Annotated in this window: 51 protein-coding genes, 1 other RNA gene and 1 riboswitch (1 of these 53 only partly in view); of the genes, 33 read left to right on the forward strand and 19 right to left on the reverse strand. The window is 56.1% G+C overall.

The window, feature by feature from the left end; translation table 11 throughout:
- A partial coding sequence (locus SHM7688_RS20040; RefSeq protein ID WP_058239727.1) for a GNAT family N-acetyltransferase occupies positions 1-251 on the forward strand: 251 nt, incomplete at its 5' end.
- Here SHM7688_RS20040 and ygfZ read toward each other — a convergent pair.
- Positions 248-1,003 (reverse strand): CAF17-like 4Fe-4S cluster assembly/insertion protein YgfZ, encoded by a 756-nt coding sequence (ygfZ, locus tag SHM7688_RS09585; RefSeq protein ID WP_058239728.1) that lies wholly within the window; start codon positions 1,001-1,003, stop codon positions 248-250. The genes SHM7688_RS20040 and ygfZ overlap by 4 nt on opposite strands.
- A gap of 73 nt (positions 1,004-1,076) precedes the next feature.
- On the opposite strand from ygfZ, the gene SHM7688_RS09590 reads away from it, so the two are divergent.
- Positions 1,077-1,766, forward strand: coding sequence for a TIGR04283 family arsenosugar biosynthesis glycosyltransferase (locus tag SHM7688_RS09590; RefSeq protein ID WP_058239729.1), 690 nt, complete (start codon positions 1,077-1,079; stop codon positions 1,764-1,766).
- A gap of 10 nt (positions 1,767-1,776) precedes the next feature.
- Here the strand turns inward: SHM7688_RS09590 and SHM7688_RS09595 are convergent, their stop codons facing one another.
- On the reverse strand, positions 1,777-3,651 hold the full coding sequence (locus tag SHM7688_RS09595; RefSeq protein WP_223229269.1) for an ABC transporter ATP-binding protein: 1,875 nt from the start codon (positions 3,649-3,651) through the stop codon (positions 1,777-1,779).
- Positions 3,652-3,822: 171 nt separating this feature from the next.
- Here SHM7688_RS09595 and SHM7688_RS09600 point away from each other — a divergent pair, with 171 nt between their 5' ends.
- Positions 3,823-5,019: a pyridoxal-phosphate-dependent aminotransferase family protein gene (locus SHM7688_RS09600; RefSeq protein WP_058239839.1), complete on the forward strand. Its 1,197-nt coding sequence runs from the start codon at positions 3,823-3,825 to the stop codon at positions 5,017-5,019.
- 331 nt (positions 5,020-5,350) lie between these two features.
- Here the strand turns inward: SHM7688_RS09600 and SHM7688_RS09610 are convergent, their stop codons facing one another.
- Positions 5,351-6,463 (reverse strand): pyridoxal phosphate-dependent aminotransferase, encoded by a 1,113-nt coding sequence (locus tag SHM7688_RS09610; protein ID WP_058239840.1) that lies wholly within the window; start codon positions 6,461-6,463, stop codon positions 5,351-5,353.
- Positions 6,464-6,585: 122 nt separating this feature from the next.
- Here SHM7688_RS09610 and SHM7688_RS09615 point away from each other — a divergent pair, with 122 nt between their 5' ends.
- Entirely contained in the window at positions 6,586-7,377 is a 792-nt protein-coding gene (locus SHM7688_RS09615; RefSeq protein ID WP_058239731.1) for a crotonase/enoyl-CoA hydratase family protein, read from the forward strand.
- Between the two features lie 61 nt (positions 7,378-7,438).
- Here the strand turns inward: SHM7688_RS09615 and SHM7688_RS09620 are convergent, their stop codons facing one another.
- Both SHM7688_RS09620 and SHM7688_RS09625 read right to left on the reverse strand, forming a co-directional pair.
- The gene (locus SHM7688_RS09620; RefSeq protein ID WP_058239732.1) at positions 7,439-10,627 is read right to left on the reverse strand and encodes a valine--tRNA ligase; all 3,189 of its coding nucleotides are present in this window, start codon (positions 10,625-10,627) and stop codon (positions 7,439-7,441) included.
- Positions 10,628-10,774: 147 nt separating this feature from the next.
- Positions 10,775-11,212, reverse strand: coding sequence for an Lrp/AsnC family transcriptional regulator (locus SHM7688_RS09625; RefSeq protein ID WP_058239733.1), 438 nt, complete (start codon positions 11,210-11,212; stop codon positions 10,775-10,777).
- 107 nt (positions 11,213-11,319) lie between these two features.
- On the opposite strand from SHM7688_RS09625, the gene SHM7688_RS09630 reads away from it, so the two are divergent.
- The 3 genes from SHM7688_RS09630 to SHM7688_RS09640 all read left to right on the forward strand — a co-directional run bounded on the left by SHM7688_RS09630 (position 11,320) and on the right by SHM7688_RS09640 (position 15,878).
- Positions 11,320-12,450 (forward strand): type III PLP-dependent enzyme, encoded by a 1,131-nt coding sequence (locus SHM7688_RS09630; RefSeq protein WP_058239734.1) that lies wholly within the window; start codon positions 11,320-11,322, stop codon positions 12,448-12,450.
- 76 nt (positions 12,451-12,526) lie between these two features.
- Positions 12,527-14,824 carry a xanthine dehydrogenase family protein molybdopterin-binding subunit gene (locus SHM7688_RS09635; protein WP_058239735.1) on the forward strand — a complete coding sequence of 766 codons (2,298 nt, stop codon included), beginning with the start codon at positions 12,527-12,529 and terminating at the stop codon, positions 14,822-14,824.
- Entirely contained in the window at positions 14,811-15,878 is a 1,068-nt protein-coding gene (locus SHM7688_RS09640) for a T6SS phospholipase effector Tle1-like catalytic domain-containing protein (protein ID WP_058239736.1), read from the forward strand. Before SHM7688_RS09635 ends, SHM7688_RS09640 begins: the two co-directional genes overlap by 14 nt.
- Before the next feature lie 6 nt (positions 15,879-15,884).
- Here the strand turns inward: SHM7688_RS09640 and SHM7688_RS09645 are convergent, their stop codons facing one another.
- The 8 genes from SHM7688_RS09645 to SHM7688_RS09680 all read right to left on the reverse strand — a co-directional run bounded on the left by SHM7688_RS09645 (position 15,885) and on the right by SHM7688_RS09680 (position 23,486).
- The gene (locus tag SHM7688_RS09645) at positions 15,885-16,556 is read right to left on the reverse strand and encodes a nitroreductase (RefSeq protein ID WP_058239737.1); all 672 of its coding nucleotides are present in this window, start codon (positions 16,554-16,556) and stop codon (positions 15,885-15,887) included.
- A gap of 16 nt (positions 16,557-16,572) precedes the next feature.
- Positions 16,573-17,679 carry a TFIIB-type zinc finger domain-containing protein gene (locus tag SHM7688_RS09650; protein WP_058239738.1) on the reverse strand — a complete coding sequence of 369 codons (1,107 nt, stop codon included), beginning with the start codon at positions 17,677-17,679 and terminating at the stop codon, positions 16,573-16,575.
- Between the two features lie 9 nt (positions 17,680-17,688).
- Entirely contained in the window at positions 17,689-18,045 is a 357-nt protein-coding gene (locus tag SHM7688_RS09655; RefSeq protein WP_083499011.1) for a CPCC family cysteine-rich protein, read from the reverse strand.
- Positions 18,046-18,175: 130 nt separating this feature from the next.
- Positions 18,176-19,339 carry an SPFH domain-containing protein gene (locus SHM7688_RS09660; RefSeq protein ID WP_058239739.1) on the reverse strand — a complete coding sequence of 388 codons (1,164 nt, stop codon included), beginning with the start codon at positions 19,337-19,339 and terminating at the stop codon, positions 18,176-18,178.
- Positions 19,340-19,363: 24 nt separating this feature from the next.
- Positions 19,364-20,278, reverse strand: coding sequence for a DUF2927 domain-containing protein (locus tag SHM7688_RS09665; protein ID WP_144432543.1), 915 nt, complete (start codon positions 20,276-20,278; stop codon positions 19,364-19,366).
- A complete protein-coding gene (locus SHM7688_RS09670; protein ID WP_058239740.1) occupies positions 20,275-21,471 on the reverse strand; it encodes a toxic anion resistance protein in 1,197 nt (398 codons plus the stop codon). Before SHM7688_RS09670 ends, SHM7688_RS09665 begins: the two co-directional genes overlap by 4 nt.
- Positions 21,472-21,507: 36 nt before the next feature.
- Entirely contained in the window at positions 21,508-22,389 is an 882-nt protein-coding gene (locus SHM7688_RS09675) for a 5-bromo-4-chloroindolyl phosphate hydrolysis family protein (RefSeq protein WP_058239741.1), read from the reverse strand.
- Positions 22,390-22,598: 209 nt separating this feature from the next.
- Positions 22,599-23,486, reverse strand: a complete 888-nt coding sequence (locus tag SHM7688_RS09680; RefSeq protein WP_058239742.1) for a pseudouridine synthase — start codon at positions 23,484-23,486, stop codon at positions 22,599-22,601.
- A gap of 76 nt (positions 23,487-23,562) precedes the next feature.
- Here SHM7688_RS09680 and SHM7688_RS09685 point away from each other — a divergent pair, with 76 nt between their 5' ends.
- From SHM7688_RS09685 to SHM7688_RS09725, 10 genes are all read left to right on the forward strand, one after another.
- A complete protein-coding gene (locus SHM7688_RS09685; RefSeq protein WP_058239743.1) occupies positions 23,563-24,012 on the forward strand; it encodes a nucleoside deaminase in 450 nt (149 codons plus the stop codon).
- Positions 24,013-24,211: 199 nt separating this feature from the next.
- Entirely contained in the window at positions 24,212-24,499 is a 288-nt protein-coding gene (gatC, locus tag SHM7688_RS09690; RefSeq protein ID WP_058239744.1) for an Asp-tRNA(Asn)/Glu-tRNA(Gln) amidotransferase subunit GatC, read from the forward strand.
- 68 nt (positions 24,500-24,567) lie between these two features.
- Positions 24,568-26,055: an Asp-tRNA(Asn)/Glu-tRNA(Gln) amidotransferase subunit GatA gene (gatA, locus tag SHM7688_RS09695; protein ID WP_058239745.1), complete on the forward strand. Its 1,488-nt coding sequence runs from the start codon at positions 24,568-24,570 to the stop codon at positions 26,053-26,055.
- A 36-nt stretch (positions 26,056-26,091) separates the two neighbouring features.
- Positions 26,092-26,835, forward strand: a complete 744-nt coding sequence (locus SHM7688_RS09700) for a hypothetical protein (protein ID WP_058239746.1) — start codon at positions 26,092-26,094, stop codon at positions 26,833-26,835.
- A 9-nt stretch (positions 26,836-26,844) separates the two neighbouring features.
- Positions 26,845-27,516, forward strand: a complete 672-nt coding sequence (locus SHM7688_RS09705; protein WP_058239747.1) for an N-acetylmuramoyl-L-alanine amidase — start codon at positions 26,845-26,847, stop codon at positions 27,514-27,516.
- Positions 27,517-27,569: 53 nt separating this feature from the next.
- An RNA gene (gene rnpB, locus SHM7688_RS10210) (RNase P RNA component class A) lies at positions 27,570-27,949 on the forward strand.
- A 64-nt stretch (positions 27,950-28,013) separates the two neighbouring features.
- Positions 28,014-28,688, forward strand: coding sequence for a lysoplasmalogenase (locus SHM7688_RS09710; RefSeq protein WP_058239748.1), 675 nt, complete (start codon positions 28,014-28,016; stop codon positions 28,686-28,688).
- Positions 28,689-28,736: 48 nt separating this feature from the next.
- On the forward strand, positions 28,737-29,804 hold the full coding sequence (ftsY, locus tag SHM7688_RS09715; protein ID WP_058239749.1) for a signal recognition particle-docking protein FtsY: 1,068 nt from the start codon (positions 28,737-28,739) through the stop codon (positions 29,802-29,804).
- A gap of 79 nt (positions 29,805-29,883) precedes the next feature.
- Positions 29,884-30,786 (forward strand): DMT family transporter, encoded by a 903-nt coding sequence (locus SHM7688_RS09720; protein WP_058239750.1) that lies wholly within the window; start codon positions 29,884-29,886, stop codon positions 30,784-30,786.
- A 12-nt stretch (positions 30,787-30,798) separates the two neighbouring features.
- Positions 30,799-31,401, forward strand: coding sequence for an inner membrane-spanning protein YciB (locus tag SHM7688_RS09725; RefSeq protein WP_058239751.1), 603 nt, complete (start codon positions 30,799-30,801; stop codon positions 31,399-31,401).
- A 10-nt stretch (positions 31,402-31,411) separates the two neighbouring features.
- Here SHM7688_RS09725 and SHM7688_RS09730 read toward each other — a convergent pair whose 3' ends face one another.
- Positions 31,412-32,107, reverse strand: coding sequence for a glutathione S-transferase N-terminal domain-containing protein (locus SHM7688_RS09730; RefSeq protein ID WP_058239752.1), 696 nt, complete (start codon positions 32,105-32,107; stop codon positions 31,412-31,414).
- Positions 32,108-32,385: 278 nt separating this feature from the next.
- Positions 32,386-32,463: riboswitch (SAM riboswitch) on the forward strand.
- Positions 32,464-32,531: 68 nt separating this feature from the next.
- Here SHM7688_RS09730 and metZ point away from each other — a divergent pair.
- The 3 genes from metZ to SHM7688_RS09745 all read left to right on the forward strand — a co-directional run bounded on the left by metZ (position 32,532) and on the right by SHM7688_RS09745 (position 36,537).
- Positions 32,532-33,719 carry an O-succinylhomoserine sulfhydrylase gene (gene metZ / locus SHM7688_RS09735; protein ID WP_058239753.1) on the forward strand — a complete coding sequence of 396 codons (1,188 nt, stop codon included), beginning with the start codon at positions 32,532-32,534 and terminating at the stop codon, positions 33,717-33,719.
- 168 nt (positions 33,720-33,887) lie between these two features.
- On the forward strand, positions 33,888-34,988 hold the full coding sequence (folE2, locus tag SHM7688_RS09740) for a GTP cyclohydrolase FolE2 (protein WP_058239754.1): 1,101 nt from the start codon (positions 33,888-33,890) through the stop codon (positions 34,986-34,988).
- Between the two features lie 100 nt (positions 34,989-35,088).
- Positions 35,089-36,537 carry a TrkH family potassium uptake protein gene (locus SHM7688_RS09745; protein WP_058239755.1) on the forward strand — a complete coding sequence of 483 codons (1,449 nt, stop codon included), beginning with the start codon at positions 35,089-35,091 and terminating at the stop codon, positions 36,535-36,537.
- A 209-nt stretch (positions 36,538-36,746) separates the two neighbouring features.
- On the opposite strand, the gene SHM7688_RS09750 is transcribed toward SHM7688_RS09745, so the two are convergent.
- Positions 36,747-38,558, reverse strand: coding sequence for a serine protease (locus tag SHM7688_RS09750; protein ID WP_058239756.1), 1,812 nt, complete (start codon positions 38,556-38,558; stop codon positions 36,747-36,749).
- Positions 38,559-38,712: 154 nt separating this feature from the next.
- Between SHM7688_RS09750 and SHM7688_RS09755 the strand changes: the two genes are divergently transcribed.
- The 10 genes from SHM7688_RS09755 (at position 38,713) to glmM (ending at position 51,697) form a co-directional block, all read left to right on the forward strand.
- Positions 38,713-39,642 carry a glycine--tRNA ligase subunit alpha gene (locus SHM7688_RS09755; RefSeq protein WP_058239843.1) on the forward strand — a complete coding sequence of 310 codons (930 nt, stop codon included), beginning with the start codon at positions 38,713-38,715 and terminating at the stop codon, positions 39,640-39,642.
- 20 nt (positions 39,643-39,662) lie between these two features.
- Positions 39,663-40,502, forward strand: coding sequence for an FkbM family methyltransferase (locus SHM7688_RS09760; RefSeq protein WP_058239757.1), 840 nt, complete (start codon positions 39,663-39,665; stop codon positions 40,500-40,502).
- A gap of 378 nt (positions 40,503-40,880) precedes the next feature.
- Positions 40,881-41,408 carry a DUF6446 family protein gene (locus SHM7688_RS09765; protein WP_188128132.1) on the forward strand — a complete coding sequence of 176 codons (528 nt, stop codon included), beginning with the start codon at positions 40,881-40,883 and terminating at the stop codon, positions 41,406-41,408.
- 6 nt (positions 41,409-41,414) lie between these two features.
- A complete protein-coding gene (gene gltS / locus SHM7688_RS09770; protein WP_058239758.1) occupies positions 41,415-42,626 on the forward strand; it encodes a sodium/glutamate symporter in 1,212 nt (403 codons plus the stop codon).
- A gap of 9 nt (positions 42,627-42,635) precedes the next feature.
- Positions 42,636-44,798 carry a glycine--tRNA ligase subunit beta gene (gene glyS / locus SHM7688_RS09775; RefSeq protein ID WP_058239759.1) on the forward strand — a complete coding sequence of 721 codons (2,163 nt, stop codon included), beginning with the start codon at positions 42,636-42,638 and terminating at the stop codon, positions 44,796-44,798.
- A gap of 65 nt (positions 44,799-44,863) precedes the next feature.
- The gene (locus tag SHM7688_RS09780; protein ID WP_058239845.1) at positions 44,864-47,434 is read left to right on the forward strand and encodes a putative PEP-binding protein; all 2,571 of its coding nucleotides are present in this window, start codon (positions 44,864-44,866) and stop codon (positions 47,432-47,434) included.
- A gap of 147 nt (positions 47,435-47,581) precedes the next feature.
- The gene (locus tag SHM7688_RS09785; protein WP_058239760.1) at positions 47,582-48,226 is read left to right on the forward strand and encodes a cell wall hydrolase; all 645 of its coding nucleotides are present in this window, start codon (positions 47,582-47,584) and stop codon (positions 48,224-48,226) included.
- Between the two features lie 125 nt (positions 48,227-48,351).
- Entirely contained in the window at positions 48,352-49,290 is a 939-nt protein-coding gene (locus SHM7688_RS09790; RefSeq protein ID WP_058239846.1) for a dihydroneopterin aldolase, read from the forward strand.
- Positions 49,291-49,329: 39 nt separating this feature from the next.
- Complete coding sequence (gene folP / locus SHM7688_RS09795) at positions 49,330-50,349, forward strand: dihydropteroate synthase (RefSeq protein ID WP_058239761.1); 1,020 nt, start codon at positions 49,330-49,332, stop codon at positions 50,347-50,349.
- Positions 50,339-51,697 (forward strand): phosphoglucosamine mutase, encoded by a 1,359-nt coding sequence (gene glmM / locus SHM7688_RS09800; RefSeq protein ID WP_058239762.1) that lies wholly within the window; start codon positions 50,339-50,341, stop codon positions 51,695-51,697. The genes folP and glmM overlap by 11 nt, the downstream gene beginning before the upstream one ends.
- A gap of 27 nt (positions 51,698-51,724) precedes the next feature.
- On the opposite strand, the gene SHM7688_RS09805 is transcribed toward glmM, so the two are convergent.
- The 3 genes from SHM7688_RS09805 to ilvC form a co-directional block, all read right to left on the reverse strand.
- A complete protein-coding gene (locus SHM7688_RS09805) occupies positions 51,725-52,642 on the reverse strand; it encodes a DMT family transporter (RefSeq protein ID WP_058239763.1) in 918 nt (305 codons plus the stop codon).
- Positions 52,639-52,986, reverse strand: coding sequence for a hypothetical protein (locus SHM7688_RS09810; protein ID WP_058239764.1), 348 nt, complete (start codon positions 52,984-52,986; stop codon positions 52,639-52,641). Before SHM7688_RS09810 ends, SHM7688_RS09805 begins: the two co-directional genes overlap by 4 nt.
- A 130-nt stretch (positions 52,987-53,116) precedes the next feature.
- Positions 53,117-54,139, reverse strand: coding sequence for a ketol-acid reductoisomerase (gene ilvC / locus SHM7688_RS09815; RefSeq protein WP_058239765.1), 1,023 nt, complete (start codon positions 54,137-54,139; stop codon positions 53,117-53,119).
- Positions 54,140-54,270: 131 nt separating this feature from the next.
- Between ilvC and SHM7688_RS09820 the strand changes: the two genes are divergently transcribed.
- The 3 genes from SHM7688_RS09820 (at position 54,271) to SHM7688_RS09830 (ending at position 56,389) form a co-directional block, all read left to right on the forward strand.
- A complete protein-coding gene (locus SHM7688_RS09820) occupies positions 54,271-54,726 on the forward strand; it encodes an Lrp/AsnC family transcriptional regulator (RefSeq protein ID WP_058239766.1) in 456 nt (151 codons plus the stop codon).
- Positions 54,723-55,178 (forward strand): Lrp/AsnC family transcriptional regulator, encoded by a 456-nt coding sequence (locus tag SHM7688_RS09825; RefSeq protein WP_058239767.1) that lies wholly within the window; start codon positions 54,723-54,725, stop codon positions 55,176-55,178. The genes SHM7688_RS09820 and SHM7688_RS09825 overlap by 4 nt, the downstream gene beginning before the upstream one ends.
- A gap of 89 nt (positions 55,179-55,267) precedes the next feature.
- Complete coding sequence (locus SHM7688_RS09830) at positions 55,268-56,389, forward strand: aminotransferase class V-fold PLP-dependent enzyme (protein WP_058239768.1); 1,122 nt, start codon at positions 55,268-55,270, stop codon at positions 56,387-56,389.
- A gap of 353 nt (positions 56,390-56,742) precedes the next feature.
- Here the strand turns inward: SHM7688_RS09830 and SHM7688_RS09835 are convergent, their stop codons facing one another.
- Positions 56,743-56,889 carry the final stretch of a UbiH/UbiF family hydroxylase gene (locus SHM7688_RS09835; protein WP_058239769.1) on the reverse strand. It continues 1,056 nt past the right edge of the window, so 147 of the gene's 1,203 nt are visible here — the last part of the coding sequence; the start codon falls outside the window, past its right edge — the gene reads right to left on this strand; the stop codon is at positions 56,743-56,745.

The raw sequence follows: 56,889 nt of genomic DNA on the forward strand, positions 1-56,889 counted from the left end.
CTGTTCGTCCGAAAATCTGCGTTTCATTGTCCATCCTTTGCTTGGACGGATTACTAACATCTCAATGGCCCGATTTCAGGGGGCTGGGTCATATTGGCAAAAAGTTGATCGAGGCGATGGAAACATGGATGCGCGCGCAGGGATACCGCGAGTGGAAGTCTATGGTTCATGACTTCAACCAGCATTCTCAAAACCTGATGATAGGTCAGGGAGCGCAGACATTGGGCCACCGGTATCGCAAAGAGTTTTAGCGCGCTGTTGGTTCGATCACTTCGATTTCGGCAGCGTCTGCTGTCATACCCTCTCCAGCGCGATCAAATCGCAGATAAGCCAATGCTTTGTCACCTGCCAGGCTGAGAAGTTTCCCCACCTCACGACCATCTTTGATGATGGGTGTGCCAAATGTGGTTTGACCCGAGACACTCACAAGTGCCAGCCCCTTGCGCAGTTCCGTTTTGTGTTTCATGCGGGCGGTCACCTCTTGCCCCACATAGCAGCCTTTGCGAAAATCCACGCCATTAAGTCGCTCAAATCCCATTTCCAGAATATAGCTGTTTTCGTCCAGCTCGGTGCCTGCGTTTGGGACACAATGCGTCACATAGATCTTTGTCCAGTCTATATCTGTCTCTGTAGGCACTGTGTCTCGATAGGCCCGCCATCCAAGTGCCGCGAGGCGCGGGTCGGCCGCGCCATCTTCGGGAGCAGGGCCTAAACCCCGGTGTAGGTGGAGATCTGTCGCCTCTATGGCAACGTCGGCGCGTAGTTTGTACATTGTCAGGCGCTGTTGCAGCATTTGTGCCTGTGCAGCGGAGACATCCAACAGAATGTCGTGCTCGTCTCGCTTCAGGAAAAAGTCCGCCAGGTATTTTCCCTGAGGGGTCAAGATCGCCGCATAGAGCAAGCCGTCATTCAGTCGATCCAAATCATTGGTAATAAGACCCTGCAGAAAAGACGAGGTGTCCTTGCCTGAAATGCGTAGGATGGTGCGGTCTGATGTGGTCATGACGGTGATCCTGTTCTTGCTCATGTTTGTCATATAGAAGCAATCGAGCCGTGCAACAGGGCAGGAGACAGAAATGCGTGCGCCTCTCAGTGTGATCATAGCCACGCTAAATGCAGAGGCTGAATTGCCGGCCTGTCTTTCGGCTTTGTATGAAGCCGTGCCCGCAGGTCTGTTGCGTGAGCTCATTATCGTGGATGGGGGATCGTCTGATCAAACATGTTTGATCGCTGATGAGGCAGGTGCGACCATTTTGAGAGCCGCGCCCTCCCGGGGTGGTCAGTTGAAGATAGGAGCTGAGGCGGCGAAAGGAGATTGGTTTCTGTTTTTGCATGCCGATACGATTTTGGAAGACGGCTGGACCGAGGTAATCCAGAAAAGCTTGTTGAGACCCGACACTGCAGCTTATTTTGCTCTGGCATTTAGAAATTCGGGTTTCGCGGGCAGCTGCGTGGCAAAATGGGCCAATTTCAGAAGCGTTGCCTTCAGACTTCCATATGGCGATCAAGGGTTGTTGATCTCGCGTAGCTTGTACAATGAGGTGGGTGGTTACCAAGACATTCCCCTAATGGAAGATGTCGCTATATCGCTCAAACTGGGGCGAAAGCGTTTGTCTGGCATTGCGTGCCACGCACATACGAGTGCGGAAAAGTATAAGTCTCAGGGCTGGTTGCGCCGTGGGAGGCGCAACCTGTGGATGCTGACCCGATATCTTTTTGGGGTGACGCCAGAGCGTTTGGCCGAGGAATACAGGCGAGGTTCGTAAGGTTTTCCTTTTACGAGCGACGAAACAGGCGTGTCAGAGTTCGAGAAAAGAGAGATTGAGACTCATCTGACGGCGTGAATGCCACATTTGAGACCGGTGACAGGGCGCGTTCTTCCGCGGTTGCCCCATCGGTTTTGAACTGGAGTTCATAGAGCTCTGCGTAGATCCCGCCACGCGCGATCAATTCGTCATGTGTCCCTTGGTCGACGACGACACCTTTGTCCATCACGAGAATTTTGTCCGCTTCACGTACCGTGGACAAACGGTGCGCAATCACGAGCGTTGTCCGGCCATGAGACAGCTTGTCCAGAGCGGCCTGGACCACTGTTTCTGAGCGCGTGTCCAGGGCAGAGGTCGCTTCATCAAGTAGCAGAATTGGTGTGTCGCGCAACAGGGCTCGGGCAATGACGACGCGCTGTCTCTGCCCGCCAGATAGATTTGTGCCGCGAGGTCCAACGTCTGTGTCCAGGCCGTCTGCAAGTTTCGGAAGAAAGTCGGTCACATGTGCCGCGTCAAGCACTTTCTGCAACTGGGCGTCGGTGACATTCGCCTGATCCAGAATAATATTTTCGCGCACTGTGTCATCAAAGAGCATGGCTTCTTGAGACACGACGGAGAACATCCCTCGCAAATCTGGGAGACTCATGTCGCTGTTTCTTATGCCGCCAATAGTGCTTGTTCCACTTTGAGGGTCGACCAGCCGAGTGAGTACATTGAAGAGAGTCGACTTGCCCGCGCCAGAAGCACCAACGATAGCTGTTGTCTTTCCGGCTTCCGCTACGAAACTGGTGCCATTCAGAACTTTTACATCGCCATAGGACAGGTGGACGTTGTCGAGCCTAATTTCTGGCGTGCCCTTTGGTGCGGAAAGCGTGGCTTGGGGAGATTGAATTGTGGGTTTCAGCTCAACCAGTTCTTTCAACCGTTCAATGGCCGCCGCCGCCACTTGCCAACGCCCAGAAAGCCCCGCAAGACGCCTCAAAGGTTCAAACATCATGCCAAGTGCTGTGAAAAAGCTCATGAACTGGCCAACCGTCTTTTCGCCAGCAACAATTTCACCGCCGCCATACAGTAACACACAGAAAAACCCCAAGCCGGCGGTAAAATCTACCATGGCGGCAATGGATGAGTTCCCGGCGGTTTCTCTTATTTGTGCACGCACGAATTTTTTGGTGGAAACACTGAAGCGGGTGCTTTGATAGCGCTCCAGCAGATTGAGCTTAATTGGGACGATTCCGTGAAACACTTCGTCCAGCAGAGTTGCGATCCGAGCGCCTATATCACGTGCCTCGCGCGCGCGCCGCCTTACAAAGCGTTGTGCCACGATTGAAGGCAGGACCAAAAGTGGCGTTCCAATGCAAGCGACCACAGTCCAACGCCAATCGACGCTTATTGCGACGACCAGAAGTGAGATGAGTGATATAAAATCTTTGCCCGCGCCTGTAATGAAAGCAGACCAAACACCGTTGATGCCAGCGACATCGGATTGAATGCGTTGGATCAGATAGCCCGGAGGATGTGTTTGGTGAAACGCATTGTCTTGCAGCATCATGCGGCCCAGAAGGTCTTTTCGCAGATCGGCGGAAGATTTTTGCGACGCGGCTGTCATCATGACTTTGTGGCAGATGCTCGTGACGCCTCTCACAAAGAAAATCCCAGCAAAAATGAACCCAACAGCCCAAAGCGCATTGGTGTTTCCGGGCGCAAAGGCTTGGTCAAACATCGGCTCCATCATCCAAGCAACAAGCCCCAGTGTCGCCCCTTCGATGGCCATCAAAAAGCTGGCGCCGACTAAGAGCCACTTGTAGCGATGCAAGTATTTGCGCCACAGCCAAGACAAAAGATATCCATTGTCCTGATGCGTTTCTTGGGTTTGTTCAGTCACGGGAAGGGCCCTTGCGGCTTTGAAGCGTTGCGACAACCTTTAACGCGCGTTTGTTACCGAAACCAGACAGAATAGGAGCGTTTCCGCATCTCTACAGTTTCCTAGCTGCCGGAGATTGACCGTAAAAATTAGGGCGATACTGTGCGGAAGAAAGTAACTTAGGGGTGAATGATGGATCTCACTAAAGGGCAACCTTACTTAGCGATTCCTGGGCCGTCGGTGATGCCAGAAGCCGTATTGCGTGCGATGCATCGGGGAGCTCCCAATATTTACGAAGGGGAGTTGATTGATCTCACCTACGGTGTTTTATCCGACTTGAAGATCGTCGCGGGCACGGTTCACAACGCAGCAATCTATATTGGCAACGGCCATGCTGCGTGGGAGGCTGCCTTAAGCAATGTCCTCTCGCCTGGTGATAAAGTACTGGTTCCCGCTGCAGGGGCGTTTGGTCATGGGTGGAGCGAAATGGCCGCAGGGCTGGGGGCGCAATGCGATGTTTTGGATTTCGGGCGTCGTGCGCCCATTGCCGCTGAGGTCGTCGCAGAGGCGCTACGAAATGACCCCACGCATGAAATCAAAGCGGTTCTGGCTGTTCATGTTGATACATCTACATCTGCCAAAAGCGATATTGCAGCTCTTCGAAGCGCGCTTGATGCCACAGGGCATCCCGCGCTCCTGATGGTGGATTGCATCGCGTCTTTTGGCTGCGATCGTTTTGAGATGGATCGTTGGGGGGTCGACGTCATGGTCGCCGCCTGTCAAAAAGGCCTTATGGTCCCGCCGGGTGTCGCGTTCGTCTTTTTTAATGAACAGGCCGCCAAACGACGCTCTGAAATAGAACGGGTCAGCCGATATTGGGATTGGCAGCCGCGCGCGAATCCGGAGCTTTACTATCAGCTGTTTTGCGGCACCGCGCCGACGCATCATATCTATGGGTTGCGGGTAGCTTTGGATATGATTTTGGCGGAAGGGCTGAACAATGTCTGGTTACGCCATGAAACGCTGGCTAAAGCAATTTGGGCAGCGGTGGAGGTGTGGAGCTCCGAAGGCCCCTTAGAGCTGAATATTGCTGATCCCGATGCACGCAGTCATGCTGTTACATCCCTCAGGGTTGGTAAGGAGCACGGTACAAGGTTACGTCGCTGGTGTCAGGATCAGGCTGGATTGACGCTTGGTATTGGTCTGGGGATGGCGACGGAGGAAGACCCCAACAGTGATGGTTTCTTCCGTTTTGGCCATATGGGGCATGTCAATGCGCAGATGATCATGGGATTGCTTGCAACTGTGCAGTCCGGGTTGATCGCGTTGGACATACCACATGGCTCCGGCGCAATTGAAGCTGCGGCCAGGGTGATCGCCGCGCGTTGAAAACGCTTTCATAGGCTTTAACGCTGTTCAAATGCGTGTCGTGGCCATCTGCGACACGTATGTACTAGGGGCGATGGTTTCGTATGTTATCCAACTTGTTGATGCCAGCATTGAGAATGACTGACAGAACCATCACTGGGGGTAAGCCCCACAAAACGAATATCAATACAAAAACCCACAGCAGATTTACAAAAGCCATTGCGAGGCAGGTCTTGGTATAATCTTCGACAGGTTGCACAGGGCGTGACATCGGGGCTCTCCTTCAAAACAGGATAGTTCCGAATCTTTTCACGGTTGGCCAAAAAAATCGTGAACAGCCTAAGAACACGGGTTAACTTGAAGAATGAAGGCCCGTCAGCACCTTGCCCAATGCGATGTCAAAGAGCCGGAGCTCCTCTTCTGGAGCGCAGCTCACGCGAATGCAGCGATTTTGGGGGGCGACAGCTGGCATGCGTACAAAGATCCCTTCAGATACCAGACCGTCGAGGATACGTTTTGCCCACATGCCATCACCGCCGCAATCGATTGCAACAAAATTCGTAGCAGATGGAAGAGGCTTCAAGCCGTGCTTTCTGGCAATGGCGGCAATGCTGTCACGCGAATTAGCCACGCAGTTTTTTGTGTGCTCTAGCCATTCGCCATCTTGTAGCGCTGCCAATGCGCCTGCTTGTGCTGCGCGGTTCATGCCAAAATGATTGCGAATTTTTTCAAAGGCGCGAATTGTATTGCGTTCGCCTAAAGCATACCCCACGCGTGCGCCAGCCAGGCCGTAGGCCTTTGAGAACGTGCGCATTCGGATGATGCGAGGATCGTTGATGGCGATGTTCGGAGCCGCGCCTTCTGGAGCGAACTCTATATAGGCTTCGTCCAGCAACAGGATACAGCCGTCAGGAATATTCTCAACCTGTGCCTTGATCTCGGCCCCAGAACTGACACTGCCCATTGGGTTGTCCGGATTGGCGAAATAAACAAGTTTTGCATCTACTTCTGCGGCCTTGAGAAGGAGGTTTGGCAGGCTTTCGGCATCGTCGATGTAGGGAACTTTGTGCAGAGCACCTCCAAAACCGGCGACGTGGTAGTTGAAAGTCGGATAGGCACCATCAGAGGTGACCACCGCATCTCCGGGGGCAATAAGAAGGCGCACGAGATATCCGAGCAGGCCATCAATGCCTTCTCCAACAACGATATTGTCTGAACCAATGCCATAATGTAGCGCCAGAGCTTGCCGCAGCTTATGGCTTTCCGGATCCGCATACTTCCAGATGTCGGCACTCGCGCGCTGCATGGCGGCGATGGCTTTCGGAGAGGGGCCAAAAATGTTCTCATTTGCGCCCATACGCGCTGCAAATGGATGGCCGATGGCGCGTTCTTGGGCTTCGGGGCCGACAAAAGGCACCGTGGCGGGGAGGCTGTTTGCCAAATTAGTAAAGCGTGGTCCGGTCATGGCCGGGAAGGTGACGCAATGGCGGGCAATGAACAAGAGAAAATGCCCTGACGTTAGGGTGGATTTCCTTGCAACCAAAAGGAACTGTGTCTGTCAAAGACCCAATCTGTGAGGAGGCAGACATGGCCCGTGTTTCTGTAGAAATTGAAAACCATATTGCGCGGGTGACATTGACCCGAGGCGATAAGATGAATGCGCTGGATCCTGAGATGTTGTCGGCTATTGCCGAAGCTGGAGAAAGCTTGATGGAGAACGACGACGTGCGCGTTGTTGTGTTGTCGGGGGAAGGGAAGGCCTTTTGTGCCGGCCTCGATATCATGTCTTTTGGTGCGATGGCGGGCAAAGATGCGGGCGACATGCTCTTGCCGCGGACGCATGGGAATGCCAACCTTTTTCAACAAGTTCCGCTTGTTTGGCGAAAGCTGCCGGTGCCTGTGATCTGTGCCATTCAAGGTGTGGCCTATGGTGGTGGCTTTCAGATCGCGCTTGGGGCGGATGTGCGCTTTGCAGCAGCTGACACCAAAATGTCGATCATGGAAATGAAATGGGGCATTGTGCCAGACATGGGCGGCATGGCGTTGCTGCCGCATCTGACACGGTCTGACGTCATTCGGAAGCTGACTTATACGGCTCAGTCCTTCAGCGTTGCACAGGCGGCTGAATGGGGGCTAGTCACAGAGGTTGTCGAAGACCCGCTTGGCGCAGCGATGGCTCTGGCAGAAGAGATTGCGATCAAAAGCCCCTCAGCAATCCGGGCCGCTAAGGCCTTGATTGAGTTTGCCGAAACCCATCAGCATGACGAAGACGCTGTTCTTTTGGAGGAAAGCCGGGTGCAGGCGGAGTTGATGGGGAAGCCGCATCAGATGGAAGTCATCGCGGCCAATCTTCAGAAGCGCGCGCCGGTTTTTAAATAGCGCCAGCTCTGAAAAATACGCGTCATGCCCATGAGTTGGGCATGACGCTTTTTGTGTTGGCTTAATTAAGCTCAGCGAGTTTCGCGAGGGCGGCCTTGATCTTGGCTTCCTCTTCTTCGCGCGCGGCCAGGTTTTCGCGTGCCTCAGCCACCACTTCATCAGGCGCAGAGGCCACGAATTTTGGGTTGTTGAGGCGACCGCGCAGGCCTCCGAGCTCTTTGGCAAGTTTGCCTAAGCCTTTCTCAAGGCGGGCTTTTTCCGCATCAATGTCGATGATGTCTGCCAATGGCAGGCCGAAGGTTGCGCCATCGACTGCCACGGTGGCGGTGCCTTTGGGGAAGGTGTCTACTTCTTCGAGAGAGACCACTCGGGCGATCTTGAAGATCAGGGCCTGATTGGCGGCAAAAGCGGCGCGGTTTTCTTCGGTGATCTGGCTCACAACCACGTCGATTTTAGCACCTGCGTTCACGCCCATCTGCGCCCGTACGGAGCGGATGCTGTCGATGACGGAAATCACCCAGTTCATCTCACGATCGGCTTTTTCATCCACAAAGTCAGAGGCTTGGTAGCTGGGCCAATCCGCGTGTACGAGCATTTTTGCACGGTCGCCAAGGTTGCCCCAGAGCTCTTCTGTGATGAAGGGCATGATGGGGTGCAACAGGATCAGGCACTGGTCGATGACCCAACGCATGGTCGCCTTGGTTTCGGCCACAACGGCAGCATCGTCGGAAGAGAAGAGCGGTTTGGAAAATTCCAGATACCAGTCACAGACTTTGCCCCAGACAAAGGCGTAAAGCGCGCTGGCGGCGTCGTTGAACCGGAAGCTTTCCAGCGCGGCATCCACCTCTTCGCGGACCTTGGCGGTCTCGCCGATGATCCACAAATTGGCGGTCTGTTTTACGTCGGTATCGCGTCGGTATTGCGACAGTGGGGTGCTGACCACCACATCGTCTTCGAACACACCGTTCATCTCGGCAAAACGGGCGGCATTCCAGAGCTTGGTGCCAAAGTTACGGTAACCCGCGATGCGTTGCATGTCGAGTTTGAGCACGCCGCCCAGTGCCGCCATGGCGGCTGAGGAGAAGCGCAGCGCGTCGGCGCCGTACTCGTCGATGATCTCCAGCGGGTCCATCACGTTGCCGGTGGATTTGGACATCTTCTTGCCCTTGGCATCGCGCACGAGGCCGTGCAGGTAAACCGTGTCAAATGGTATCTGATCCACCACCGCGAGCTGCATCATCATCATGCGCGCGACCCAGAAGAAAAGGATGTCCTGACCTGTGACCAGCGTGGAGGTCGGGAAGTATTTTGCCAGCTCGTCGGTCTGTTCCGGCCAGCCCAGCGTGCCGATGGGCCAGAGGCCGGAGGAGAACCAGGTGTCGAGCACGTCGGGATCACGCCAGACCGGGAAGACCAGTTTGAGCGGATCCTGATCCACCACATATTGCGCGAGGCTTTCGGCCAGAATGTGGATGGCTTCGTGTTTGTCCGTCACCTCAACCACTTTGGCGTTGTTCAGCGGCGCGGGGATGTTGGCGTTGTCGTTAAGGAACTGCGCGGCGACATCGTCAAAGCTCGCGGCACAGTGCATCACATTGCCCCGGTGCAGCATGCCGCCTTCGCCGAGCAAACGGCCCATTTCAACAAGATCGAGCGCGCCATTGGTCTCGTCGTCTTTGAAGTCCTCTGCGGATAGATCAAGACCGTACCAAACCGGGATCTGGTGGCCCCACCACAGCTGGCGGGAGATACACCAGGGCTCGATGTTTTCCAGCCAGTGGTAATAGGTTTTCTCACCGGATTCCGGCAGAATTTTCACGGTGCCGTCGCGCACCGCGTCCAGCGCCGGGCCAACAACCTTTTCTGCATCCACAAACCACTGGTCGGTGAGCATCGGCTCGATCACCACTTTGGAGCGGTCCCCAAAGGGCTGCATGATTGGTTTGTTCTCGACAAATGGGATCAGGATATCCGCGTCCCGGACTTGATCCGGGACCTCTTCGTCATCCGCGCGAGGCCCCGGCTCTGTGGCCGGGGCGGGGACCATAACGGCGAGGCCTTCGGCGGTGATCTGCTCGACCACCAGTTTGCGCGCTTCAAAGCGGTCCATGCCACGAATGTCATCAGGCACAAGGTTGATTGCGTCGGCCTCTGCCTCCGTCAGAATTTTTTCGCCTTTGGCCACGGCCATGGCAAGGGCCGCGGCGGCGGCGTAATCGTCGCCATCCGCGCGCATCGCGCCTTTGGTGTCCATCAGGCGGTACATTGGGATGCCGCCGCGCTTGGCGACCTGATAGTCGTTGAAATCATGCGCGCCGGTGATTTTCACCGCGCCGGAGCCAAAGTCTTTATCCGGATATTCATCGGTGATGATCGGGATCAGACGGCGGTGCTCTTTTGGTCCAACCGGGATCTCGCAGAGCTGGCCAATGATCGGCGCATAGCGCTCATCAGACGGGTGCACAGCCACAGCGCCATCGCCGAGCATGGTTTCAGGCCGCGTGGTGGCGATGGAGATATAGTCGCGCTCTTCTTCTAGCGTGACGTTGCCGTCCGCGTCTTTCTCGACGTAGGTGTAGGTGGCGCCATTTGCGAGCGGGTATTTGAAGTGCCACATGTGACCCGCAACTTCGATGTTCTCCACTTCGAGGTCGGAAATCGCGGTTTCAAAATGCGGGTCCCAGTTCACGAGGCGCTTGCCGCGATAGATCAGGCCCTTGTTGTACATTTCAACGAAGACTTTCAGCACCGCGTCGTGGAAGTTGCCGCCCGCCACATCCGCAGGCGCACCGGGCGCGCCGGACATGGTGAAGGCTTCGCGATCCCAATCACAGGACGCGCCAAGGCGCTTGAGCTGGTTCACGATGGTGCCGCCGCTTTCGCCTTTCCAGTCCCAGACCTTCTCAAGGAATTTCTCACGGCCCAGCTCGCGGCGGGACGGTTCCCCGGTTTCAGCCAGCTTACGCTCCACGACCATTTGGGTGGCGATGCCCGCGTGATCGGTGCCCGGCTGCCAGAGGGTGTCAAAGCCCTGCATGCGCTTCCAACGGATCAGGATGTCCTGAAGCGTGTTGTTAAAGGCATGGCCCATGTGCAAAACGCCGGTGACATTGGGGGGCGGGATCATGATGCAATAGGTGGAAGCACCTGGTTTGGCATTGGCTCCTGCGGTGAAGCAGCCTGCTTTTTCCCATGCGTCATAAAGCCGGCCCTCGGCCTCGGCTGCGTTGAAGGTCTTTTCCATCGCCATGTCAGATCTATCCCGGTAGAGTTGCTGGCGCTGTGTACCGTAAGGCTGACAAGCCGGAAAGGGCGAATTCCGGTTAAATAAGACGCTGCGTGGTAATCGGACGTATCTGTGTCGTGGTCTGAGACGTTGAATGGAGACTTCTGCAATCTATCCGCGGGGGCGATCCAATTTGGTGGAGAGGTGGATGAGGCTTTCGGAGCTTTTCACACCTTTGGCCTCCCCGATGTTGTCTAGAGTGTCGTCCAGCTCTGCGGTGCTGTCGGCGGCGAGTTGCACGATGAGGTCGAAACGTCCCGAACAGGTGTGCACAGATTCTACCGCAGGCAGGGATTTCAGGCGGTCCAGCACAGTTGGCCCAGCCCGCAGTTCAATTGAAATCAACGCTGTGGCGCGCAGGCGCGGGCGCGCGGCATCGCCAAGGCGCAGCGTGTAGCCAGCGATGGCACCTGAGGTCTCAAGGCGCTCAATCCGGGCCTGAACTGTTGTGCGCGCGAGGCCCAGTTTGCGCGCCAGAGTGGCCACGGGCGCGCGCGCGTTTTCTCCGAGCAGGGAGAGAAGTTGGGAGTCTGTTTCGTCAAGTTGCATGATTTTATCGTCATTATGCCGATGGAATTGCACTGTTTAGCGGGATTGCCACGTGAATGCGACCGAAAAACGCGAAATTCTGTGAGGAACAGGAATTGAGGTAGACTATGCGCAATGATCCGGCCCTCTGGCCTTCCCCGCTCTGGCATTTGAAGAAGTTCACACCAGATGCGCCGGTGTTGTATTTTGCGCCTGAGGTGCTGCAGGCGACGGCGCGCCGGTTTTTGGAAGGGTTTGACGGGCTGGTCACTTATGCGGTGAAGGCTAATGATCATGAGGCCGTTTTGAGCAATCTGGTGGGGGCGGGCCTGTCTGCCTTTGATGTGGCGTCTCCTTTGGAAATGGCGCGCGTACGAGCGGTCGCGCCTGACGCTGTGCTGCATTATCACAACCCGGTGCGCTCCCGCGCGGAAATTGCCGAAGCGGTGGGACATGGCATTGCAAGCTGGTCTGTGGATTGTCCGCGGGAATTGGAGAAACTGGTTGATGTGCCGCGACAGGGGACGGAGATTGCGGTGCGTCTGCGGTTGCCTGTGGCGGGCGCGGCTTATGACTTTGGCGAGAAGTTCGGTGCGGATCCGGATCTGGCTGTAGCGCTTTTGCGGCAGGCGCAGCAGATGGGGTTTGCGACCTCTCTGACCTTCCATCCGGGTACGCAATGTGCGGATCCTCAGGCTTGGGCAGTTTACATCGTGGAGGCCGCTGATGTGGCCAAGCGGGCGGGCGTGACTTTGCAACGCCTCAATGTGGGCGGTGGGTTTGCGGCGCATCGCAGTGGTGTGGCGCCGGATTTGGAGGCGATTTTTGATCGTATCGCGCAGGAGACCCAGCGCGCGTTTGGGGGGAATGCCCCCAAGCTGGTCTGTGAACCGGGGCGGGCCATGGTCGCAGAGGCCTTTACTTTGGCAGTGCGGGTAAAAGCCGTTCGGGACAGTGCTGTTTTTCTCAACGATGGGATCTATGGGGCGTTGACGGAGCTGAGAGACATTGGCGTTCCGGATCGCATCAGCGTGGTGCGCTCTGACGGGAGGTCGGTGACCGGAGAGAACGTGGGCAAAGTGGTATACGGCCCGACCTGTGACAGTCTGGACAGGTTGCCGGATCCTGTTGCCTTGCCAGCGGATATTGAAGAGGGGGACTTCGTGATGATCCGCGCCATGGGGGCCTATTCGGCCAGCCTGTCCACAGGCTTCAATGGCTATGGTTTGCAGCAAATGACGACTGTCGCCGCGTTGTAAGACTTTCGGCGCTCTGGACAGCGGTTGATCCTGCGTTACAGTCCGCTGCGTAGCCACGCGCAGGGGAGCAGGAGCCATGGAAAAATTTGGGAAGAGTCAGCCCGTCAAACGGGTCGAGGACACGCGGTTTTTGACGGGTGAGGGCCGGTATGTCGATGACATCGCGCCGCCTGCTGCCCTGCATGCTTATTTCTTTCGCGCCCCTGTCGCGCATGCCAAAATCGCGTCACTTGATGTGGCGGATGCATTGGAGGTGGAGGGCGTTGCCTGTGTTGTGACGCAGGCGGATCTGCTGGCGGCAGGGGTGGAGGCCACCTTGCCAGGCACGCAAGTGGACAATCGGGATGGCAGCAAGGGGGCTGCCCCGACGCGTCCCTTACTCGCAACTGGGCGCGTGCGCTATGTTGGGGAGCCGCTTGCCATGATTGTTGCGGAAACACTTGATCAGGCGCGCGATGCCGCAGAGATGATCCTGTTTGACTACGAAGATCTTGAAACCTCCATGGCTTTGGCGCGAGGTGGCGCGCAGTTGCACGACGAAGCGTCCGGCAATTTGGCCTTTGACTGGGGACTCGGGGATGAAGCCGCTGCAGAGAAGGCCTTTTTGGAAGCTGCGCATGTTGTCAGCCTTGAGGTTGGGGACAACCGCGTGATCGTCAATTCGATGGAGCCTCGCGGGGCCTATGCCGAATGGGAAGATGGTCGCATTCATGTGGCCAACAATGGTCAGGGTGTGTGGGGTACAAAAGGCCATGTGGTGCGTGTTCTGGGATTGGAGCCTGAGCAAGTACGCGTGACCAATCCAGACACTGGCGGTGGATTTGGCATGAAGGCGATGATCTATCAGGAACCATTGCTGGTGGCCTATGCGGCAAAGCTTTTGGAAAAACCTGTGCGGTGGATTGGCGAGCGGACCGAAAGCATGCTGTCAGACAACGCGGGGCGGGATCTGATCTCTGTGGCGGAGATGGCCTTTGATGCGGACCTCAAAGCAACAGCTTATCGAGTGAAGAGTGTTGCCAATATGGGCGCGTACAACTCTCAATTTGCGCAGGCCATTCAAACGCAGCTGTTCAGCCGTGTTCTGATGGGGGTTTATGATGTGCAAACCACATGGCTGCAGGTGGATGGTGTGTATACCAATACGACGCCCGTCGACGCTTATCGCGGCGCAGGCCGCCCCGAAGCGATCTATGTGCTGGAGCGATTGATGGATCGGGCCGCACGGGAGTTAGGTGTGAGCGGCTATGAGCTGCGTCGGCGTAATTTCATTCCGAAAGCGGCCTTTCCCTATAAGACCGCCACAGATGAAACCTATGACGTGGGTGATTTTGACCGGGTGTTGAGCCGACTAGAGGCGTTTGGAGATGTGGTGGGTTTTGAATCTCGTAAGGCGGCAAGTGCGAAAGCAGGCAAATTGCGCGGGGCCGGATTGTGTTATTATATCGAGAGTATCCTTGGAGACCCGAGCGAGAGTGCGCGCGTTGAATTTAACGAAGATAGCACAGTGTCGATCTACGTCGGTACGCAGTCCAATGGGCAGGGCCACGAGACGGTTTATGCGCAGTTTTTGAGTGATCAAACCGGTATTCCCACACATGTGATTGAGGTGGTGCAGGGCGACAGTGATCGCATCAAGCAGGGGGGCGGTACAGGAGGATCCCGATCCGTCACAGTGCAAAACACCGCTACTTTGGCGACCGTGGAAACGATGATTAAAGCCTTTACGCCTTATATTGCAGATAAGATGGGCGTGGATGCCGAGGACGTGACTTTTGATGATGAGCAATTTCGCGCGGAAGGCTCTAACTTACACCCAACCCTGCTTGAAGCCTCAGCTATGGCGCGTGCGGACGGTCGACTGGATTTGATGGTGCATGAAGAACGTACCACTTTGCCAGCACGAAGTTTCCCAAATGGCGCGCATCTTGCAGAGGTTGAAGTGGATCCCGAGACCGGACAGGTCACCTTGGAGAAATACACCGTGGTGGATGATTTTGGAAACTTGATCAACCCAATGCTCGCTGAAGGGCAGGTCCATGGTGGCGTGGCACAAGGTATTGGGCAGGCTTTGATGGAGCATGTGGTCTATGATGACGAGGGGCAGCTTTTGACTGCGACCTTCATGGATTATGCGATGCCACGTGCGGGTGATATGCCCATGATTGGCTTTACGACAGAGGCAGTTCCCTCCACGGCCAATGTGATGGGAATGAAAGGATGTGGAGAAGCGGGCACCGTTGGTGCCATGGCTGCTGCAGCAAACGCCGTTCAGGATGCCCTTTGGGAGCATGGTGTGCGACAGGCAGACATGCCCTTCACGCCGCATCGCGTTTGGCAAATGTTGAAAGAGGCAAAAGATCGGGTTTCGTGAGCGCATAAGCGGATGGCTGGCAGGGCGATTTGCCAGCCGCCACTCTCCGACCACGCTGCGGCGCGGGCCGCTAACCCATGTGATTATTCTTGATGGCACCATGTCCTCCCTGACGCCGGGACATGAAACCAATGCGGGTCTGACCTATCGGTTGCTTAGCGAATTGGGAGCGGGTGTGTCTGTCTATTATGAGGCGGGGATGCAATGGCAAAGCTGGCATCAAACGCTTGATGTCATGATGGGGCGGGGGATCAATCGGCAAATCAGGCGTGCTTATGGCTATCTCGCCAGCCGATATCGCCCCGGAGATCGTATCTTCCTGATGGGGTATTCACGCGGCGCCTTCGCTGTACGGTCGCTCGCGGGCGTGATTGATCGCGTGGGGCTTTTGCGCGCCGAATGCGCGACTGAACGCAATATCCGCACGGCGTATCGCCACTATGAGTTGACCCCCGACAGTGTGGCTGCGGTGGATTTTGCCGAGGCGCATTGCCACAAAACTGTTGAGATCGAAATGATTGGGGTCTGGGACACGGTCAAGGCATTGGGCGCGCGAGTGCCACTGCTTTGGCGTTTGACCGAACAGCGTCACGCCTTTCATAACCACCATCTGTCCCCGATTGTGCGTCATGGCTATCATGCGCTGGCGTTGGATGAGACACGGCAGGTGTTTGAGCCCGAACTTTGGACATGTCCGGACAATTGGGACGGTCGGGTGGAACAGGTGTGGTTTCGCGGTGCGCACAGTGACGTTGGTGGGCAGCTTGTCGGCTTTGAAGATGCCCGACCGCTGGCAAATATTCCGCTGGTTTGGATGCTTGAGCGTGTAGAGGCTTGTGGCATCAGCCTTCCAACAAGCTGGCGCGAACGTTTTGAAACCAATTCAGAGGCCCCAATGGTTGGAACTTGGAAGGCGCTGGGCAAGTTCTTTTTGTTTCGGTCACCTCGCCGGGTATGCGCAGATCGCTCCGAGAGCATTCATCACAGCGCGGCCCCTTTTGTGGCAGCCGGTGATATCAAAGGACGCGTGGCACCCCGTGCCAAGAGCGCTTGAACTGCCTCAGTCGCGCCACTCTACAAAGGCGTCCAATTCCGCGCGGTCGGTGCGGAACTGGTTGATGGCGGCATCTTCATCGGGGTAGCCAAAAGAAATGGCTGCGAGGACTTTGCGGTCCTCTGAAATGCGAAAGTGGTCTCTGACAACGTTGGAATAGAGCGACAAAGCCGCCTGAGGTACTGTGCCAATCCCCTGCGCTTGCGCGGATAAACAAAAGGCAGTGATGAAGCCCCCACAATCGAGGACACCGTAGGGGCCAAGTTCCACAGGGCAAGTGATCAACGCCACATGAGGCGCGCCAAAAAGCGTATAGTTTTCTTTCATCTGGCGCGCGCGGCCTTCACGATCTCCCCGGCCGATTCCCACGGCTTCGTAGAGTTGAAACCCGCAGGTGCGCCGACGTTTTTGATGTGCACCTGTATAGGTGGTGGGGAAGGGGTAGTCCGGTGCAGGTGCTCCGGTGTCAAAAGCCCGCGCCATCGTCGCCCGAAACGCGTCAGTCTCTGCGCCGGACGTGACGATGACTTTCCAGGGTTGGGCATTGCACCAAGAGGGTGCGCGCCCCGCATCCAGAAGAATTTGCGAGACCACAGCTTTGGGTACGGCTGCCGATTTGAAGGCCCGACAGGAATGGCGTGTGTGCAATAGGGCTTGCAGAGCGGCATGATGGCTCATTGCCGTGTCCTCGCGATTATTGGTTCTGAGCGATGATATAGCCGAGCGCCCCAGCTGCAAGGGCAGCGAGCACAACGGCACAGGAGATTTTCCATACCGAATAGGGGCGTTCACCCTGAACCCGCCCGGTCTGCCCGTTGACGACAAATCGATAGGACTGTCCGCGATATTTATAGGCAGCGAGCCAAACTGGGAGGAGAATATGTTTGAAGGTCACATCATTGACCGTGGTGGATATGGAATGAATGCGCTGCCGGTCGCCGCCAATATCAAAGGCGACATCTCTTCGGATCACGCGGTCCATCCGCGTCCGGGCTTCTTCATATCCCTCTTCCAGTGCGATGGAGTAACCCTCTGCCTGAAAGCCCGCGAGGAATTCTGGCGCGTAAGGTTCCAACGCAGACAAGTCCCAGGGCTCCAGAGCATCGGTGTATTTTTTAGGCAGAGCTTTGGACGCGAGAACCAGCACATCGTCAAACCACCGTCCGACCCTGCCTGACGCAGGGCGCCAGCGGATTTTCTGTACTTGGCGGGATTCAGGTTTGCCGTCACGCATCACCGTTTCGGTGACGTAGTAGACTGTGCCCCTTTCGCCGACATATGCCGACTTTGTATCGGCGTCATAGGTCCAATAGGGCACGTAGATGCCGTCCATCTTGCGCCCCTTGCGTGCGTAGTCTTTGAGACCATTGGGGGCAAGCCAAAGCCCGCCAAGCCAGCGGTTCATGGCTGAATGGGCTTCTTTCTCGGCCAGTTGAAATGGCAGCACTGCGCGGGGTTTGATTTGGCGGTGTGTTCCTGTGTCCACAACGACCGGGGTCGCACAGAAGGGGCATTCGGTGGCATGCGTGTCACCGCTGAAGACTACATGGGCGGCGCAATTCGGGCAGGAACAGGCCCGAGTCTCCATGACGTCTGCGGCGGGCAACTGTTCTGCCAGAGCAGATTTGAAGTCCAGTTCCGTGATGGCAGCGGCGCGGTCGCCCTGCTCGGTGGCTTCCTCATGGCCGCAATGGTCACAGATTAGCAGGCCCTGCCGTGGTGCAAAACGATAGTCTGCGCCGCATTGCGGACAGGGGAAGCGTGTGCTCTCTTGAGGGGCAGGCGGCGGGGTGGCGGTCATATGCGGCTCTTAGTGCTCTCGGGCTTGATAGGCGTATTGCGCGTGGTCTTCCAGGGGTAAGACATGGGGCACCATTTCAGGATGGCAGGCCCCGATGGTTTTGAAATTATGACGACTTTCCGCAAGGGTGAAGCCATGGTTTGCCCCGGAAGGTTCCAGCGGAGCTTCTTCAAACTCGGGCCCTTCATCTTCCCAGAAGCAGACAGGGCAGATCAGATAGCTGTAGCGTTCCGGCAAGGTGACATAGTCGCAGCAGGGGCAGGCATGACGCGGGGTGGGGTCGTCCGGCTGGTACCATTCGATCTCATCTTCATCGTCGAGATCTACCTCGAAATCACCGTCAATGTCCTTGGTCTGGTCCGTCATAATGGTCGCTCAATGCGGTTGGTCGTGTCTGAAGTTGGCTTTGTTCTAAAAAAGCTATGGCTCCGGCTGGGGGGATCTTTGATAAGCCGTAGACCTTATGTGGAGACTACTCCTCCCTTGGGCTGCGCGTTCAGCTTCCCGGTGGTGGGGGCGGAAGGATGGTAAAAAGCTGGGCCAGTTCTGTCACATCTTCGGCGTGTTTCCAGCCGTCCTGACCGGCGGTCCAGACATGGGTCTGGCGGGTGATCTCACCCGCGGTGGCCATCCGGCCCAGAGCCGCCTTGGAAAACGGACCTCTGGTCTGGCCGTTTTCGGCAACATGCCAGACATGTTCCACCGGTGGTGGCGGGGGCGGGGCCGCATGGGCCGCTTGCGGAGCGGGGGCTGGCTGTGCGGCCGGGCGGGCACCCCATGGGCCGGGCTGATGGGTGGCGTGGGGCTGCGCGGCCTGAGTGGCCATCTGTTGCGCCATCGCCATGCCCATTCCCATGCCAAGGCCTGCGCCCATGCCGGAATTTGGTGTTTGCGCGGCGGCGGTCATGGCCTCTGCGGCGGAAAATTGGGTGTATTTGCCCAGATCGCCCACAATGCCCATGGAGGTGCGCTTGTCCATCGCGGCCTCCACGGCGGCGGGCAGTGAGATATTTTCGATATAAAGCTCAGGGATCGCAAGGCCGTATTCGGCAATGGTGCCGGAGATTTCTGCCGCCACCAGCTTGCCCAGATCTGCAGTGTTGGCCGCCATGTCCAGCACTGGAATGCCGGAGGCCGCGATCACGCGGGAGAATTCCTGTACGATGATATTGCGGATCTGAAAGCTGATCTCATCCATCGTGAATTCGCCGTCGGTGCCCACAATCTCGGTGAGGAACCGCGCCGGATCAACCACGCGGATTGCATAGGTGCCATAAGCCCGCAGACGCACCGGACCGAATTCCGGATCGCGCACCATGATCGGGTTTTTGGTACCCCATTTCAGATTGGCGAAACGGGTGGTGTTGACGTAGTAGATTTCGGACTTGAACGGACTTTTGAAGCCGTGATCCCAGTGCTGGAGCGTGGTCATCACCGGCATGTTGTTGGTTTCAAGCATGTAGAGACCAGGCGTAAAGACATCCGCCAGTTGTCCTTCATGCACAAACACAGCCGACTGACCTTCGCGGACAGTAAGCTTGGCGCCGTATTTGATTTCATGGCCTTCGCGTTCAAAACGCCAAACGAGCGTGTCGCGTGTGTCGTCAACCCAATGGATGACGTCGATAAATTCGCCAGTTAGGAAATCAAAAATACCCATGAGGTTGTCCTTTCAGGAGGCGTATTAGAAGTTCTGATTGGTCTGCTCGCGCGACAGAATATAGGTGATCGGACGGGCGTCTTCCGGCGACATCCCTGGCGTGAGCCGCGCGTCAAACAGCATCGTGAGGAGTTTTTCATCGTGCGTTGTCAGCAGGGCAAATTCTTCGTCGTCGTTGAAAATTGACGGTCTTGCATAGGGGCTGTCATTTGTGAGCCCAAGACCCTGCGCGATCTCTTCATGCAGGCAGGATTTGCGCAGAAGGTCTGGGTGCTCTGCACGGATCAAGGCGACGGCAGATGTGTACGTGTGGGGCGCTGCTTCTGTGGCTTGGGTGACCACGAAGCAATAGATCTGTCGCGGTGGATTCGTAAAAAGGGCTCTGGTTTCCAGCGATGCAGTGGGAAGCAACTGGTCCAGGAGGGCTTCTATCTCCGATCGATCATCCGCGCCCATGATCAAAACGTTGAAATTGGCTTTGTCCGCAGTTTGGCGCATGGGGTGGCCCGTCACCTTGGCCAAGCGTGGGATGTACTCTGCGACCGTCGCATTATCTTTGGCCTTTTGCGCCTCTGAAACAGACGCACCAAAATGCAGTTTGACGCGAACAGGTTCGGCCCAACGGCGCAAATATCCGGCCTGATCTGGGGCCCGCTGCAATCCTGCACCGCTGGTATATTCGTCGTAAAAGGCGATTTTCTCAAAATTTCGCGCCAGCATCTCAGGGGTAAACGGCGTATCAGGCCCGCCGCCGTCCGTCCGCAGAAGCCCGCGTGCCAATAAATCCGACTGAACTTGGCGATAGTAGGTCGCCAGCGCTTTGCTTTCTGCAGATCTGCTGGGCGGAGGGGCAACAGGCGGCTCCTGCGGCTTGCTCACCTCTTCGCAAGCCGCCAAAGCCCCCAATAGGCCCAGAAGTATGAGAAAACGTCGTGTCACGCGTTCGGCACGGAAGTCGCCGTCGTATCCCCCAGCCCGTCCTTGCGGGCTTTGGCTGCGGCCAGTGTGTCGCGCAACTCTGCTTCCATCTTTTTCATGTCGTCCTCTGCTGCGGCGCGTTTGGCCTTGCCTTCGTCGGCGATCTGCAGAGATTCGTTGATGGTTGCGATCAGCTCCGCATTGGCGGTTTTCACGGCTTCGATGTCAAACACACCACGTTCCATTTCTGTGCGTACCGCTTTGTTTGTGGCGCGCAGGTTCTGGGCATTTGCCGTCAAAAGCTCATTTGTGAGATCGTTGGCGTCGCGCACAGCGGCGGCGGCTTCTGCGGAGCGCTGGATGGTCACGGCCTGTGCAAGCTGCGTTTCCCAGAGTGGCACGGTGTTGACCAAGGTGGAGTTGATTTTGGTGACAAGAGATTTGTCATTTTCCTGCACCAGCCGAATAGAGGGCAGGGATTGCATGGTCACCTGACGGGTCAACTTGAGGTCATGCACGCGGCGCTCCAGATCGTCACGCGCGGCGCGCAGATCGCGCAATTCTTGTGCCTTCATGACCTGTGCATTTTCATCTGCCGCAGTAACTTCGGCTTCTTTGGCAGGAATATCAGTCGTGTCCAGCTCTTCAATTTTGGCTTCGCCCGCAGCGATATAGAGCGCCAGCTCATCATAGAAGGCGAGCGTTTTTTCATACAACACGTCCAAAGATTTGATGTCTTTTAGGAGTGTGTGCTCATGGGAAAGAAGGTTGTCGGTGATTTTGTCAATCTGGTCCTGAACTTCCTCGTAACGCGCGGTGAATTTGGCAAAGGGTGCGGCGCGCCCGATGAGTTTTTCCCAGAAGCTGCGTTCGCGGCGTATATCCAGTTCAGATACGGAAAAGCCGCGAATTGTTGTCACGATGTTGCGCAGGCTGTCCCCGGCTGGACCAACGTCTTTGTTGCGGACATCTGCCAGCATGGCCTGCGAAATGGTCTGGAGTTCTGATTGAGCAGCTGAGCCAAAAGACACGATGGAATTGGTGTTGCTCATGTCAATTTCGCCCATGCGCTTGCTGATCTCAGCAGAGACAGGTGCGTCCGCTTCTGAAAGTGGTACGATGGCATTGGCCTCTACGGGCTCCGGCAGTGCGACGGTGGCCTCTGTGATCTCCGCAACGACGGCTTCGGCTTTTTTTCTGACAGTGTCGGACATGATGTGTCCCTTTCGCAATTGCGGTCCTAAATGGTTTTACACGTTTGAACGCAGACCCTCTTGGGCCAAGCGCTCGCGCAGCACGTCAATTTCAATGGTGAGATCACCCCGATCATCCAGCATCAGCTTTTGCGTGCGTGCGGCAAAGTTTTGCTCCAGATCATCCAGGAGCGCTTCATAGTCGGCGCGGGCTTGTGCGTCATCCGTCCGACTATAAAGATCGGCAAACTTCACAGTCGCGTCTTTTGCCCCAAGCAGATAGACCCCCAAATAGCGTCTGGCTGCGCTCAGATCTCTGGGATCTTCCTCAACCGTCCGAAACAGTTCACGGGCGGTGGCTTGAAAGCTGCTGACGCGGCGTTCCAGAGCGCGGTCTCCCGCACGCTCAATGGCGCGGTTCATGGCCTGCAGATGTGATTCAGCGTCTTCCACGGCGCGCGCTACGCGGTCCGACTGGTATTGGTCGTGGCCTTCTACCCCCTTGTTCTTCAAAGGATCCAAACCAAAAGCAAAGCTGTGCAGCGCGCCGCCCAAGACGGCAAAAACAAGCGCTTCCAGAGGGCCGTGACCGGCGATGCCTGCGATCGCCAATCCGGTCGCGGTTAGAGCCGACCCAAGGATTTTTCGGGGAAGGGCCGGACGCCGCGCAACTTTACGCGCTTCGAAAGCTTCTTGCGCGATCAAGCCTTCGCGGGTCATCCAAGCTGCTAGAATGAGAGCACCCAATGCGATCAGGAATTGCATCATTTCCAAGGGCGGAGATGTGAATGCTTTCCAAATCAGTGGCAAAGGGGCCAAAAACAACAGGTTTACACGACCGCCAGCGCGGCTGCGTTTTGCGCTTTTAAAGCCATCGTGTTGCTTATCCGCAGTGCTTGCCGCGTTGGGGCTGAATTTTCCGCTATAGCGTTGCGCCATCACACGCCCCCCGTGACAGCAACATAAAAGATCAGCAAGACCAGCAATCCAAACGCCAGTTTTTGCAATCCACTTGCAGACATCGAAGCTCCACCTTGCGCTAATTCACCAGAAATTTAGGAAGTCTCATCGCGCATGGCTAGGGGGAAGATTTCCTGTGGCGCCGCATTGCCGACATTATATCGGCAATGGCGTTTCGTGAGAACTGCTTACTTCCTGCGCCTTGTGGGTTTCTGGCGGCTTTCTGGCGGTATTGCGTTCTCCAAACCCAACTGGTCCCGGACAACGCGCCGTCGCACTTCTTCGACCTCGCCGGGCTTGAGTTGCCCGAGCTGAAATGGCCCATAAGAGGTGCGGATCAAGCGGTTTACCGTGAGACCAATAGCCTCCATCGCGCGACGGATTTCACGGTTTTTGCCTTCGCGTAGACCAATCGTGACCCAAGCATTCGCACCTTGCTGGCGATCCAGAGTGATCTCCATCGGCTGAAACCGCTCGCCTTCAACGTCAATGCCTTTGCGCAAGGGGGCAAAGGTTTCCTCGGTTGGGCGGCCATTGATACGCACGCGGTATTTGCGCAGCCAGCCGGTGCTGGGCAGCTCCAGCTTGCGTTTGACGCCCCCGTCGTTGGTGAGCAGAAGCAGGCCTTCGGAGTTAAGGTCAAGCCGCCCCACGGTCATAACACGCGGCAGGTTTTCCGGCAGCTTGTCAAAAATGGTCTCGCGGCCTTTCTCGTCGCGATTGGTGGTCACAAGCCCTGTAGGCTTGTGGTAGAGCCAGATCCGTTCGTGATCAGGCGTGCCAATGGGTTTGCCATCCACGGTAATGCGGTCTTTGCCGGTGACATTTAGCGCGGGGCTGCTGAGCTTTTTGCCGTTTACGCTGACCCGTCCGGCCTCAATCATACGCTCTGCATCGCGGCGTGAGGCTAAGCCTGCACGGGCAAGGACTTTGGCAATGCGGTCGCCATCTGGTTTTGGTGTATCGGAGGCTGGCTTTGCGGCGCTCGGCTTTGTGCCTCGCGGGGCGGGTTTTGCAGGGCGTTGGGGGCGCTGTGGTTTGCCAGCGCGGCGGGAGGAGGGCGGTTTCTGGGTCATGGGCCCCGTGTAACGGGGAAACAGTGAACGGGGAAGAGGGATTGCGCACAGGGGCTTTGCGAGGCATGTCGGTGGGATGAAGTTTATCTCTCATATGGAGCAGGCGCTGTCTGAAGCGCGGGCCGCCGCTGTGCGGGGGGAAGTGCCTGTTGGTGCGGTGGTTGTCGGGCCGGATGGGCAGGTCTTGGCAAGTGCAGGGAACCGAACACGCGAAGACCATGATCCAACGGCGCATGCGGAAATACTGGCGATGCGGCTGGCCTGCGCAGTGATTGGCAGCGAACGGCTGGTGGGCTGTGATCTTTACGTGACGCTTGAGCCTTGTCCCATGTGTGCCAGTGCGATCAGTCAGGCGCGGATTGCGCGGCTTTATTATGGGGCAGGGGATCCCAAGAGTGGCGGCGTGGCACAGGGCCCGCGTGTATTTGCCCATCGGCAAAGCCATCATGTGCCGGAGATTTATGATGGTTTGGCCGCTGAGGAGAGCGAGGCTCTGCTCAAAGAGTTCTTCGCCAATCGGCGATAGCGCTGCCCCCTAGGTTCTGTGATAGGTTTTATGGTGCCGCTGCCGCCGGCAGGTCGCGCGATTTCGAGCATCAATTACATTGATGCCGGTCAGCTCAATCCGCCTGCAGAATGAGGTCAAGCGCTTGCGCCGCTGCGGAGCGCGCGCTAAAGGCTGAGCATACGTTCGCAGAAAGCCCGCAACAGAAGAGTCTTGCCCCATGTCGATTGATGAAAGCACCGCTGCCAAAGTGGCCAAACTGGCCCGGATCAAGGTTGAAGAGAAAGACCTGCCCGCGCTGGCGCAGGAATTCAATGCCGTGCTGGGCTTCATTGAGCAGCTTAATGAAGTGGATGTTGAGGGCGTGGAGCCGATGGTTTCTGTCACGCCGATGCGCCTGAAGCGCCGCGAGGATGTGATTTCCGATGGCGATCAGCAGGAGAAAATCCTGAAGAACGCGCCAGATGCGCGTGAAGGCTTCTTTGCTGTCCCCAAAGTGGTGGAGTGATCCGGCCCCGCCGTTGATCCAATGTTGACCACCTGACCCGAATTTTGCCCCAGAGAGAGGCGACCGAAATGACCGAATTGACCAAACTGACGCTGGCAGAAGCACGTGACAAACTGCGTGCGGGGGATGTGACCTCTGTTGAGCTGACCGAATCTTTCCTGAAAGCCATCGACGATGCAGATGCGCTGAACGCTTATGTGCACAAGACGCCGGAAATCGCGCTGGAGCGCGCCAAGGCGGCGGACGCACGTATTGCGGAAGGTGACGCGCCGGACATGTGTGGTCTGCCGATCGGCATCAAAGACCTGTTCTGCACCAAAGGTGTGGCAAGCCAGGCGGCCAGCGGCATTCTTGAGGGCTTTAAGCCGGAATATGAATCCACTGTGTCCCAGAAGCTGCAGGACGCTGGCGCGGTGATGCTTGGCAAGCTCAACATGGATGAGTTTGCGATGGGTTCCTCCAACGAGACCTCTGTTTACGGCAACGCGGTGAACCCATGGCGTCGTGAGGACAATGATGCGGCTCTGACACCGGGCGGCTCTTCTGGTGGCTCTGCAGCCGCTGTGGCGGCCGATCTCTGCCTTGCAGCCACTGGTACAGACACCGGCGGTTCGATCCGTCAGCCTGCAGCCTTCACCGGCATCACCGGCATCAAGCCAACCTATGGCCGGTGCTCCCGCTGGGGCATCGTGGCCTTTGCCAGCTCGCTCGATCAGGCTGGGCCAATGACCAAAGACGTGCGCGATGCCGCGATCATGCTTGAAGCGATGTGCGGCCATGACGCCAAAGACAGCACGTCCTCTGAGCTTGCGGTACCAAACTTTGAAGCCATGCTGACCGGCGATATTCGCGGCAAAAAGATCGGCATTCCTAAAGAATACCGCCTTGATGGCGTGCCTGCGGAAATCGACAAGCTCTGGCAGGATGGCATCGACATGCTGAAAGCGGCTGGTGCAGAGATCGTCGACATTTCTCTGCCGCACACCAAATACGCGCTGCCCGCTTACTACGTGATTGCGCCTGCGGAGGCTTCTTCCAACCTCGCGCGCTATGACGGTGTGCGCTATGGCCACCGCGCCACTTTGGCGGCGGGTGACGGTATCACCGAGATGTATGAAAAGACCCGTGCCGAAGGCTTTGGTCACGAGGTGCAGCGTCGTGTGATGGTCGGCACCTATGTGCTGTCTGCCGGTTTCTATGACGCCTACTACAACCGCGCGCGCCGTGTGCGGACATTGATCAAGCAGGACTTTGAGAATGTCTTTGCCCAAGGCATCGACGCGATCCTGACGCCAGCGACCCCCTCTGCGGCTTTTGGTCTGGGCGAAATGTCTGAGGCCGATCCGATTCAGATGTATTTGAATGACGTCTTCACCGTGACTGTGAACCTTGCCGGATTGCCTGGTGTGTCTGTGCCAACGGGGCTCGATTCTCAAGGTCTGCCGCTGGGTCTGCAGCTCATCGGGCGCCCGTGGGAAGAAGGCGATCTGCTGAACACCGCTTATGCGTTGGAGCAGGCCGCTGGATTTGTGGCCAAACCCGGCAAATGGTGGTAAAGCTGCCGCCAAGCTAAAAAGCAGGCAAGGCAGAGCATGACACGGACAATTGGTGCAATTTGCGCTTTGGTGGCGCTGGGCGCATGCCAACCACGCATTCCTGACAGTGCAGCAGCAGCCAATGCTGCGCTGCCATCCCCACAGGCAGTGTCGCAGGAGACCATTCCTGAACCACCACAGTTAGAGACCGTCCCGGTTGGGGCGCAGTCTACGCCTTTGACAACCACACAAACGGCAACCCCGACTGCTGCAGCCGCCCCACCCCAGACGGAAGCTGAAGGCATTGCGCAAGAGACCACCGCGGCACTTGCGGCAGCATCGGCGAACTCAGGAGTTGCACCGCTGGATGCCAGCCCCTCCAATCCTGCGCCGGAGGTTTTTTCGAATCCGGGTATTTCGGATGAGAATGACTTTTCTGCGGTTGGCGAGCGGCGTTCGATTGAGGATGACGCAGCACGACGTGCGCAAAACCAAGCCAACTACAAGGTGATCGAGCCTACAGCTGTGCCCAAGCGCAGCGGGGTGGGTGGGCCTAATATCGTGGCCTATGCGCTGGAAACGAACCACCCGCGCGGCACCAAAATGTACAGCCGACTGGGGCTTGGGGGCGCATCGCGCTACACAAAGGCCTGTGCCAAATTTGGCAGTGACGAAGCGGCGCAACTGGCTTTCTTAGAGCGTGGCGGCCCTAAAAATGACCGCCTTGGCGTGGATCCGGATGGGGATGGTTATGCCTGTGAGTGGGACCCAACTCCCTTTCGCAAGGCCACTGGGAACTGAGCCTTGGCAATGCGGCCAGCCATTCGTCAGCACCCATCGCCCAACTTTGGCGCGCGGCGTGATGGGCTTCGTCCTGAGCTGGTCGTGATCCACTACACTGCAATGGAAACCGCGCAGGCGGCGATTGACTGGCTGTGCAATCCAGAAGCTGAGGTCTCTGCGCACTATGTGATTTGTGAACAGGGTCAGATCACGCAGTTGGTTGCCGAAGACATGCGGGCCTGGCACGCAGGCATGGGGGAGTGGCAAGGACGGGATGATGTGAATTCCCGTTCCATTGGAATTGAATTGGCCAATCGGGGTAATCATCCATTTCCCGCGCAACAAATGACAGCTTTAGAGATGTTGTTGCGTGGCATTATGGCGCGTTGGGGCATTGGACCTGCTGGCGTCATTGGGCATTCCGACCTGGCACCGGGCCGCAAGATTGACCCAGGCTTGCGATTTGATTGGCACCGCCTGGAAATCCAAGGGCTTGCGGAGAGGCGTGGAGACGATCATGGGCCACCAGATGCTTCGATGTCGCAATTCCGAGAGATTGCGAAGTCTCGCGGATATACAGCGAGCGTTGATGATGAGACACTGCTGGCTGCCGTGCGTCTGCGATATCGGCCTTGGGCGCGTGGGCCGTTGATCGCAGAGGATTTCACGCCGATTGGGCATGCGGCTTTGTGGACTTAGTATGGTGCATACCGGTTGACGGGGCCTTCGCAACACCATACTCCAAATTTCGCACAGAGGGCTGGATGGCCGCAGGAGTGTAAGCTCGTGAGGAAAGTCCGGACTCCACAAGGCAACGGTGCCGGGTAACGCCCGGCCGGGGAAACCCGAGGGAAAGCGCCACAGAGAACAGACTACCCTGATCCGTCAGGGAAAAGGTGAAACGGTGGGGTAAGAGCCCACCGCGCGGCTGGCAACAGCAGCGGCACGGCAAGCCCCACCGGGAGCAATGCCAAATAGGGATCGCGCGTGGCCTTGGCCGCAGGGGTGTCTTGCCCCGAGCAGGTCCGGGTTGGCAGCTTGAGGCGTCTGGTAACAGGCGCCCTAGATGAATGGTCATCGGCGCAGGGGCAACCCTGCGTCACAGAATCCGGCTTACAGGCCCTCTGTGCGTATATCTCTTTGTTTTTTATAGAACTTGCTGTTTATGTGGGTCAGTCATGTGCGGGAGGTAGATCATGAGTATTGTCGAAGAAATCGCGCTCCGTCAGAGCATCCGATTTGGCTTGCTTCTCGTGGGCATTGTGGCGGCCGCGATCTATGCTTTCTTTTTCTGCCATCGCCCTCCCAGCATTTGGAAGACGGTTGTAAAGGCTGTGCCAATGCCCGCTTTTGCAGCGGCGGTTGCGGTCAGCTTTGGGTCTGTCGCCGTGGTGATTGCCTTGGTGCTGTCAGCCATAGGGGATATTGCCCTGTCACGTGAGGGAGAGAAGGCCTTCCTGACCGGGCTGGTTTCCTTTGCTTTGGCGCACGTCGTCTATATTTTCATATTCTGGGAGCTGAGCGGAGGATTTACAGGCGCAACTTCGCTGTTGGTCGCACTGGGTCTTGTGGCTTTGTCTACGGAAATTTGGTTAAGGCCGTTTACGGGCGCGTTGCGCTGGCCGGTGCGGATCTACGTTGGGCTTATCTGCACCATGGGCGCTGCTGCGCTTGGTCTTTCAACCGCGTCCTTTGCTCTCTTGGGGGCTTTTGCCTTTATGGCGTCAGATACATTGTTGGCGTTTCAGCGTTTTCGCATGCAGCCAGACTCGCAGTTTCAGAGGCCAGTTTCTATGGCGCTTTGGGTCTTGTACGCAGGAGGCCAATTTTTGATTGTCTCCGGCGTGGCTTGGAGCACGCCACTCTTTTAAATCCTGCGAAATAGGACTAACTGAGAGCTATTAGTTTCGGAGACCCAGATGGCGTTTTTCTCAAAGCTCAAAGACAAGTTGTTCAAATCTTCTTCCAAACTGGAAGAAGGGCTGGACGCCATTGTGGAAGATGGTGGCGAAGTTGATGAAAGCTCCGCCTCCGATGTGATGTCTGCCTCCGGTGCAGCTGTTGCAGTTGCGACCATGGATGAGCCACAGGACGCGGTTGCCAAAGCCGGGCTGCTCTCACGTCTGACCGGGCAAGGCGGCGCTGTGGTGAAGCGCGAGTTGGATGACGACATGCTGGAGCAGCTCGAAGAGTTGTTGATCGCTTCTGACATGGGGGTTGATACAGCTTTGCGGGTGACAGCGAATATCGCGGAAGGGCGCCTTGGCAAGCGTGTGTCTAGCGATGAAATCAAGGCCCTGCTTGCTGGTGAAGTGGCACGGATCATGGAGACTGTCGCGCGCCCGATGCCGCTTTATGCGTCAAAGCCTCAGGTGGTGTTGATTGTCGGCGTGAATGGGGCTGGCAAAACCACGACTATTGGCAAGTTGGCGAGCCAGTTTCGGGCTGCGGGCAAGTCTGTTGTGATCGCGGCGGGCGATACCTTTCGGGCCGCCGCGGTTGAGCAGTTGCAGGTCTGGGGCGAGCGCGCCGGCGTGCCCGTTTTGACTGCACCTGAAGGATCTGACCCTGCAAGCCTTGCCTTTGATGCCATGTCCAAGGCCGAAGCGGATGGGGCGGATCTCCTGATGATTGACACCGCTGGGCGTTTGCAAAACCGACAGGACCTGATGGAGGAGCTTGCCAAAATCGTGCGGGTGATCCGCAAGAAGGATCCCGATGCGCCGCACAACACTTTGTTGGTGCTGGACGCCACAACTGGGCAAAATGCGATCAATCAGGTGGAAACCTTCCAAAAGCTGGCTGATGTCAGTGGACTGGTGATGACCAAGCTGGATGGCACTGCCAAGGGCGGTATTCTTGTGTCGCTGGCGGATAAATTTGGCTTGCCGATTCACGCCATCGGTGTGGGTGAACAGATTGATGATCTGCAACCTTTTGATCCCGAGGAATTTGCCGCGGCCCTCATTGGTCTGGAGCAGAGCTGATCTTCCTCTTGATGCAAATATCCTCCGGGGGTCTGGGGGTGGAAAACCCCCAGTCACGGGCGGCGCAGGGATATAGAGTATGAGTGCCTGGCTGGTGTCTCTGGAAGGCACGGATGCTGGCCAGCAGCTTGCCCTGATACTTGCACTTTTGGCAGCATTTTTACATGCGGTCTTCGGCGCCATCCAGAAAGGACGACATGACCCCTGGTTGACGCGTGGCGCCATTGACTTCAGCTACGCGGCCATGGCCGCCCCCTTTGCGCTTTTTGTGGTGCCGTGGCCAGAGCCCCACATGTGGCTGATCTTTGCCGGGGCCTTTGTCATTCACGTGGGGTACAAGCTCTTGCAAAGCTGGGCTTATACCAAAGGTGCATTCACGGTTGTTTATCCAGTGGTCCGGGGCACCGGACCATTTTTCACGGTCATTGGGGCCTATGTGATCTTTGGCGAGACCTTCAGCGCCGTGCAATGGCTTGGTGTGGCTGTTCTGATGGCGGGTATTCTCGGGCTTGCGATCTACAATATGATTTTCATGACGGAAGGTCGTGACACCTTGATCTCCGCCATGGTGATCGCGGTTTTTACCGGATTGTTTGTGGCGCTTTACACCACCTATGACGCTTACGGCATTCGAGCGACGGCTGATCCTTTCACGTTTCTGGCGTGGTTCTTCTTCATCGATGGTTTGGTGTTTCCGGTGATTGCCATATTGCGCTGGCGGTCTATGGTGCATGCGCCCGCATTGGGCCCTCTGATGATGCGAGGTTTTCTCGGCGGACTTGTGGCCTTTGCCAGTTTTGGCTCTGTCATGCTGGCCACACGGCTTGATAACGTTGGTGAAGCGGCGGTGCTGCGTGAAACCTCGCCGGTCTTTGCGGCCTTGATTGGGTGGATCTTTCTGAAAGAGACAGTGGGGCCGCGTCGGATTGCTTTGATGGCATTGATTGCGCTGGGGGCTGTGATAGTGGAACTGGGCAGATAACAGGAGCGCGCGATGTCTGAGAAAAAGATCAATCCCATGCTGAAGATGGGCCTTGAGATGGGGCCGATTGTGGCATTTTTCGTGGCTTACCTGCGGATGCGGGACCAGAGCTTTGAGATTGCAGGAAACAGCTATGATGGGTTCATCATTGCCACCGCCGGGTTCATTCCCCTGTTAGTGATAACGACAGCGATCCTCTGGAAGTTGACGGGCAAGATCAGCAAAATGCAGATTGCCACTCTGGTTCTTGTGGTGGTGTTCGGCGGTCTGTCGGTTTGGCTTAATGATGAGCGTTTCTTCAAGATGAAGCCGACGATGATCTACCTCTTGTTTGGCGGTGCGCTGGGCCTGGGGCTGTTGCGTGGGCAGAGCTATCTCAAGTTTGTTATGGAAGAGATGATGCCTCTGAAAGAAGAGGGCTGGATGTTGCTGACCAAGCGGCTCACCTATTTCTTTCTGGCGCTTGCGGCGCTCAATGAAATTATCTGGCGCACTCAGAGCACAGACACTTGGGTGTATTTCAAGACCTTTGGGCTGACCGCAGCAGTGTTTGCCTTCTTCATGACGCAGGGCAAGATCTTTCAGGACTACGCCATTGAAGAAGAGGACGCATGAGCCCGTTGCTCTAAGCGTCGTTTGGGCCAAATAGGTCGCTCTGCACCCAGGTGTCGGAGCGATCCCCCCGCAAATCGGCAAAGAGCGCGCGGCCGCGACGCAGAGCTGGACGCGCCCAGCATTGCTTGAGCCAACGCGCCATATGCGGTTTGTCCTCAAGGGTTTGCTCCTGTCCCTCCCAAAGAGAAGCCCAGCCCCAAATGGCCATGTCTGCAATCGAATAAAAATCACCGGCCACATATTCATTGTCCGCCAGCCGGCGATCCAGCACGCCGTAGAGACGCGCAGTTTCTTTCCTGTATCGGTCTTTGGCATAGGCGATGTCTTCGGGGGCATACTTCAGGAAGTGATGTGTCTGACCCGCCATCGGGCCCAGCCCACCCATCTGCCACATGAGCCACTCTTCAACGGCAACTCTGTCACGTGCAGTCTTGCCCATGAAGCTGCCCGTTTTTCGTGCCAGATAGCTCAAGATCGCCCCGCTTTCGAAAACAGAGAGTGGTGTGCCATCCGGGCCATCCGGATCGACGATGGCAGGCATGCGGTTGTTGGGCGCAATCTTCAGAAACTCGGGCGCGAATTGATCCCCGTTGCCAATGTTGATGAGGTGCGTGGTATAGGGCAGGCCCATTTCTTCCAAAGCAATAGAGACTTTCCAACCATTCGGTGTTGGCCAGTAATAAAGGTCAATGGGGGATTGTGACATGCGTGCTCCTGTTGCCTTCTGGCTGCCATGATGCCGAAATCGCGTTTTCTGGCAAGAGGGGCAGGCCTTCTTGCTTTCGCCTGGTTTGGTCGTGGTAGGGCAAATTTGTGGGCATTTGTGCAAAGGGCTCTAAGCTTAGGTTAAAGCGTGACGGCCTGGCCGACGCATGACCATTTTCTGAAGCCTTTTTGCTCAATTCATCAGGTCAATGGTACATTTTGGGTAAAACTCGCGTGACAGCGGACCATCATGCTTGACCTTTATGGCCTTGCGGCCTACGCCGCGACAGTGGCGATTTGTTACCGGATTGCGGGCCACGTTAAACAAGCCGCTAAAGAGGTCAGGATGAAGGAGCCCCTTCCGCTTGGCCGGAACGGGGCTTTTTATTTGGGCCATCTCGGGATGGTTCAGGAGAGATGAAGATATGAGCGATTGGAACAAGCGCACGAAGCTGGTGCATGGCGGCACGCGGCGCAGTCAATACAATGAGGTCAGTGAAGCGATCTATCTCACGCAGGGATTTGTGTATGACAGCGCGGAACAAGCTGAAGCACGCTTCATTGAGACGGGCCCGGATGAGTTCATCTATGCCCGCTATGGCAACCCGACCGTGGCCATGTTTGAAGAGCGTATTGCAGCGCTTGAGGGGGCAGAGGATGCCTTTGCCACCGCAAGCGGTATGGCTGCCGTTAGTGGCGCGCTGACATCCATGTTGCAGGCCGGGGATCATGTGGTTTCCGCCAAAGCGTTGTTTGGCTCCTGCCTTTATATTCTGGAGAACATCCTCAGCCGCTACGGCGTTGAGGTGACCTTTGTGGATGGTACTGATCTGGCGGCCTGGAAAGCGGCGATGCGGCCGAACACCAAGGCGGTGTTCTTTGAGAGCATGTCCAACCCGACGTTGGAAGTCATCAATGTCGCGGCGGTTGCGCAAATTGCGCATGAGGTTGGCGCCATTGTTGTCGTCGACAATGTGTTTTCGACACCGGTGTTCAGCGAGGCCATCGCGCAGGGCGCGGATGTGGTGATTTATTCTGCAACCAAACACATTGACGGTCAGGGACGCGCGCTTGGTGGCGTCATCCTTGGGACGAAAGACTTCATTCGCGGGACTGTAGAGCCCTATATGAAGCATACCGGCGGCAGCATGAGCCCCTTTAATGCCTGGGTGATGCTGAAGGGATTGGAAACCATTGATTTGCGCGTGCGGGCTCAGGCCGAGAGCGCTTTGGCGATTGCCCAAGCGCTTGAAGGGCATGCTGCCTTGCAGCGGACCATTTATCCGGGGTTGGCCTCTCATGCGCAGTCCGCACTTGTGCAAAAGCAGCTGGGTGGCAAAGGTGGTACGGTGCTGTCTATTGATCTGAAAGGCGGGCAGAGCGCGGCGTTCAAATTCTTGAATGCTCTGGAAATTGCTGTGATTTCCAACAATCTGGGCGATGCAAAATCCATTGCAACCCACCCAGCAACCACCACGCATCAACGCTTGCCTGACGATCAGAAGAAAGATCTGGGCATTACGCCCGGGCTTGTGCGCTTTTCTGTTGGTCTGGAAGACACACAGGATCTTATCGACGATATCACACGTGCTCTGGCAACTGCTGAGTCGTGAGATGCTTTTCACCGCGGCCTCGTTTCCCTGACGCGTCGCCGCGGTGACCTAAAGTTGGTCATCTGATGAACCAATAGGTCGTTTTCCGCGTATAGTTTATCGAAATTAGCAATTTGACGTCGGACCGATTAAGTTAGGCTGGCGACAGGACGCAAGGGCGCATGGCTTATGAACATTCAGACTTCTGCCTCAAACGGTAATGTTACGCGCGATGACGCTGAAGAGGCGCTTGCGCAGCTGCGTGCCTGGGCTAAAACGGCGTCGGTCACTGAGATTGCAGAGCTTGATCCTGCGATTTCACGCCTGCTGCCGGATCAGCCGTTGGCCAATTATCCGTCTTTGTCGCGGGACTATCCGACTGATTTTGAGGCGACACCGGAGTACCGGGCGACGCTGCCTGATCTACAGAATGGCCCTTCAAGCCTGATCAAAGGTGAGAAGCAACAGATTCAGCATGTGGGTATTTCCAATTTCCGCCTGCCAATCCGGTTTCACACGCGTGACAATGGCGACATCACGCTTGAAACCAGCGTCACCGGCACGGTGAGCCTTGAGGCCGACAAAAAGGGCATCAACATGTCCCGGATCATGCGCTCTTTCTACAAACATGCCGAAAAGACTTTCAGTTTCAGTGTTATGGAAGCCGCGCTGGCGGATTACATCACGGATCTCGAAAGCTTTGATGCACGCCTGCAGATGCGCTTTTCCTACCCAATGAAAATCCAGTCATTGCGCTCTGGGTTGGAAGGTTATCAGTATTACGACATCGCGCTTGAAAAAGTTCAGCAGGGCGGTGTGATGCATAAAATCATGCATCTGGACTATGTGTATTCCTCAACCTGCCCATGCTCTTTGGAGTTGAGCGAACATGCGCGGATGGCCCGCGGACAGTTGGCAACGCCACATTCGCAGCGCTCTGTGGCGCGCATTTCTGTTCAGGTGGTCGATCGTCCGAAGCTGTGGTTTGAAGATCTGATTGATCTGGCTCGGGCTGCGGTGCCTACGGAAACGCAGGTTATGGTCAAGCGCGAGGATGAACAGGCCTTTGCTGAACTCAATGCGGCAAACCCGATCTTTGTAGAAGACGCGGCGCGCTTGTTCTGTGAACAGTTGAAAGCAGATGATCGGATTGGGGATTTCCGTGTGATCGCGAGCCATCAGGAAAGCCTGCACAGCCATGATGCGGTCTCGGTTCTGACAGATGGGACGCTTTTTGCATCCGACAGCCTTGATCCAAAGCTGTTTACGACGCTTTTCCACGTTGGGTGAGACGCGGCGTTCACTGTTGTGTCACCTGTAGGCAGTCGAGGGGCTCGGCGTGTTCGGTTAGTCGCTTGACACTTGCTGCGGCACGCGCCAACGCTGCACCATGTTTGATTTCAGACCCGTCGGATATGTGATCGGCCTGCTTGTGGCTATGTTGGGAGCAACGATGGTGTTCCCGATGTTTGTGGATATCGTTGATGGAAACGGCCACTGGGGGGCGTTCTTTATCAGCGCAGTTATCACCAGCCTAACGGGTGGGCTCGTTGCACTGTCTTGTCACAACCGTCGTGGCGAAGGGCTGTCGCTACAACAAACCTTCCTTTTGACAACGTCTGTCTGGCTCGCCTTGCCGGTTTTCGGAGCTTTGCCGTTTGTTTTGGGCGCAACAGAAGCGCGCGCCGTTGATGCGGTGTTTGAGGCGATGAGCGGTTTGACGACGACGGGAAGCACGGTTTTTTCTGGGTTGGATGACATGCCGCGCGGCATGCTGTTGTGGCGCGGATTGCTTCAGTGGCTTGGGGGAATTGGTATCATTGTTGTGGCGATGGTTTTTCTGCCGGAACTGCGCGTTGGGGGGATGCAAATCTTCCGCTCTGAGGGGTTTGACACTTTCGGTAAAATTCTCCCGCGGGCCACGGAAATCAGTAGCCGTATTTCGGTGATCTATGTGTCACTTACTGTGGCCTGCGCCTTGGCCTATGTCATCACGGGGATGGCTGCGTTTGATGCTGTGGTGCATGCAATGACCACGATCGCGACAGGCGGGTTCGCCAACTATGATGCCTCTTTTGGGGCGTTTTCGGTTGGCACAGAGTATGTGGCTGTCATCTTTATGATGTTGGCCGCATTGCCCTTTGTCCGTTTCGTACAGTTGACCGCAGGTACGGCGCGGCCCTTGTTGCAGGATTCCCAAATTCGCGTTTTTCTCATGACGATTGCCGTTATCGTGATCATGCTGACGTTCTGGCAAGTCCTCAGCAGGGGGCTTGGGAGTGAGGCTGGATTTCGGAAGGTGCTGTTTAACACAACATCGATTGTCACCGGGACTGGCTATGCCAGTGCTGATTACATGCAGTGGGGTGGCTTTCCTGTGTCTGTGCTGTTTTTTGCAGGATTGATTGGCGGATGCGCTGGCTCTACGGCCTGCTCGATTAAAATCTTTCGCTATCAGCTGCTCTTTGCTGCCATCAAATCGCAAATTCGCAAGCTTCAGCATCCTAGCGGCGTTTTTGCCCCCACCTACCAAGGGCGCAAAATCGACGACGATGTGCTGAGTTCGGTGATGAGCTTTTTTGTGTTCTTCACGGTTACGCTTGGCGCGCTTTCGGTGTTGTTGGGTCTGACAGGGCTTGATTTCACAACGGCTTTGTCCGGTGCAGCAGCTGCGTTGGCGAATATTGGCCCGGGTTTGGGGGATATTATTGGGCCCGCAGGGAATTTTTCGACGCTCAATGACAGTGCCAAATGGATATTGGTGATCGGCATGTTGATTGGGCGCCTTGAGCTTTTGGCGGTTTATGTCCTGTTTACAGTGCAATTCTGGAGGGCTTGATAGCAACGGATCAAGATGCGCTTAGGCAAGATGTGTCATGTCGCGTTTGATCGTATGCCTGTCGGAGCTGTCGAGTTTACGACTAAATAAGCGCGCACTCATGTGCTCCAAGTTTGGGTCTTTAAGGGCGTTTGTTTTGACGTCACCACAAAGAAAAAGGGCGCTGCCAATTGGCAGCGCCCCTTGGTGTTTCGGAGCTGCTGACAGCCCTACCAGCAGCTTACCAGAACGGTCATGTTGCCAGCTTGTGTGGTCAGATCCTCAGGAGCAATCGCATCGCTTGTGCTGGCTTGCGCGGCTTGGATGCCTTCTTGCGCCAATAGTGCGCGGAGCGCATCTGCGTTCACTGCAAAGTTTACTTCTGTTGGGAGTTGCTGAGTGGACTGTGCATCGCGTGGCAGCAACATGCCAAAGACTGCACCGCCAGCATCAAAGACGGGTCCCCCCCAATCACCGGGCTCAACACGCATCGCCAGACGTGCAAGTTCCTGTTCGCCGCGTAGGCCTTTGACATCAGAAAGGGTGCCAAAGGTCACTGTGGGCGCCCCCAAAGCACCTTCAAACGAGTATCCGGCAACGGCGACATCGGATTGAAGACGTGGCGCACCGGAGCGAAGGGCGGCAGTGGCCATGGGGGCCAGAGAGGTTTTGGGAGAAAGAATGGCAACGCCAAGCGCCTCGTCGATGACAGCGACTGTCGCCTCATATTCGCCTTCGATGGTGACTTGTGTGCAGGCGCGGACGGCTTCTGCTGAGGTGACCACGTGGCCTTTGGTGTCGATGAAGAAGCCAGACCGTGCCCGCTGTGGTTTGCGCACTTGAAGGCCGGATATCAGGTCGATGTCCTGAGTTGCTTCGGCCCCGGCAGCTGGATCAAGTGTGCCGCCAACCGAGGTAAAGCTTGCCTGCATTTCACGCAGCACACGGGTACGGCGTTCCTCATCACCGGCAGGCCAGATCAGCGTGAAGCCTTTGATTTGGTCATTTTTGAGTGTGACTTCCGTATGGCTGATGATGCGGCGATCTTCCCCTGTGAGCACAAAGCTGTTTTTCTTGCGTTCGCGGGGACCTGTCAGTGGCACGATTTCCAGTGTCTGCATGATGTCATAAAGACCAAAGAGCGTGTTTTGATCGCCAGCTTGGCTGATGAGCATCACTTGGGCAGGCACATCCCCGTTCGCCTCATAGCGCACAAAGGGATATTCGGTCGCCGATTTTGCAACCACGCCCAAAGGCACAACCATCTCGATGCCGGCCTGCGTGTCGGTGACGCGCTGAAGGTCCAGCCCTTCCAGCACCGCATAATATTGCCCGCGCAATGTGGCGCGTTGCAACGTGGTCAGCACACCGGTTGGATCAAATCCATTATCTGCTTGCCAGGCGGACATGGAACCGCGGGTGCCGCGACCAAAAGCGCCGTCGATGGAGGCATTGTAGTAGCCAGCCCATTTCAGCCACTCTTGCAGCTGCATTTTCTCGGAACGCGTAAGGCGCGCTTCGCTGGCGCGTGCTTCGCGTACTGTCTCATCGGGTTGGGAAATGGGTGGCGTGAGCGTGGCCGGTTGCTCCGGTGTCTCGACGATGACCACTTCTGTGTCGTCTGGCGCAGTTTCAAGGGGTTGTGATGCTGTCGCTTCGGACGGGGAGGTGCCATTCAGGGCTGCCTCCGGATTTGCAAGCTGGTTGGCACCCACTGGCCAAAACTGACTGCGATACTCACGCGCCGTGGCGAGGTAGCTATCAATTGGTACCAAACCTTCAGAGCGATAGACGCGCAGCACGTTTTCAGCATCCTCACGGCGATAGGGGCCCAGTGCAACAGCATACCATCCGCCGCCCAAAGAGAATCCGTTTACGTCAGACATGCGCTGCGCGTAGTTGCGAATGTTCTCGGTGGCTTCTGTAAGGCTTGGCCTTGCCTCAAGCTGCACCCAAACAATATCGTCTCTGGTGGATTGTGCCGAAGCGAGCGTGGCGCTCAGAAGGATAGTGGCAAAAAGCGACAGAAGTGTGCGCAACATATTGATTGTTGTCCCTGAAACTCGTGACGGGTTAATTTATTGGCTCTGTTTATCAGGTTCGCGCTATCTTGCACGTCTATTTTGCGGCTGCCTGCAATTGACCCCGTGCGGCGTTGCGCTTAAGCAAGACCCGCGTTTCCAGAGGGCAATGAGCATGGCACACAGCGATAGTAAACCGCGTAGCTTCCAAGAGATCATTTTGCGGCTTCAGACTTATTGGGCTGAAAAAGGCTGCGCCATCATGCAGCCTTATGACATGGAAGTTGGGGCCGGCACATTCCACCCCGCCACCACGTTGCGTTCGTTGGGTAGCAAATCCTGGGCGGCGGCTTATGTGCAGCCATCCCGCCGACCGACCGATGGGCGCTATGGCGAAAACCCCAATCGCTTGCAGCACTATTACCAATATCAGGTTTTGATCAAGCCGAGCCCGCCAAATCTGCAAGAGCTCTATCTGGGCAGCCTTCAGGCCATCGGCATCGATATGGAGATGCATGACATCCGTTTTGTCGAGGATGATTGGGAAAGCCCAACACTTGGTGCCTGGGGGCTGGGCTGGGAAGTCTGGTGTGATGGGATGGAAGTGAGCCAATTCACCTATTTTCAACAAGTGGGCGGACATGACTGCCACCCGGTATCTGGTGAGTTGACCTATGGTCTGGAGCGCCTCGCGATGTATGTGCTTGGCGTGGATCACGTGATGGACATGCCCTTCAATGATCCTGATGCATCTATCTCACTCAAATATGGCGATGTGTTCAAGCAAACGGAGCAGGAATACAGCCGCTGGAATTTTGATATTGCCAACACTGACGTGCTGCTCAAGCAGTTCGAAGAGGCTGAAGCAGAATGCGCAAAGATTTTGGCGCAGGAGCATGTGGATCCAAAGACTGGCAAGCGGATTATCATGGCGCATCCTGCCTATGATCAGTGCATCAAGGCTTCACATTTATTCAACCTGCTCGATGCGCGTGGCGTGATTTCGGTCACCGAGCGCCAAGCATATATCGGGCGTGTGCGCGCGCTGGCGAAGCAATGTGCCGATGCATTTGTGTTGACCGAAGCCGGAGGCTTTGCCGCGTGAGAGTGCAAGAGACATCTTTGATGGCCGCCCGCCGTGTCGCTGAGCCTAAAAGGCGTGCGAGGTTAGCGCAAAAGCTTATCAAGCGTTTGTCGGGAACCTCATTGGTGACGTTGGCCAATCTTGTCACGCGGATTGCAGGTTACAATTTATCGTTTAGCTATGATGTGAACTCAAAAAGTTATGTTTGCCGAGAAGCAGAACTCTCGCATCGATTTGCACATCCTAAACGTCTTTTTACTGTTTTTAACGGGCTTTTAGCGCGTGGGGAGTATCTGCGCGATGTATATCTTTTAGATCTAGTTGATCTTAAAGATAACGACTGGGTTGTAGAAGTCGGTGCCAATAGTGGTGACGTTTCTTTGGCATTTGGGACCTTGGGTACAAAAGTCAACCTCATCGCATTTGAACCGGCCCCTATTGAATTTGCCGTTATGAGTGCGAACGTAACCAACTCTCCATTTTTGCTAGAAACTCGGGTGCATCAATTGGCGCTTTGGAATTCTAGTGATAACGATCTCACATTTTATGTGAAAACGGCCAAAGCAGATAACTCACTTATAGAAATTCCGAACCCTGACCAAATCATTAAAGTGAAAGCTGCGCGTTTGGATGAGGTGCTGGAGCCTCGAAACTATAAGTTACTTAAGCTTGAGGCTGAAGGCGCAGAGCCGGAAATATTGGAGGGCGCGTCCGGCATCATTCGAAATTTCGAGTATATTACTGTTGATGTTGGGTTCGAGCGCGGAATGCGTGCAGAATCGACGATCTTGAGCGTGGTCACCACTTTGACATCCAATGGGTTCGAATTGATTGGTTTCAATGGAACGAGATTTGTTGTTTTGTTCAAGCGCCGTGATTGATTTGGGACCAGCGAGCCAAAAGAAACTGGCCTCAGAACCAATTTATTCGCATGCGCCAGGCGGCTGCTGAACCTACAGATCATGTCAATCTTTGCGGGCCCGCGATTGCCTTCACGCTATAAACGACAGATGTATGCAAAATGCTCAAGGGCGCAATCTTGTGTTTTGCGAGGCCTCCACGTCCATGCGTAGGCTGAGAAAGAGCTGTAGGTTTACAAGGCGGGCTCATAGCTGCAAAACAGCGCCAACCATTGCGCTCGTGGCGCTATCGATGTTCTCAGTCTCAAGTGAGAACATCGGCTTATGCGATGGATAAGTAGTGTTATGAACGCGAGATTTACTCAACTGTAGTCTTGCGCGAAATGAAAGGGTTGACACGTGACCGGGAAATTCTTGGGAGGGCTTATTGTGCTCACTGCTTTGGTTGGCGGAGCCGCCATGTACTGGTTGCAGGTGTATGGCTACTATGAGCCTGTGCCTGCTTCTAGCAATAACGACGACGTCAAATTGACACTTCTCGTTGATGAAGAGTCTGAGTCTATTCTCTATCAAAACTTCCGTGCCATCGACAGTGAGAGCAGCCCGATCCGGTATCGGGCCTGCTTTGAGACTTCTATGAGCGCAGCGCTTTTGACCGAAACCTATGTCATGTTGGAGAAGGCAGAGCCGCGCAATGCGCCAGGTTGGTTTGACTGCTTTGATGCCAAAGAAATTGGCGCAGCCCTCGAAGCCGAGGAAGCCATTGCGTTTTTAGGGCAAAAAGACGTGCATTATGGCATTGATCGTATTGTAGTGATCCTGCCTGATGGCCGAGGCTTTGCATGGAATGAGATCAATGAGTGCGGTGAGATTGCCTTTGATGGAAAGCATCTTCCAGAGCATTGTCCGCCGCGTCCTATAGAGTGATTGGAAATGTCGCAGATCCTTGTCGTTCCTGAAATGTTGACCGCGACTTTGGGATTTGCGGTCTATCTGCTTGGTGCTCAGCTGACTCGTAAAGTGGCTGTGTTGCGGGAGTTCAACATTCCAGAGCCAGTTACGGGCGGGTTGCTGGCCGCAGCGGCCTTCGGAGTTTATTCCGTCGTTTTTGGGGCGCAGTTCCAATTTGAAATGGGTGCCCGGGACTATTTTTTGGTCCTGTTTTTCGCGGGGATCGGGTTGAACGCGCGCTTGTCTGACTTGCTGTCTGGCGGGCGGCTGCTTGGTCTATTGCTCCTTCTCACGCTGGCCACAATCATTATTCAAAACATCGTTGGGGTTCTGAGCGCTGGTGTTTTCGGCTTGCCGATGAAAACAGGGGTGTTGTTAGGGTCAGCGTCGCTGATTGGCGGGCATGGTACCGCCATTGCCTGGGCGCCAAACGTTGCACAAGCTACGGAATTTGACAGTGCGACAGAGCTCGGCGTGGCGATGGCAACCCTTGGCCTCATTGCGGCATCTCTCGTAGGCGGGCCAATCGCGAAGTATCTGATCGCGCGCAATGCGCTTACTTCGGCACATGGCGATGGTGAAGACGTGGTCGGGGTCTCGTTTTCAGATGAGCATGAGGTGACGGAGATCAGCCATGTCACGCTGATGCGGGTGATGTTGACGCTGCATGTCGCTATTATTCTTGGGTATATATTGCACGGTCTCCTTTCGGAGCTTGGTCTGAAGTTACCGTTGTTTGTGCCCTGTCTGATTGTTGGCATTTTGCTCGGCAATTTGCGCAGTTTTCTGGTGCCTCACGCGCCTCCGGTGGCGCGCACACCAACGCTTGCTGTTGTCTCAGAATTTGCCCTTGGCGTGTTTTTGGCTGTCTCGCTGATGACATTGGATTTTTCCACCTTGAGCGGAACGGGCCTCGCCATCCTCGCAACTGTCGGAGCACAGACACTGGCGACGGTGGTTTTGGTGTTGTTCGTGCTGTTCTATGTCTTGGGACGCACCTATGACGCGGCGGTTTTGGCATCGGGGTTTGCTGGGTTTTCCCTTGGGGCAACCCCAACGGCCATCGCCAATATGACAGCGGTGACCAAGAGATATGGCCCGGCCCCGATCGCATTTGTCGTTTTGCCCTTGGTTTCGGCGTTTTTCGTAGATATTGCCAACGCGGTAGTTATTCAGACCATCGTGAACTTCTAAGGATCCGTCATGCCTGATCTCCTGATCGAACTTTTTTCTGAGGAAATTCCCGCGCGTATGCAGGCGCGGGCCGCTGAAGATTTGAAAAAGAAAGTGACGGATGGTCTGGTCGAGGCCGGTTTGACCTATGCCCATGCGCGGGCCTACTCCACGCCGCGCCGCCTGACACTCGCGCTGGAAGGCCTGCTGGCCGAAAGCCCGACCGTTAATGAAGAGCGCAAAGGCCCCAAAGTTGGCGCGCCTGACAAAGCCATTGAAGGCTTTTTGCGTGGCGCAGGTGTGGCGCGCGAAGATCTGGAAGAGCGTGAGACTCCGAAAGGTGCGGTCTACTTTGCCACCATCACCAAGCCCGGCCGTCCGGCGGCAGAGATCGTGGCTGAGGTGCTCGAAGACACCATTCGCAATTTCCCCTGGCCCAAATCCATGCGCTGGGGCGCAGGCAGCCTGCGTTGGGTGCGCCCGCTGCATTCGATCCTGTGCATTCTGTCCGCAGAGGACGGCCACAGCATTGTGCCGCTCGACATCGACGGGATCACCTCCGGTGACACCACCGAAGGCCACCGCTTCATGGGCGAGGGCCGTTTTGCCGTGACCAGCTTTGAGGACTATGAGGTCAAGCTCAAGCGCAGCAAAGTGGTGCTGAACGCCGAAGAGCGCGCCGAAACCATCTGGAACGACGCCACCAACATGGCCTTTGCCCAAGGTCTCGAAGTGGTGGAAGACAAAGGCCTTCTGGCCGAAGTTGCCGGTCTGGTTGAATGGCCGGTTGTGCTGATGGGCGACATCGCAGAGGATTTCCTCGGCCTGCCACCGGAAGTGCTGCAGACCTCGATGAAAGAGCATCAGAAGTTCTTCTCGGTGAAGAACCCTAAGACGGGCCGCATTGAGAAATTTGTGACCGTTGCCAACCGTGCGACCAAAGATGATGGTGCGACTATTTTGGCGGGCAATCAGAAGGTGCTGTTCGCGCGCCTGAGCGATGCGAAATTCTTCTGGGAAAACGACGTGCGCACGGTTCAGGACCAAGGCTTTGAGCCTTGGGTGGAGAAGCTCGATAATGTGACCTTCCACGCACAGATCGGCAGCCAAGGCGCGCGTGTGATGCGCATTGCGCATTTGGCCTCCGTGCTGGCACCATCGGTCAATGCCGACCCGATGTTGGCACAGATGGCAGCGCAGGCCTGTAAGGCGGATCTGAGCTCTGAGATGGTCTATGAATTCCCTGAACTTCAGGGGCTTATGGGGCGCTATTATGCGCAGGCTGCTGAGCTTCCCGTCGAAGTGGGGCAGGCCAGTGAAGAACATTATTCCCCACTTGGCCCATCTGACGATGTGCCAAGCGCGCCGGTCTCTGTGGCTGTGGCCATGGCCGACAAGCTCGATACTTTGTCAGGTTTCTGGGCGATCGACGAAAAGCCTACGGGATCGAAAGATCCCTACGCGCTGCGCCGGGCCGCGCTTGGTGTGATCCGCTTGGTTTTGGAAAACGGTTTGCGGATCAATCTGTTGGAGACCACAGCAACGGCTGTCGCCGCTCTGCTGAAAGTCGATGAATGGGATGCAGCCGCTCAAGATGCAGAAGGAGATGACGCAAAGCATATGGCAATGCAGGCTGCGCAGGCGCGTGGTATCGTTGAAGCTGCGCCGGGCGACTTGTTGAGCTTTTTCCATGACCGCCTCAAGGTTTACTTGCGTGACCAAGGCATCCGTCATGATGTGATTGACGCCTGTATCGCGATGCCAGGCAACGATGATCTCGCATTGCTTGTGGCACGGGCACGCGCGTTGCAGGACTTCATGTCCACCGAAGATGGCGAAAACCTCTTGCAGGGGTTCAAGCGGGCCAACAACATTCTGAGCCAAGCCGAAGAAAAAGACGGTGTAGAGTACTCTTATGGCGCGGATGTGAAATTTGCCGAAGATGACAGCGAAAAAACGCTGTTTGCGGTTCTTGATCAGGCGGAAGGCGCGATCTCTTCGGCCATCGAGGCCGAAGATTTCGCCTCGGCCATGGGCACCATGGCCTCGCTGCGCGCTCCAATTGACGCTTTCTTTGAAGCGGTGCAGGTCAACAGCGACAACGACGTTGTGCGTCGTAATCGCCTCAACCTGCTGTCACGCATCCGGACGATTTGTCTGCAGGCTGCAGATTTGACGCGCGTTGAAGGCTAAGACGTAGTACTACGGTGCCATGGGGCGCGGGGCAGCTAAGGCTTGCCTCGCGCCTCATGCGCTTTATGCTGCCCCGGCAAAGTAAAGGTGCCGCAGTGCAGCAGAATGATCCGCATATCACCCTGATAACCCCAACCGCGCCGATGTCGCCCGCAACGCATGGTGGCCGGGCCAAGTGCTTGCAGCGCCTTGTCCGCTTGGAATTGCCCGTCCCTGTGACGGTTGCATTGTCCTTTGATGCGGTGCATGGGCTGGCCGCCGGAGATTGGCTCGACATGGAGCAGATGCTGACACCTTTTGGGGAAGATCAGCTGTTGTGCGTGCGTCCAAGTTCGGAAGACCCTGATTGGGGCGGCCCCGGTGCGATTTTGAATATTGGCATGAATGACGTGCAGTTGGCGCGGTTAAGCGCAGAGATTGGTGCCGAAGCTGCCAGCAAACTCTATTTGAAGTTCATTCAGTCTTATTCGACGCATGTTGCGCGTCTGGATCCTGATATTTTTGATGATCTGGACACAAAAGATGCTGATGCGGTGTCGGACTTCTTAGAGGCCTACGAAAGTGAGGCGGAAGAACCCTTCCCACAGTCGCGCAGCGAACAATTGATTGGCGTTTTGCGCTCTATGGCGCGTGCTTGGGAGGGCACGACGGCGAGGTTGCTTCGCCAAGCCAAAGGGGCGCCTGCGGATGCTGGACTGGGACTTGTTATTCAGGCGATGGCTCTGGGCGTGGGGCACGGAGAAAGCGGCAGTGGTGTTTTGCAGTTGGTTGATGGAGGCACGGGTGTCCCTCAGATCACCGGCCGATACATGAGCCAGAGCCAGGGCCGCGATGCGCTCAAGTCTGGAGCGGCGGCCATGTTTTTGCAAAACGATGCAAGAGGGCCATCGCTTGAGGAAAAACTGCCAGACGCCTTCGCAAAGCTGACAGAGCATGCAGCGTTGATGCGTGCGAAGTTGCGTGAGGAAATGCAGTGTGAGTTCACGCTTGAAAACGGTGAAATCCGCATTCTGGATGGTGTACGCGTTCAGCGCAGTGCGCGCGCAGCCGTGCGCATTGCTGTTGCATTGGCAGAAGATAAGATCATTTCCCGTGAAGAGGCCGTGATGCGGGTTGAGCCCCGTGCGCTCAATGAATTGTTGCACCGGCAGGTGGATAGCACTGCTGAGAGAGATGTGATCGGGACTGGTATTGCGGCAAGCCCGGGGGCGGCCACCGGGAAAATCGTATTTACCGCTGCAGAGGCCCAGGCCTGCGACGCACGGGGAGAAGCCTGTATTCTGGTGCGCCGGGAGACAAACCCGGAAGATATTCGTGGTATGCATGCTGCGGTTGCCGCTTTGACTGAGCGTGGCGGGATGACCAGCCATGCTGCGGTTATCGGTCGTGGGCTGGGTTTGCCTTGCGTGGTTGGCGCAACGTCCATGCGCTTTCAGGTCAACAAACGCCGTATCGTTGCGCCGGATGGGCGTGTGTTTCACGAAGGAGATGTGATCACGGTGGATGGCACCAATGGTCAGGTGCTTGCAGGACAGCCGAAGATGATGGAGGCCGCGCTAGACGATGCGTTTCAGGTGCTGATGTCATGGGCGGATGAGAGCCGCGATATTGGCGTGCGCGCCAATGCGGATACATCGGCGGATGCGCGGACTGCTTTGACGTTTCAGGCGGAAGGCATAGGTTTGTGCCGCACGGAACATATGTTCTTTGAAGCGGACCAGCTGATCGCGATGCGTGAGGTGATTTTTGCCAATGCGCCTGCCGATCGCAGTGTGGCTCTTCAGGCGCTTCTTCCCATGCAGCGTGACATGTTCGTCGATCTCTTTGAGATTATGCAGGGACGTCCCGTTTGCATTCGGTTGTTTGATCCGCCACTTCACGAATTTTTGCCAACAGACCGAGCGGGTCTTCGAGATTTGGCCGAGTCGCTGAATCTCCCATTGTCTGATGTGACGCGGCGGGTGCAGGCGCTGGGGGAATATAACCCAATGCTGGGTCTGCGCGGCGTGCGTTTGGGCATCACGGTCCCGGAAATACTCGATATGCAGGCGCGTGCCATTTTCGAGGCTACACTGGATGCCAGCAAGACCTCTGATCCGGTGGTGCCGGAAATTATGATCCCATTGGTATCAGCCAAGAGAGAAGTCGAACTGGTAAAGACACGGATTGACGCGGTGGCCGCCGCGGTGCGCACAGAGCGAGGTCGTGACTTTGACTACCGGCTTGGCGTCATGGTGGAGACACCTAGGGCTGCTTTGAGGGCGGAGGATATCGCCCCTCATTGTTCGTTTTTTAGCTTTGGTACCAATGATCTGACCCAGATGACATACGGCTTGTCACGAGATGACGCCGGTCGCTTCATGAGTACTTATGTCCAGCAAGGTGTCTTTCCTGAAGATCCGTTCCATACTTTGGATCAAGAGGGCGTAGGAGAGCTGTTGCGTGTCGGGGCTGAGCGAGGACGTAGTGCGCAGCCCAAGCTGACACTCTCGGTTTGTGGTGAGCATGGCGGCAGCCCCGAATCGATTGCCTTCTGTCGGGAGATTGGACTCGATTATGTCTCTTGTTCACCATTTCGCGTGCCTGTTGCCAGATTGGCTGCCGCACAGTTAGCTATTCGCGACAAAATCCAATAAAATAAGGAATATTTCTTGACTTGTGTGGAGCGTTTGTCACAGCGAAAGGGGTGTGACATGTGCGTTGGTGGACGACTCGTTAAATTTTCGTTAAGAATGCCGCGTTTGAAAGCTGTCGGGTCATAGTTTCCCCAAAGAGGTCACATCATGCGTAGTGTTTTTGTATCCGTTTTTGCGGCGGTCGTTTGCGCGAGCGCAAGTTTCGCTGAGACAACGCCTGCGACATCCAAGCAGGAGACCAAACCGCGACAGTTGGTGCTGTTTGACGGAAAAACTTTGCGCGACATTTTCACCACCAAGAAAGAAGACAAGCCAACAGAGATCGCCTATAGCCGCGCTTTCATTGATAGCTTGCCGAAGGTGACTGAGGAGCAGCGCACGGCAGAATGGCAGTGCCTGTCTGAGGCCCTTTATTTCGAAGCGCGGGGCGAAAGCGTCAAAGGCCAGTTTGCTGTGGCGGAAGTGATTTTGAACCGCAAGGATCATTCATCGTTTCCACAAAGCGTCTGTGGCGTGATCAATCAAGGCACGGCCAGTGGGCGCAAGTACCAGTGCCAGTTCACGTATAACTGCGACGGTATTAGTGACAAGATCCGTGAAAAGACCGCCTATGAGCGTGTTGGCAAGGTGGCGCATCTCGTTTTGGATGGGGCTCCTAAGACGCTGACTGATGGCGCGACACATTATCATACCAAAGCTGTGAGCCCGCGCTGGTCGCGGACATTTGAGCGGACGGCGACAATCGGGGTGCATCATTTCTACCGGATGACCACCCGTCTTTCCCGCAACTGAGGCTCCCATTTATTCGGTTTAGGCGTCAAATATGACGTCTTTGCGCTATGGTGAAAGGCTCTGCTGGCTGATAAAGGCGGCGAAATCAGAATCTAGTCACCAGACTTAAGCGCTTGGAAGCCAAAATGAGCAATGAAATTCGGTTGGCCTTTGCACATCCTTCGGAACGTGCCGAGGCCACATCCTCCAGTGATCCTTTGGACCGCATTTCATTGCGTGATCACATCGTTGAAGTTGAAATTGGTGCGTTTCAGGCAGAACGTGGCACGACGCAGCGGATTTGCTTCAATGTGGTGGTTGAGGTGCTCCCGATCACGGTGTCTGTCGAAGACGATGTGGATCGTATTCTATCGTATGACAAGGTCACAGAAGCCATTGCCTTTGAGCTCGCAGCGGAGCGTCTGAATCTTTTGGAGACATTGGCCGCCCGTGTGGCAGATCGGGTTTTGCTGGAGCCTCAGGCGCAGCGCGTTTTTGTGCGCATTGAGAAACTGGATCGGGGGCCGGGGGCTCTGGGGGTTGAGATTGTGCGCAGCCGTGTGACCAATCTGGCGCCAGTTGAGGAGCTGCAGGACGAAGAGCCGCCACAGCCACGCGTGGTTTTCCTCTCCAATGAGGCCCAGAAATCTCCGCACCTTGGGATCTGGATCGATCAATTATTGGCGAAGGGCCAGCCGTTGATCTTCTGTGTGGATGCCCCGGAAGAGACGGTTTTGAGAACCGGCCATGCTATGACGCAGCGCCGTGTGGATCTTTTGGCGATTGAGCAAAATGCCTGGCTTTTGGCCGCGCGTGATGCCCGCTGTGTGGTGGTGGATACACGCACTGAGCTGGAATGGGCTATGAAAAATGGGCAAACCTGCGTCTGGGCCCCGTCCAAGATTGTTTTGGATGCTGTTGACGGACCTTCTGCGGCACCCAGCGAAACACTCGATCTGGCGCTTTGGTTTGCGCAGGAAATGCACGCGCTTGAGGTGTTGGCTTTCACAGCGGCGACTTCTGTTGATGCCCTGAGAGGGGATGTCCCTCTGCGGGTTATGCCTCTCAGCTGCGCGGATCTGTAAACGCTTGCTTTTTGGAGCCGTTTTGCGCATTCAGCGGCCATGACAGTTTACTATCGCGCTCTTCCGCAGACCGATGCGGCACGCCCCGACGATGCATACGTTCTGGCAGGGGGATGGTGTTGGTTTTCACATGTTGAATGTCTTCAGCGTGGCAAGCCTGCCAAAGTGGTGGCTGCAAGCACGCTTCCGCCAGAGGTGTTGGAGCGTATCACATCGTCGCGCGGGGCCGTGGTTGGTCTTGCGATGTCGCGCCCAAACATCATGGGCATTTTGAATGTTACGCCGGATAGTTTTTCAGACGGCGGTTCATTCGAGGGCGTGCAGGCCGCATTGGCGCATGCGGGCGCGATGGTGGAGACCGGTGCAGACATAATCGATGTTGGTGGTGAATCCACGCGTCCCGGAGCCGAGTTTGTACCCGAAGATGTGGAGATTACGCGCACTGCGCCTGCGATAAAGGCGATCTCCGAAACTCTGAATGTTCCCATGAGCATTGACACTCGAAAGTCGCAAGTTGCGCGCGAGGCTTTGGATGCGGGTGCTGGGCTGGTCAATGACGTGTCGGGCTTTACATTTGACGCGGAACTGGCGCCGATGGCTGTTCAGCGGAATGTGCCTGTCTGTGTGATGCATGCACAGGGCGATCCGGCCACGATGCAGACCGATCCGCGCTACGATAACGTACTGTTGGATGTGTATGACTTTCTTGAAACACAAGTTGAGTATCTTGAAAGCCTAGGTTTGCCGCGGGATCAGATCGTGGTGGACCCGGGTATTGGATTTGGCAAGACGCAGGCGCACAACCTTGCGCTGTTCGCTCGTTTGAGCCTGTTTCACAGCTTGGGGTGTCCGGTTTTGTTAGGAGCCTCACGGAAGAAGTTCATTGGCACGATCGGCAATGCTCCGCTTGCGCAGGATCGGGCGCCGGGCTCCCTTGCTGTTGCCCTTGAAGCTGTGGCGCAGGGCGCGCAAATTGTGCGTGTTCATGATGTGGCGGAGACCCGTCAGGCAATAAATCTGTGGCAAGCAGTGACGACAGGAGTGACCGATGACGCGTAAATTCTTTGGAACCGATGGTGTGCGTGGCACGGCCAACACCTATCCGATGACCGCAGAGATGGCATTGCGCATTGGTGCCGCTGTCGGCCGGTATTTTCGCAACGATGGCACCAATCAGCATCGCGTTGTCATCGGAAAAGACACGCGCTTGTCCGGCTATATGTTTGAAAATGCTTTGACCGCTGGACTGACGTCGACGGGAATGAACGTCTTTTTGTTGGGACCAGTGCCAACACCGGCAGTGGGTTTGTTGACCACATCCATGCGTGCTGATTTGGGCGTGATGATCTCTGCCAGCCATAACCCGGCCGAAGACAATGGCATCAAGTTCTTCGGACCAGATGGCTTCAAGCTTTCCGATGACGCGGAAATGGAAATTGAAAAGCTCATTGAGGCCGGGGTTGAGCCCGCTCAGGCTCAGAATATTGGGCGCGCACAACGCATTGACGATGGGCGGTTCCGCTACATTGAACGGGTCAAAAGCTCCTTGCCGCGTGACCTGCCTCTGCGGGGGGTAAAGGTTGTGATAGATTGCGCCAATGGCGCAGCCTATCGCGCGGCACCCGAGGCACTTTGGGAGCTGGGTGCAGATGTTATTGCCGTTGGTGTGGTGCCAAATGGGTATAACATCAACCAAAACTGCGGTTCGACCAGCACGCGCACAGCGCAGGAAGCTGTCGTGGCACATGGCGCAGACGTTGGCATCTGTCTGGATGGTGATGCGGACCGGGTGATGATCATTGATGAAAATGGCCACGTGGCAGATGGTGATCAGATCATGGGACTTCTGGCATCGCGTTGGGCGCAAAACGGCCAATTGAAAGGTGGTGCGCTGGTGTCGACCGTGATGTCTAATCTTGGGCTTGAGCGATATCTGGGCGCACAGGGCCTGCGGCTTGAGCGCACGGCGGTTGGCGATAGATATGTTGTGGAAGCTATGCGGCGCGGTGGCTTCAATCTTGGTGGCGAACAATCCGGCCATATTGTCATGACGGATTATGCCACCACCGGTGACGGGTTGATGGCCGGTTTGCAGTTCCTGGCAGCAATGGTGCAAAGCGGCAAGCCTGCCAGCGCATTGGCAAATGTCTTTGAGACTGTGCCTCAGCTTTTGAAAAACGTGCGTTATAGCGCAGGGCAGGCGCCTTTGGAGGCTGAAAGCGTGAAGGCGGCCATTGCCCATGCGGAGCGTAGTCTTGCCGGTCAAGGGCGTCTTTTGATCCGTAAATCAGGTACAGAGCCGTTGGTAAGGGTCATGGCAGAGAGCGAAGACGCGGTTTTGTTGGAAAAAGCTGTGGACAGCGTTGTAGAGGCGGTGCAGGCAGCGGTGGCCGGACCAGCGGCCTGATCCCCTGGCCAGTTATGTTCACACAGCTCAGCCTTGTTGTGTGAACAGTCGCCGCAGCGCGCCGTATTGGCTCAAGCCAACACCAGATAGAATCAACAATGCAGCCCAGATCAGTGAACCGGGCACAGGTTCTCCCATCAACGTGACGCCGAACACAACAGACCACAAAGGCACTTGATAGTTGGTCAGGCTCATGAATACGGGCCCCGCTGTGCGTATGACAAGGATCCGCAGAAGCCCGGCTGCCGCTGTTGGGATCAGACCTAATGCGGCAACGATCGCCACACCTTCTGGTGCAGGCATTGGTGGTATGCCTGCTTTGATCAGTGCCAATGGCACGACGAGTATTGCACCAAACATAAGAGTCGCTGCAGATAACCCAATGGGATCAATTGGTGGCAGACGGCGCATCAGAATGGATGACACGGCATAGCAGGATGCTGCGGTAAGGCAGGCCAGTTGGCCGAGGCTTTCCAGTGCTGCGCCGCTGCTGGCAAAAGCTGCGGGGCCGATAAGAAGTAAAACACCAGCAAAACCAATGAGAAAGCCAAAGGTGCGCCGCAAGGTCATCCGTTCACCGGGCACAAAAAAATGAGCGAGCGGCAGAACAATCAGCGCCACCGCAGCCATTGAAACGCCGGTAAATGCGGAGCTTACATGTTGCTGTGCCCAAGCAAGAAACATGAAGGGAATGGCTGCGCTGAGCATGGATACCCAGATCAGTCGCGGCCAGTCGGTTATCTGCGTGGTGAACATGCCACCGCCACGCAGGCGCCAAATAAAGGCGGTGATCAGGGCTGCGAAGCTGATCCTACCTGCCGCAACCCAGATTGGTGCCATATGGTCGAGTGCGAGTTTTTGCACCATAAACGTGCCGCCCCAGACCAAGCCAAGTGTGCCGACCATCAGCCAGCTGCCAGCGGTGATTTCTGGATCACGTGTCATGGTGCCGATAACCAGAGCGCCGAGGTGAGCGTGGCAAAAAGGGCGGCATTGCCCAAAGTGACGAGAATGCCGGCAATCTTCCAACCTGTCGGTGTCTCGACATTGGGTTGGGCGCGCGCAACGGCCACTGAAAGAACCAGCTGATACGCGGTCAGCAGCGCTGTGAGTGATCCGGGTAGTATCGAGGGGAGCGGAAGCACCAGCATAACAGCGAGAATTGGCTGATGAAACAATGCGGTGCCATAGTTGCCAACCCAGAAGGTCTCTCCGGCTGGACGCTGTCCTTTGAGTAGAGCGGCGAGCCACTGGGGGGTGAACAGTGATGGGGTATCCGGATCAGACATATGCGCTCCTACAGGTTGTTTGGACCATGATCCCTGATGCCGGGAAGGTCAAACAGGTGCCCCGGTGGGCAAATGAAAAACGCCCCACATAATCTGTGGGGCGTCCAGTGTTTCAAGGGCGAAAGAAAGATCAGTTCTTCTCTTTGTCGACCATTTTGCCCGCGGAGATCCAAGGCATCATGCCGCGCAGTTTTGCGCCGGTCTCTTCGATCATGTGCTCGTCGTTTGCACGACGGGACGCTTTGATGGTCGGCTGACCAACCGCGTTTTCCAGCATGAAGTCGCGCACGAATTTGCCCTGCTGGATGTCTTCCAGAACCGCTTTCATGCGCGCTTTGGTTTCGTCGTACTTCAGGATACGTGGGCCGGTGACGTACTGGCCGTATTCTGCGGTGTTGGAGATGGAGTAGTCCATGTTCGCGATGCCGCCTTCGTAGATCAGGTCCACGATCAGCTTCACTTCGTGCAGACACTCAAAGTACGCCATTTCAGGCGCATAGCCTGCTTCCACCAGAGTTTCAAAACCACAGCGGATCAGCTCTACCAGACCGCCGCAGAGAACAGCTTGTTCGCCGAACAGGTCGGTTTCGCATTCTTCGCGGAAGTTGGTTTCGATGATGCCGGAGCGGCCGCCACCGATGGCGGAGCAGTAGGACAGGCCGATTTCCAGCGCTTTGCCGGTTGCGTCGGTGTCAACAGCCACGAGGCAAGGCACGCCGCCGCCTTTGGTGTATTCGCCACGCACGGTGTGGCCTGGGCCTTTAGGTGCCATCATGATCACGTCCACGCCTTCTTTTGGCTCAATCAGGCCAAAGTGCACGTTCAGACCGTGGGCGAAGGCAATTGCGGAGCCCGGCTTGATGTTGTCGTGTACGTATTTTTTGTAGGTTTCTGCCTGAAGTTCATCGGGCATGGTGAACATGATCACGTCACACCAAGCGGCGGCCTCGGCAATGCCCATCACCTGCAGGCCTTCGCCTTCGGCTTTCTTCGCAGAAGGGGAGCCTTCGCGCAGCGCCACAACCACGTTCTTCGCGCCGGAATCACGCAGGTTCAGCGCGTGTGCGTGGCCTTGGGAACCGTAGCCCAGGATAGCCACTTTCATGTCTTTGATCAGGTTGATGTCGCAATCGCGATCGTAATAAACGCGCATGATGAACGCTCCTCTGTTTGATGTTGCGGCTACAATAGGCATTCCTTTGCGGAAAGAGAGTGTTGTGGGGGGTGAAAATTGGGTCTAATTCGAAGTTTCTATTCTTTATTGGATGATTTATCGTAGATTTCATGCTTGATGATCTCGATAGGCGCATACTGCGCCACCTTCAGGGCAATCCGAGTCAGTCCCTGCCGGAACTGGCTGACCGTCTCGGTCTCACCACCTCCCGCCTGTCGCGTAAAATCGACAAGCTGCGCGAAGGGGGCATTCTGCGCGGCCAGCGCGCGGTGATTGACTGGCAGGCCCTTGGCTATGCGGTGGAGGTCAGCCTGCGGGTGACGCTTGATAAGACCCAATCTCGTGCCTTTGACGATTTTCTGGAAGCCGCGCGTGATATTCCTGAAGTCATTGAAATACAGACCTTTCTGGGGCAGGTGGATGTACGCCTGTCGGTGATCGCCAAAGATATGACCCATTATCAGGAAATCTACCGCCGCCGCATCCTGACGCTGCCCCATATCGCAGATATTGAGGCGCTCATGCATGTGGCGCGGATTAAATCTGATGAGAGCCTGCCGATATGATGGATCTGGATGATATTGACCGCGCGCTGCTAAAGGCGCTGGCGGAGGATGCCACACAGAATGCTGGCGCGCTTGGGCGTCGATTTCGCATGTCACAGCCTGCAACTTGGCGTCGAATCAAGCGCTTACAGGACAGCGGTGCGATTTCGGGCCGCAAACTGGATCTGGATCGTGAGAAGCTCGGTTTTGGGGTGACCGTTTTTCTTGGCATCAAACTGGCCACCAAGGGACGGGTCAGCCTCGAAGATTTTGAACGCGCCGTGACGGCAATTCCTGAGGTGCAGACCGTTGAACATGTGCTGGGCATGTATGACTATCGCCTGCGTGTCACTGCGCGGGATATCTCTGATTTTGAACGGGTTTTGCGCCGCCGGATCATGACATTGCCCGGCGTTGGCAATGTGGAGGCCAATGTTTTGCTCAGCGAAGAGCGGCGACCTGGGCCTTTGTAAGTCAGAGAAGAAACTGTTTCCTGTGCATGCGGCTTTGATTTTGCATGGTTGCGGGCTAAACGCGACTGAGCAGAGATAGGAGAGTGCAGATGGCACATGACGTCGATCCCGGTGGTCTGAGCGAGTTTTCCGTTGTCTTTACGGACCGGTCTTTGAATCATATGTCCAAGAAATTTCAAAAGGTTATGCGTGATATATCCGACCTTCTCAAAGAGGTTTATCATGCGGATGCTGTGGCGCTGGTACCGGGTGGCGGCACCTATGGGATGGAGGCGGTTGCGCGTCAGTTTGCTTCTGGCCAAAAGACCCTTGTGGTGCGCAATGGCTGGTTCTCTTACCGGTGGAGCCAGATTTTTGAGGTTGGTGGCTTTGCCGCTGAGAGCACAGTGATGGTGGCCCGGCAGGCGGGAAATGAAGCCACTGCGCCCTTTGCGCCAGCCCCAATCGAAGAGGTTGTGGCGAAAATTCATGAGGAAAAACCGCAGGTTGTCTTCGCACCTCATGTGGAAACCAGCGCCGGTGTGATTTTGCCGGATGCCTATATCGCCGCCATGGCCAGTGCCGCCCATGAGGTTGGTGCGCTGATGGTGCTGGATTGTATCGCCTCTGGCTGTGTCTGGGTGGACATGAAGGCTCTGGGGGTTGATGTGCTGTGCTCTGCGCCACAGAAAGGGTGGAGCGCGTCGCCTTCCGCAGGCTTGGTGATGATGTCAGATAAGGCGCTGGAAAGATTGCAGAATACGCAATCCGACAGCTTTGCGCTCGATTTGAAGAAGTGGCGTGACATCATGGTGGCTTATGAAAACGGTGGCCATGCCTATCACGCGACCATGCCGACAGATGCGTTGTGCGCATTCCGTGACACCATGGTGGAAACCCGCGACTACGGTTTTGACAAGCTGCGCGATGCACAGTGGGCGTTGGGCGATGCGGTGCGTAATCTTTTGAAAAGAAAGGGCATTACGTCGGTTGCTGCCGAAGGGTTCGGGGCGCCCGGGGTTGTGGTGAGCTATACATCTGATCCCGCCATTCAGAATGGCAGCAAGTTTGCAGCGGAAGGGATGCAGATTGCCGCCGGTGTGCCGCTGGCCTGCGATGAGCCAAAGGGCTTCATGACCTTCCGTCTTGGGCTTTTTGGTCTTGATAAACTCTACGATGTTGAGGGCACTGTTGCGCGTCTGGAGGGGGTGTTGGAGCGTGCGTTAACCTAAAAACGGGGTATATGCATTGCGTCTGTATCCCGTCGGTAACGCAGCGGTGCCATTTTCACCCGACAAAACCGGGTTAACCTCGGCTTTTCACTCTATGGCTGCGGCGTGCGGCTGGCGTTGCCATATCGGATGGCATTCTCGGGGCAGTCGTGTCGCGAGATGATTCAGGCCAAACGCGAAACACTTTAGCAGATGAGGTATGACCGTTGCGGATTTGAGCGGTGGGGCCGGGGCTTTGCCCCGGCCGAGCCCAACCCTGCCAGCGTGCCGCAAGGCGCGCGCAGCAGGGGCGGGAGCATGTGCCGCATTTGCGGCGCGCGTCGCGGGGGTGTTGCCGCGCGACACCTGTAATTTTACCGAACGCCGAGGCCCATCTGCATCAGTGTTTTGCGTACTGGGGCCATGGAATAGAGCGCGTTGAGCCCCATGGCGCGGACATCGCGCAGGGGCTGTGCTGTGGCCATGCTGGCGCGGTTGAGCATGTCGATGCCCTGCACCCT

Source organism: Shimia marina (genome assembly GCF_001458175.1).
GTDB classification, from domain to species: domain Bacteria; phylum Pseudomonadota; class Alphaproteobacteria; order Rhodobacterales; family Rhodobacteraceae; genus Shimia; species Shimia marina.

What these genes read in the sequence shown, in the direction of transcription:
- glmM (WP_058239762.1), top strand. Translation starts at nt 50,339, where the DNA reads ATGACGCGTAAATTCTTTGGAACCGATGGTGTGCGTGGCACGGCCAAC.
- SHM7688_RS09645 (WP_058239737.1), bottom strand. Translation starts at nt 16,556, where the DNA reads ATGAGCCATCATGCCGCTCTGCAAGCCCTATTGCACACACGCCATTCC.
- SHM7688_RS09670 (WP_058239740.1), bottom strand. Translation starts at nt 21,471, where the DNA reads ATGTCCGACACTGTCAGAAAAAAAGCCGAAGCCGTCGTTGCGGAGATC.
- SHM7688_RS09790 (WP_058239846.1), top strand. Translation starts at nt 48,352, where the DNA reads ATGAGCAATGAAATTCGGTTGGCCTTTGCACATCCTTCGGAACGTGCC.
- SHM7688_RS09755 (WP_058239843.1), top strand. Translation starts at nt 38,713, where the DNA reads ATGGCACACAGCGATAGTAAACCGCGTAGCTTCCAAGAGATCATTTTG.
- SHM7688_RS09730 (WP_058239752.1), bottom strand. Translation starts at nt 32,107, where the DNA reads ATGTCACAATCCCCCATTGACCTTTATTACTGGCCAACACCGAATGGT.
- SHM7688_RS09685 (WP_058239743.1), top strand. Translation starts at nt 23,563, where the DNA reads ATGAAGTTTATCTCTCATATGGAGCAGGCGCTGTCTGAAGCGCGGGCC.
- SHM7688_RS09700 (WP_058239746.1), top strand. Translation starts at nt 26,092, where the DNA reads ATGACACGGACAATTGGTGCAATTTGCGCTTTGGTGGCGCTGGGCGCA.
- SHM7688_RS09635 (WP_058239735.1), top strand. Translation starts at nt 12,527, where the DNA reads ATGGAAAAATTTGGGAAGAGTCAGCCCGTCAAACGGGTCGAGGACACG.
- SHM7688_RS09780 (WP_058239845.1), top strand. Translation starts at nt 44,864, where the DNA reads ATGCTGCCCCGGCAAAGTAAAGGTGCCGCAGTGCAGCAGAATGATCCG.
- SHM7688_RS09820 (WP_058239766.1), top strand. Translation starts at nt 54,271, where the DNA reads ATGCTTGATGATCTCGATAGGCGCATACTGCGCCACCTTCAGGGCAAT.
- SHM7688_RS09710 (WP_058239748.1), top strand. Translation starts at nt 28,014, where the DNA reads ATGAGTATTGTCGAAGAAATCGCGCTCCGTCAGAGCATCCGATTTGGC.
- SHM7688_RS09830 (WP_058239768.1), top strand. Translation starts at nt 55,268, where the DNA reads ATGGCACATGACGTCGATCCCGGTGGTCTGAGCGAGTTTTCCGTTGTC.
- folP (WP_058239761.1), top strand. Translation starts at nt 49,330, where the DNA reads ATGACAGTTTACTATCGCGCTCTTCCGCAGACCGATGCGGCACGCCCC.
- folE2 (WP_058239754.1), top strand. Translation starts at nt 33,888, where the DNA reads ATGAACATTCAGACTTCTGCCTCAAACGGTAATGTTACGCGCGATGAC.
- ilvC (WP_058239765.1), bottom strand. Translation starts at nt 54,139, where the DNA reads ATGCGCGTTTATTACGATCGCGATTGCGACATCAACCTGATCAAAGAC.
- SHM7688_RS09810 (WP_058239764.1), bottom strand. Translation starts at nt 52,986, where the DNA reads ATGTCTGATCCGGATACCCCATCACTGTTCACCCCCCAGTGGCTCGCC.
- ygfZ (WP_058239728.1), bottom strand. Translation starts at nt 1,003, where the DNA reads ATGACCACATCAGACCGCACCATCCTACGCATTTCAGGCAAGGACACC.
- SHM7688_RS09805 (WP_058239763.1), bottom strand. Translation starts at nt 52,642, where the DNA reads ATGACACGTGATCCAGAAATCACCGCTGGCAGCTGGCTGATGGTCGGC.
- SHM7688_RS09630 (WP_058239734.1), top strand. Translation starts at nt 11,320, where the DNA reads ATGCGCAATGATCCGGCCCTCTGGCCTTCCCCGCTCTGGCATTTGAAG.
- gatC (WP_058239744.1), top strand. Translation starts at nt 24,212, where the DNA reads ATGTCGATTGATGAAAGCACCGCTGCCAAAGTGGCCAAACTGGCCCGG.
- SHM7688_RS09705 (WP_058239747.1), top strand. Translation starts at nt 26,845, where the DNA reads ATGCGGCCAGCCATTCGTCAGCACCCATCGCCCAACTTTGGCGCGCGG.
- SHM7688_RS09785 (WP_058239760.1), top strand. Translation starts at nt 47,582, where the DNA reads ATGCGTAGTGTTTTTGTATCCGTTTTTGCGGCGGTCGTTTGCGCGAGC.
- glyS (WP_058239759.1), top strand. Translation starts at nt 42,636, where the DNA reads ATGCCTGATCTCCTGATCGAACTTTTTTCTGAGGAAATTCCCGCGCGT.
- SHM7688_RS09750 (WP_058239756.1), bottom strand. Translation starts at nt 38,558, where the DNA reads ATGTTGCGCACACTTCTGTCGCTTTTTGCCACTATCCTTCTGAGCGCC.
- gltS (WP_058239758.1), top strand. Translation starts at nt 41,415, where the DNA reads ATGTCGCAGATCCTTGTCGTTCCTGAAATGTTGACCGCGACTTTGGGA.
- SHM7688_RS09625 (WP_058239733.1), bottom strand. Translation starts at nt 11,212, where the DNA reads ATGCAACTTGACGAAACAGACTCCCAACTTCTCTCCCTGCTCGGAGAA.
- ftsY (WP_058239749.1), top strand. Translation starts at nt 28,737, where the DNA reads ATGGCGTTTTTCTCAAAGCTCAAAGACAAGTTGTTCAAATCTTCTTCC.
- SHM7688_RS09615 (WP_058239731.1), top strand. Translation starts at nt 6,586, where the DNA reads ATGGCCCGTGTTTCTGTAGAAATTGAAAACCATATTGCGCGGGTGACA.
- metZ (WP_058239753.1), top strand. Translation starts at nt 32,532, where the DNA reads ATGAGCGATTGGAACAAGCGCACGAAGCTGGTGCATGGCGGCACGCGG.
- gatA (WP_058239745.1), top strand. Translation starts at nt 24,568, where the DNA reads ATGACCGAATTGACCAAACTGACGCTGGCAGAAGCACGTGACAAACTG.
- SHM7688_RS09745 (WP_058239755.1), top strand. Translation starts at nt 35,089, where the DNA reads ATGTTTGATTTCAGACCCGTCGGATATGTGATCGGCCTGCTTGTGGCT.
- SHM7688_RS09650 (WP_058239738.1), bottom strand. Translation starts at nt 17,679, where the DNA reads ATGACCGCCACCCCGCCGCCTGCCCCTCAAGAGAGCACACGCTTCCCC.
- SHM7688_RS09760 (WP_058239757.1), top strand. Translation starts at nt 39,663, where the DNA reads ATGGCCGCCCGCCGTGTCGCTGAGCCTAAAAGGCGTGCGAGGTTAGCG.
- SHM7688_RS09655 (WP_083499011.1), bottom strand. Translation starts at nt 18,045, where the DNA reads ATGACGGACCAGACCAAGGACATTGACGGTGATTTCGAGGTAGATCTC.
- SHM7688_RS09590 (WP_058239729.1), top strand. Translation starts at nt 1,077, where the DNA reads ATGCGTGCGCCTCTCAGTGTGATCATAGCCACGCTAAATGCAGAGGCT.
- SHM7688_RS09610 (WP_058239840.1), bottom strand. Translation starts at nt 6,463, where the DNA reads ATGACCGGACCACGCTTTACTAATTTGGCAAACAGCCTCCCCGCCACG.
- SHM7688_RS09660 (WP_058239739.1), bottom strand. Translation starts at nt 19,339, where the DNA reads ATGGGTATTTTTGATTTCCTAACTGGCGAATTTATCGACGTCATCCAT.
- SHM7688_RS09720 (WP_058239750.1), top strand. Translation starts at nt 29,884, where the DNA reads ATGAGTGCCTGGCTGGTGTCTCTGGAAGGCACGGATGCTGGCCAGCAG.
- SHM7688_RS09825 (WP_058239767.1), top strand. Translation starts at nt 54,723, where the DNA reads ATGATGGATCTGGATGATATTGACCGCGCGCTGCTAAAGGCGCTGGCG.
- SHM7688_RS09600 (WP_058239839.1), top strand. Translation starts at nt 3,823, where the DNA reads ATGGATCTCACTAAAGGGCAACCTTACTTAGCGATTCCTGGGCCGTCG.
- SHM7688_RS09675 (WP_058239741.1), bottom strand. Translation starts at nt 22,389, where the DNA reads ATGGCGCAACGCTATAGCGGAAAATTCAGCCCCAACGCGGCAAGCACT.
- SHM7688_RS09680 (WP_058239742.1), bottom strand. Translation starts at nt 23,486, where the DNA reads ATGACCCAGAAACCGCCCTCCTCCCGCCGCGCTGGCAAACCACAGCGC.
- SHM7688_RS09725 (WP_058239751.1), top strand. Translation starts at nt 30,799, where the DNA reads ATGTCTGAGAAAAAGATCAATCCCATGCTGAAGATGGGCCTTGAGATG.
- SHM7688_RS09620 (WP_058239732.1), bottom strand. Translation starts at nt 10,627, where the DNA reads ATGGCGATGGAAAAGACCTTCAACGCAGCCGAGGCCGAGGGCCGGCTT.